The following is a 48878-nucleotide window of genomic DNA, read 5'->3' as shown; positions in this document are numbered from 1 at the left end:
CTGAGCTGGCTCACCTGGGCCAACCAGCGCTGAAAGGCTTGAGTATCCATGGTGGGCTGACCTCACAAGCGGATGTCTGCCTTAAAGCTTAGTCCTTGCAACACGGTCTTGGGACATAGCCTAAAAAATGCCCGCAGATCGCGGGCATTTTTGTTTAGCCATCTACTTAGTAGTAGGCGTTTTCTTTGTTGGAGTGGTCGGTCACATCACGCACGCCTTTAAGCTCGGGAATGCGCTCAAGCAGGGTTTTCTCAATGCCTTCCTTGAGCGTCAGGTCAACCTGACCGCAGCCCTGACAGCCGCCGCCGAACTTCAATACGGCGATACCGTCGTCGACCACGTCGATCAGGCTGACTTCACCGCCATGGCTGGCCAGACCGGGGTTGATCTCGGTCTGCAGGTAGTAGCTGATGCGCTCGTTGATCGGGCTGTCTTCGTTGACCATCGGCACTTTGGCGTTCGGCGCCTTGATGGTCAGCTGGCCACCCATGCGGTCGGTGGCGTAGTCGACAACGGCGTCGTCAAGAAAAGGCTCGCTGACGGCATCAATCCAGGCAGTGAAGCTGGCCAGGCCCAGCGCGGTGTCTTCGGCCTTCTGCTCGCCCGGCTTGCAGTAGGCAATGCAGGTTTCGGCGTACTGGGTGCCCGGCTGGGTGATAAACACGCGAATGCCGATGCCCGGGGTGTTCTGCTTGCTCAGCAGGTCAGCCAGATAATCGTGGGCAGCGTCGGTAATGGTAATGGTGCTCATGGCAACTCCTCGCAAACATGGGCGCAGTGTACGCCACTCGCCAGCGCCGGCAAAGTCCTAGTGTTTTAGTAGGAATAACACTTATTCACTAAACGCCCGCCTTCGTCGACTTATGCGCAGAGGAACTGCGCAATCGCATCGGCTGCCGCCTGCATGTGCTGCTGATGACTGAAGCCCGAGCTTTTCAGCGGTTTGAGGTCGTGATCCCCAGCGGTCAGCCAGTGCAGCGTGATCGCCTCAGAAAGCGCGTAGCGCGCCACCGCCTGACGATCCCCCAGGGCATCGCGCTCACCCTGAATGATCAACGTCGGCGTGCGCAGTTCGGCCAGGTGTGCGACGCGCGGCTTTTCCGGTTTGCCGACGGCATAAAAGGGATAACCCAGGCACACCAGCGCATCGACGCCCAACTCATCGGCCAGCATGCTGGCCATGCGTCCGCCCATGGACTTGCCGCCGATGGCCAGCGGCCCTGCGACCTGTTGGCGCACCTGCCGTACCTGGGCGTAGACCTCGCGCCACTGTTCGAGCAGCTGCGCCTGGGGGTTGGGTGGGCGCTTTTTGCCGTCAATACGCCGCGCGGCCATATAGGCGAACTCGAAGCGCAGCACGGCAACCCCGCGTGCAGCAAGGTTTTGCGCCATCTGCTGCATAAAGTCGCTGTCCATCGGCGCACCGGCGCCGTGGGCCAGAATCAGGGTGGCGCGCACCTCGCCAAGCGGGCGATCCCACAGCCAACTGCTATCACCCTGCCACTGCGCGCATTGATCCTCGTCAATACCCGCAACCTGCCCTTTGCTCATGCTTGCCTCGCTTAAAGAATCCGTTGGACTGCGGCGCAGATCGTACAGGCCCGCAGCCATGGATTTTCGATGATCTGCCTATAACCGTGGATGGAAGCCCCCTGAAATGAACATAAACGGGAACACAACCAGCAGTTCCGCCTACAACTACAAGGTGGTTCGCCAATTCGCCATCATGACGGTGGTGTGGGGCATTGTCGGGATGGGGCTCGGCGTGTTTATCGCCGCGCAACTGGCCTGGCCCGAGCTCAACTTCAACCTGCCGTGGACCAGCTTCGGCCGTCTGCGCCCGCTGCACACTAACGCGGTGATTTTCGCCTTCGGTGGTTGCGCGCTGTTCGCTACCAGCTACTACGCGGTGCAACGCACCTCGCAGGCCACCCTGTTCGCACCCAAGCTTGCCGCCTTTACCTTCTGGGGCTGGCAACTGGTGATCGTTCTGGCGGCCATCAGTTTGCCTATGGGCTGGACCAGCTCCAAGGAATACGCCGAACTGGAATGGCCGATCGACATTCTGATCACCATTGTCTGGGTCAGCTACGCCGTGGTGTTCTTCGGCACGGTGGTCAAGCGTAACGTTAGCCATATCTATGTGGGCAACTGGTTCTTCGGTGGTTTTATCCTCACCGTGGCGCTGCTGCATCTGGTCAACAACCTGGAAGTTCCGGTCACCCTGACCAAATCCTACTCGGCCTACGCCGGGGCCACCGATGCGATGATCCAGTGGTGGTACGGCCACAACGCCGTAGGTTTTTTCCTCACTGCGGGCTTTCTGGGGATGATGTATTACTTCGTGCCCAAGCAGGCCGGGCGTCCGGTGTACTCCTACCGACTGTCCATCGTGCACTTCTGGGCGCTGATTGCCGTGTACATCTGGGCTGGTCCGCACCACCTGCACTACACCGCGCTGCCAGATTGGGCGCAGAGCCTGGGCATGGTGATGTCGCTGATCCTCCTGGCACCGAGCTGGGGCGGCATGATCAACGGCATGATGACCCTCTCCGGGGCCTGGCATAAGCTGCGCACCGACCCGATCCTGCGCTTTCTGGTCGTCTCCCTGGCGTTCTACGGCATGTCGACCTTCGAAGGTCCGATGATGGCGATCAAGACCGTCAACGCCCTGTCCCACTACACCGACTGGACCATCGGCCACGTACACGCCGGCGCACTCGGCTGGGTCGCCATGGTGTCGATCGGCTCGCTGTATCACATGCTGCCGAAAGTCTTCGGCCGCGAGGACATGCACAGCATCGCCCTGATCAACGTGCACTTCTGGCTCGCCACCATCGGCACCGTGCTCTATATCGCCTCGATGTGGGTCAACGGCATCGCCCAGGGCCTGATGTGGCGAGCAGTAAACGAAGACGGCACCCTCACCTACTCCTTCGTCGAAGCGCTGGAGGCCAGTCACCCCGGCTTTGTAGTGCGGGTGATCGGCGGCGCGATCTTCTTCGTCGGCATGCTGGTGATGGCTTGGAACGTCTGGCAGACCGTGCGTCATACCAAGGCAGCAGAGATGGACGCCGCCGCGCAGTTTTCGCTTGAGGGAGCCCACTGATGAGACACGAAATACTCGAAAAAAACATTGGCCTGATGGCGCTGATGATGGTGCTGGCGGTGAGCATCGGTGGCCTGACGCAGATTGTTCCGCTGTTCTTCCAGGACGTTACCAATGAACCGGTGGCCGGCCTCAAGCCGTATACCGCGCTGCAACTGGAAGGCCGCGATATCTATATCCGTGAAGGCTGCGTCGGCTGTCATTCGCAGATGATCCGCCCGTTCCGCGCCGAAACCGAGCGCTACGGCCACTACTCGGTAGCCGGCGAAAGTGTCTACGACCACCCCTTCCTCTGGGGCTCCAAACGTACCGGGCCGGACCTGGCTCGGGTTGGCGGGCGCTACTCGGATGAATGGCACCGAGCGCACCTGTACAACCCGCGCAACGTGGTACCGGAGTCAAAAATGCCAGCTTACCCATGGCTAGTGGAAAGCACCCTGGATGGCCAGGACACCGCCAAGAAGATGCAGGCCCTGCGCTTTCTCGGCGTGCCGTACAGCGAGGAAGACATTGCCGGCGCCAGCGCTGCCGTAAAAGGCAAGAGTGAGATGGACGCAATGGTCGCCTACCTGCAAGTGCTCGGCATTGCCGTGAAGAACAAGAGGTAGCGCCATGTCATTCGAATTTATTGATACAGGAACCCTGCGTGGCATCGGCACAGCACTGGTTCTGCTGTCGTTTGTCTGCGTCACGCTATGGGCTTACGGCGGCAAGCGCCGCCCGGCGTTTGATGAAGCCGCCCTTCTGCCCTTTGCCGATGAACCCAAGCTGGCTGCCCCAAGGAGCAAGACCCCATGAGCACGTTTTGGAGCTGGTACATCACACTGCTGACCGTCGGCACCTTGCTCGCCCTGTTCTGGCTGATTTTCGCCACCCGCAAAAGCGAAGTTCACAAGAACCCTACCGAGCAGACCATGGGACATGCCTTCGACGGCATCGAGGAATATGACAACCCGCTGCCCAAATGGTGGTTCATCCTGTTTATCGGCACCATCGTCTTCTCGATTGGCTACCTGGTGCTGTACCCCGGCCTGGGCAATTGGAAAGGCGTACTGCCGGGCTATGAAAACGGCTGGACCCAGGTCAAGCAGTGGCAGCGCGAAGTCGACAAGGCTGACGAGCTGTATGGACCGATCTTCGCCAAATACGCGGCCATGCCCCTGGAAGAAGTCGCCAAAGACGAACAGGCGCTGAAAATGGGCGGCCGCATGTTTGCCACCTACTGCTCGGTCTGCCACGGTTCCGACGCCAAGGGTGCGGTGGGCTTCCCCAACCTGACCGACAGTCACTGGCGCTGGGGCGGCGAGCCTAATGTGATCAAGACCAGCATCCTCAATGGTCGCATGGGCGCGATGCCGGCCTGGGTTGCTGTCATTGGTGAAGACGGCGTGCAACAGGTTGCAGCTTATGTACGCAAGGACCTAGCCGGCCTGCCACTGCCCGCCGACAAGAGCGTCGACCTGCAACAAGGCGCCGCCATATTTGCCGCCAACTGCCAAGCTTGCCACGGCGCGGAAGGCAAAGGCCTGGCCATGCTCGGCGCGCCCGACCTGACCAGCCCAGCTGGCTGGATCTACGGCAGCAGCCTGGTGCAGTTGCAGCAAACCATCCGCCATGGCCGTAACGGCCAGATGCCCGCGCAAGAGCAGTATCTGGGCAACGACAAGGTGCATCTGCTGGCCGCTTATGTACTGAGCCTGAGCCAGCAACAACAGAAAGCCGCCGCACAGTAACCGCTAAAACCGTAGCACCCGGCTGGCGACCGCAGGTCGCCAGCCACTCAACCAAGCCTCTCCCGCGGCCGGACAGCCGTCCGAGCCGTGCGACCCAAGGTCGCACCCTTCCGACCAAGTGCATGCGCGACCTTCGACTTGAGCTAATCTTGTCGACAGTCGCCACCTGTCATAACTCCAAGGCGATTCCCATCTTTGCGCTACGCCTATTTAAGGCGTTTTATGCTTGCGGCAATGCCCTGCATAAGCGGCCGTGCATGCTTGCCAACAGCCCTGAAAGCCTCATCGCGCCGGCTTGTGTCGTTGCAATGAGAATCTGCTTTCTCCATACTTGCCGCCGATTTTTGCCCCTAAAAAATCCATTAACCGTGGAACCCATAATGAGCACTGCAATCAGTCCGACTGCTTATAACTACAAGGTGGTTCGCCAGTTCGCCGTAATGACGGTGATTTGGGGAGTCATTGGCATGAGCCTGGGTGTTTTCATTGCCGCACAGCTGGTGTGGCCTGAACTCAACCTGGGTATGGAATGGACGAGCTTCGGCCGTCTGCGTCCGCTGCACACCAACGCGGTGATCTTCGCCTTCGGCGGCTGCGCGCTGATGGCAACCTCGTTCTACGTGGTGCAACGCACCAGCCAGGTACGCCTGATCTCCGATGGCCTTGCCGCATTCGTATTCTGGGGCTGGCAAGCCGTGATCGTCGCTGCGGTGATCACCCTGCCAATGGGTTTCACTGGTTCCAAGGAATACGCTGAGCTTGAGTGGCCAATCGATATCCTCCTGGGCATCGTTTGGGTTGCTTATGCGGTGGTGTTCTTCGGTACTATCGTCAAGCGCCAGACCAAGCACATCTATGTCGGTAACTGGTTCTACGGTGCTTTCATTCTGGTTACTGCGATGCTGCACATCGTTAACAGCGCGGCCGTTCCGGTCAGCCTGTTCAAGTCCTACTCGGCCTACGCCGGTGCGACTGATGCGATGATCCAGTGGTGGTACGGCCACAACGCCGTAGGCTTCTTCCTGACCACCGGCTTCCTGGGGATGATGTACTACTTCGTACCCAAGCAGGCCGAGCGTCCGATCTATTCCTATCGCCTGTCCATCGTGCATTTCTGGGCGCTGATCACCCTGTACATCTGGGCCGGTCCGCACCACCTGCACTACACCGCATTGCCAGACTGGGCTCAGTCCCTGGGTATGGCGATGTCGATCATTCTCCTGGCTCCAAGCTGGGGCGGCATGATCAACGGCATGATGAGCCTGTCCGGCGCCTGGCATAAGCTGCGCACCGACCCAATCCTGCGCTTTTTGGTGGTATCGCTGGCGTTCTACGGCATGTCGACCTTCGAAGGTCCGATGATGGCGATCAAGACCGTCAACGCCTTGTCCCACTACACCGACTGGACTATCGGCCACGTACATGCCGGCGCTCTCGGCTGGGTAGCGATGATCTCCATCGGCGCGCTGTATCACCTGCTGCCTAAGGTATTTGGTCGCCCGCAGATGCACAGCATCGGCCTGATCAACGCGCACTTCTGGCTCGCCACCATCGGCACCGTGCTGTACATCGCCTCGATGTGGGTTAACGGCATCACCCAGGGCCTGATGTGGCGTGCAGTCAACGAAGACGGCACCCTCACCTATTCCTTCGTTGAAGCGCTGGAAGCCAGCCACCCAGGTTACGTGGTGCGTATGATTGGTGGCGCCTTCTTCGTCGCCGGCATGCTGCTGATGGCTTACAACACCTACCGCACCGTGCGTGCCGCCAAGGCTTCGGAATACGAAGCGGCTGCACAGATTCCTGCCGGAGTAGCGCACTGATGAAACACGAAATCATTGAGAAGAATATTGGCCTGATGGCGCTGCTGATGGTTCTGGCCGTCAGCGTCGGCGGCCTGACTCAAATCGTTCCGCTGTTTTTCCAGGACGTGACCAACGAACCGGTTGAAGGCCTCAAGCCCTACACCGCGCTGCAACTGGAAGGCCGCGATGTATACATCGCCAACGGCTGTGTCGGCTGCCACTCGCAAATGATCCGTCCGTTCCGTGCTGAAACCGAGCGTTACGGTCACTATTCGGTTGCCGGCGAAAGCGTCTGGGATCACCCGTTCCTGTGGGGTTCCAAGCGTACCGGTCCGGACCTTGCTCGGGTTGGCGGTCGTTACTCGGATGAATGGCAGCGTGCGCACCTGTACAACCCGCGCAACGTCGTGCCTGAGTCGAAGATGCCAGCCTACCCGTGGTTGGTTGAGCACAAGCTCGACGGCAAGGACACCGCCAAGAAGATGGAAGTCATGCGTGGCTTTGGCATCCCCTACACCGATGAAGACATCGCTGGGGCCAAGGACGCTGTAAAAGGCAAGACCGAAATGGACGCACTGGTTGCGTACCTGCAGGTTCTCGGCACATCCATCAAGAACAAACGGTAACGCACTATGGATATCGGGATGATTCGCGGCATAGGCACAGCAGTGGTGTTCATCGCTTTTATTAGCGTGGTGCTCTGGGCCTACAGCAGCAAGCGTAAATCCAGCTTCGACGAGGCCGCCAACCTGCCCTTCGCCGATGATCCCAAACCCAATGAGCGTGACGAGCAATCTTCCAGGAGCAATAACCAATGACCACGTTCTGGAGTTGGTACGTAACCATTCTGTCTCTGGGCACCATCTTTGCCCTGACTTGGCTGATCTTCGGCACCCGTAAGGGCCAGCGCGAAGAAACCACCGAAGAAACCGTCGGGCATGAATTTGACGGTATCGAAGAGTTTGACAACCCGCTGCCCAAGTGGTGGTTCATGCTGTTTGTCGGCACCATTATCTTTGCCCTCGGCTACTTGGTGCTCTATCCGGGCCTGGGTAACTGGAAAGGTCTGCTGCCAGGCTACGACTACCTCGACACTGAGGCCAAAACGCCCTTCGCCACCAATATCCAAATTGCCGGTGGTGTAGAGCGCAATGCGGGCTGGACCGGCGTCCACCAGTGGGAAAAGGAAATGGCTAAGGCGGAAGGCCAATACGGGCCGATCTTCGCCAAATATGCAGCCATGCCGATCGAACAAGTAGCCCAGGACGAGCAGGCGCTGAAAATGGGCGGTCGCCTGTTTGCCTCCAACTGCTCGGTCTGCCATGGCTCCGATGCCAAGGGTGCCTACGGCTTCCCGAACTTGACCGACAACGACTGGCTGTACGGCGGCGAGCCGGAAACCATCAAGACCACCATCATGGGCGGCCGTCAGGCAGCCATGCCTGCGTGGAAAGACAACATCGGCGAAGAAGGCATCCGCAACGTTGCCGGCTACATCCGTACGCTGTCTGGCTTGAAGAATCCGGAAGGTATCGAGGTTGACCTTGCCGCAGGTCAAGACATCTTCGCGGCTAATTGTGCAGTCTGTCATGGCGCTGAAGGTAAGGGCCAAGAGGCCATGGGCGCCCCTAACCTGACCGACAAAATCTGGCTCTACGGTTCCAGTTTCGCTCAGGTGCAACAAACTCTGCGCTATGGCCGTAACGGCAAGATGCCAGCCCAGGAAGACTTCCTCGGCAACGATAAAGTGCATCTGCTGGCGGCTTACGTGTACAGCCTGTCGCAAGCAAAAACCGAGAAGTAATTCTCCAGCCTGACAGGCGCGACTGCTGGTCGCACCTGTCAGGCAATCGTCAGGCGTACCATAGCGCAAGAGCCCGTATGACCCCGGCCGGCACGTATCGACCAGGGCAGCCAATCAACCGCCGTGGTACGAACTGATGAGTGCACAGATCCCCGTTAAAGATGTCACCCCTGCCCCGGCCAAGGTCGAAGTTGTTGACCTGTACGCCAACCGCGAAAAAATCTACACCCGCTCCTTCACCGGCATTTTCCGCAACCTACGCATGCTCGGTGGCGCAGCCCTCTTTCTGCTGTACTTCGGCACCGTATGGTTAACTTGGAATGGCCGTCAGGCCGTCTGGTGGAACCTGCCGGAGCGCAAATTCTATATTTTCGGCGCCACCTACTGGCCGCAGGATTTCGTCCTGCTCTCGGCGCTGTTGATCATCGCCGCCTTCGGCCTGTTCTTTATTACCGTATTCGCTGGCCGCGTGTGGTGCGGCTACACCTGCCCGCAGAGCGTATTCACGTGGGTGTTTATGTGGGCGGAAAAGGTCACCGAAGGTGATCGCAACCAGCGCATGAAGCTCGACAAGGCGCCGATGACCACGCAGAAGTTTCTGCGCAAATTGGCCAAGCACAGTATCTGGGTCGGTGTGTCGCTGGTCACCGCGATTACCTTTGTCGGCTACTTCACACCGATTCGCGAACTGATCCCGGAGCTGTTTACCCTACAAGCAGGCGGCTGGGCGCTGTTCTGGGTTGGTTTCTTTACCCTCGCCACCTACGGCAACGCCGGTTATTTGCGCGAGCAGGTGTGCATCTACATGTGCCCCTATGCGCGCTTCCAAAGCGTGATGTTCGACCAGGACACCCTGATCGTCTCCTACGACCCGCGCCGCGGCGAACAACGTGGCCCGCGCAAGCGCGATGCCGACTACAAGGCAGAGGGCCTGGGTGACTGCATCGACTGCAAGATGTGCGTGCACGTCTGCCCTACCGGCATCGATATCCGCGACGGCCTGCAAATTGAGTGCATCGGCTGCGCAGCCTGTATTGATGCCTGCGACAGCATCATGGACAAAATGAACTACCCCAAAGGGCTGATCAGCTACACCACCGAGCACAACCTGTCTGGGCAGAAAACCCATCTGCTTCGCCCGCGCCTGATTGGTTACGCTGTGGCGCTGGTGGCCATGTTCTGCGTATTCGCCTGGGCCATCGCCGACCGCTCGCTGGTGGAACTGGATGTACTGAAAGACCGCGTGCTCTACCGTGAGAACGAAGAAGGACGGATCGAGAACGTCTACACCCTGAAGATCATGAACAAGGCCCAGCATGAGGTCACGTACCTGATCGAAGCCGATGGCCTCGACGGCCTGGTGTACGAAGGCAAGCGCGAGATCAAGGCAATCGCTGGTGAGGTGCTGTCACTGCCGGTCGAACTGTCCATCGACCCGGAAAAACTACCTTCAAGCGCCAATGAAATCACCTTCCGCCTGCACTCGGCGGATGACCCAAGCATCAAAACCGACGCCGCCAGCCGCTTTATCGGCCCCAGCGTGCGCTGAACAGAGAAGACCATGTCTGAGCCCATGCCTGAAAAGAACGCCGAGATCATCAAACCCTGGTACAAGCAATTCTGGCCCTGGTTCCTGATTGGCTTGCTGGCCTATTCAGTAGTCCAGGGGCTGACCCTGCTGACCATCGCCACGAAGAACCCGCCGGGGCTGATTTCCGATGACTATTACGACGTCGGCAAAGGCATCAACCAGTCCCTGGAGCGGGAAAACCACGCCATTCGTCTCAAGCTGCACGCCAGCCTGTTGCTCAACGATGACAACGGCACCGCCACCCTGCAGCTGAGCGGCAACAGCCGGCCGCAGCAACTGGTGCTTAATCTGATCTCGCCGACCCAGCCCGAGCGCGATCGCCGGGTGATTCTGCAACCGCAGGCTGATGGCAGTTACAGCGGGCAGATGATCGATGCCGTGGAAGGCCGGCGCTTTGTCGAGCTGATCGGCCAAGAAGGCGGCAAGGACTGGCGCCTGTTCGAAGAAGAAAATGTGCAGAGCGGACAGAACATCCTCCTCGGGGATGCTCAGTAAGCGCACCGATGACCAGCCCGACTCTTTGCTATCACTGTGGTCTGCCGGTTCCTGCCGGCAGCCGTTTCCAGGCTCAGGTACTGGGCACCACCCACAAAATGTGCTGCCCGGGCTGCCAGGCAGTGGCCGAGGCTATCGTCAGTGGCGGCCTGGAACACTATTACAAACACCGCAGCGAAAGCGCCGCCAACCCGCAAAGCCTACCCCAGTCGCTGCCCGATGAACTGGCGCTGTATGACCGCAGCGACGTGCAGCAACCCTTTGTCGAACACGACGGCGAACTCAGCGAAACCTGTTTGCTGATCGAAGGCATCAGCTGCGCGGCTTGTGGATGGTTGATCGAGAAACACCTGCGCGACCTGCCGGGCGTCAGCGAGGCGCACCTCAACTTATCCAACCACCGGCTGCAGGTGCGCTGGGCCGACAGCCAACTGCCGCTCAGCAGCCTGCTCAAGGCGCTACGCAAGATCGGCTACGCTGCCCACCCCTGGCAGGCCGATGCTGCCGCCGAACAGCTACAGCGCGAGAACCGCCGCGCCATGCGCGAACTCGGCGTGGCCGGCATGCTGTGGATGCAGGTGATGATGGCGACCATGGCCACCTGGCCAGAATTCAACATCGACCTCAGCCCCGAGCTGGACAAGATCCTGCGCTGGGTCAGCCTGTTTCTTACCACGCCGATTGTCTTCTATTGCTGCGGTCAGTTCTTCCGTGGCGCGCTGCGCGATCTGCGCACCCGCCACCTGACCATGGATGTGTCGGTGTCGCTGGCGATTGGCGGCGCCTATATTGCCGGCATATGGTCGACAGTGACCGGCCAGGGTGAGCTGTATTTCGATGCGGTGGGCATGTTCGCGCTGTTTTTGCTGGCTGGCCGCTATCTTGAACGCCGCGCCCGCGAGCGTACGGCCGCCGCCACTGCACAGTTGGTCAACCTGCTGCCGGCCTCTTGTCTACGCCTGGGTGCGGACGGCCAGAGTCAACGCATCTTGCTCAGCGAACTGTACGTCGGCGATCAGGTACTGGTGCCGCCAGGGGCCCTGCTACCTGCGGACGGGCGCATTGTTCAGGGCCAATCGAGCGTCGATGAATCACTGATCACCGGCGAATACCTGCCACAACCGCGTAAGGTCGGCGATGCCGTCACCGCCGGCACCCTCAATGTCGAAGGACCGTTGAGCGTCGAAGTGCAGGCCCTCGGCGATGCCACGCGGCTGTCAGCCATCGTCCGCCTGCTGGAACGCGCACAGAGCGATAAACCGCGCCTAGCGGTATTGGCCGATCAGGTCGCGCAGTGGTTCCTACTGATCGTACTGGTGGTGGCCGCCATCGTCGGCCTGGTCTGGTGGCAGCTCGATCCCTCGCGCGCGTTCTGGATCGTTCTGGCCCTGCTAGTTGCCACCTGCCCCTGCGCCCTGGCCCTGGCCACACCCACGGCACTGACCGCTGCGACCGGCTCACTGCACAAGCTGGGTATGCTGCTAACCCGTGGCCACGTGCTGGAAGGGCTGAACCAGATCGACACCCTGGTGCTGGACAAAACCGGCACCCTCACCGAAGGCCGTCTGACCCTCAGCGCCATTCATCCCCTGCGCGAGCTGGATGCCGACACCTGCCTGGCCCTGGCCGCGGCGCTGGAAAACCGCTCCGAACACCCGATTGCCCGCGCCTTCGGCCAGGCCCCTAAGGCCGCCAAAGCGGTCGACAGCCATCCAGGTTTGGGCCTACAAGGGCGCGTTAGCGGCCGAATGCTGCGCATCGGCGAGGCCAATTTTGTCTGCGCGCTGAGTGCGCAGACCGCGCCAGCGATCAGCGGCGAGCACGGCCAATGGCTGCTGCTGGGCGATGAGCAAGGGCCTCTGGCCTGGTTCGTCCTAGATGACCGCCTGCGCGACGACGCGCCGCAACTGATCCACATGGCCAAAACCAAGGGCTGGCAGATCATGCTGCTGTCCGGCGACAGCTCACCGATGGTCGGCGAAGTGGCGCGTCAACTGGGCATCATCGACGCCCGTGGTGGCCTCACCCCGGATGCCAAGCTGGACGTGCTCAAGCAGCTGCACAGCCAGGGCCGTCGGGTGCTGATGCTGGGTGACGGGGTTAACGATGTGCCGGTATTGGCCGCCGCCGATATCAGCGTGGCCATGGGCAGCGCCACCGACCTGGCGAAAACCAGTGCCGATGCCGTGCTGCTGTCCAACCGCCTGAGCAGCCTGGTGCAGGCGCTACACATGGCGCAACGAACCCGTCGCATCATCATCGAGAACCTTACCTGGGCCAGCCTGTACAATGGCTTAGTGCTGCCCTTCGCCGCCATCGGCTGGATTACCCCTATCTGGGCCGCGCTGGGCATGTCGGTCAGCTCATTGCTGGTGGTGATCAACGCTCTGCGACTGACTCGAACGTAGGTGGATCACGCTTCACCGATCCACCACAGCGTTACTCCGGTGGATGTAAAAGGCGACAGCTACGCGCCCCGCCCCACCCTGCGCCCAAGCCGTACTCGGAGACTTTATGCCCGCGCTTTATATTTTGATTCCGGTGGCCATTGTTCTGGTCGGCTTCTGCATCTGGTTGTTCTTCTGGGCGGTGGACAGCGGTCAGTACGACGACCTCGACGGTCCGGCCCATAGCATTCTGTTCGACGACGAAGATCCCAAGCACCAGGCGGCGGTCAGTCAGGTGCAACAAGAGGAACAGGCCAAGGAATCAGGGGCCAAACCCGGTGCTTGAGCTACTGCCGCTGCTGATCTCGGCACTGATCCTCGGCCTGCTCGGCGGCGGACACTGCCTGGGTATGTGCGGCGGCCTGATGGGCGCGCTGACCCTGGCCATCCCACCCGAGCAGCGCGCACAACGCTTTCAGCTGCTGCTGGCCTACAACCTGGGACGCATTCTCAGTTACAGCCTGGCAGGCCTGCTGCTGGGCCTGGCGGGCTGGGCAGTAGCCAATAGCCCGTTGGTCATGGGTCTGCGCGTGGTTGCAGCGCTGTTGCTGATTGCCATGGGTCTGTACCTGGCCGGCTGGTGGAGCGGCCTGACCCGCATCGAAGCCCTGGGTCGCGGCCTGTGGCGGTATATCCAGCCGCTGACTCGACGCTTTATGCCCGTCACCAGCCTGCCGCGCGCCTTAGTGCTCGGCAGCCTGTGGGGCTGGCTGCCCTGCGGCCTGGTCTACAGCACGCTGCTGTGGGCGGCGAGCCAGGGCGATGCGCTCAGCAGCGCAGCACTGATGCTTGCCTTCGGCCTCGGCACCCTGCCAGTGCTGCTGGCCACCGGTATGGCCGCCGAACGCTTGACCGCTTTGCTGCGCAAACAGGGTGTGCGCACGGCCGGCGGTATTCTGGTAATCCTCTTCGGCCTGTGGACCCTGCCCGGCCCGCACCAGCACTGGCTGATGGGTCACTAACAGGCTGTTGAAAAACTACCTGCGTTGGCAAGGCTGCGTTAAAAGCGGCCTCAAAATGTTCATTTACAACTCGTAAACTCCGCTTTTTCGGCCACTTTTTCCTTGTCTTGCCTGCCTCGCCTATGTTTTTCAACGGACTGCTAAGCGATACGAGGCCGCTTGATACAAGTCAAAACACCCCAGGCGCAGCGCTCTTAGACTTCCTGGTATTGAAAGCCAAACCGGGAATACCCGCATGCTCAACGCCATCCAGTGGGACAGCTCTCTCATCCGCCGCTACGACCAGGCCGGCCCGCGCTACACCTCCTATCCGACCGCCGTGCAGTTCCATGAGCGCATCAGCCAGTTCGATCTGCTGCACGCCCTGCGCGAAAGCCGCAAGGCGCTGCGGCCGCTGTCGCTGTATGTGCATATCCCGTTCTGCGCGCATATCTGCTACTACTGCGCCTGCAACAAGGTGATCACCAAGGATCGCGGCCGCGCCCAGCCCTACCTGGAAAAGCTCGAACGCGAAATCGAGATCATCAGCCGTCACCTCGACCCGCAGCAGAAAGTCGAGCAACTGCACTTCGGCGGCGGCACCCCGACCTTTCTCAGCCACGATGAACTGCGCCACCTGATGGGCCACCTGCGCCAGCACTTCAATCTGCTGGATGACGACAGCGGCGACTACAGCATCGAGATCGACCCACGCGAAGCCGATTGGTCGACCATGGGCTTGCTCCGCGAGCTGGGTTTCAACCGCGTCAGCCTGGGTGTGCAAGACCTCGACCCGGCCGTGCAACGGGCGGTCAATCGCCTGCAAACCCTGGAAGAAACCCGCGCCATCGTCGAAGCGGCGCGCACCCTGCAGTTCCGCTCGGTAAACATCGACCTGATCTACGGCCTGCCGCTGCAAACCCCGGAGCGTTTTGCCCGTACCGTGGCCGAAGTGATTGCCCTACAGCCGGATCGCCTGTCGCTGTTCAATTACGCCCACCTGCCGGAGCGCTTTATGCCACAGCGGCGGATCAACACCAGCGACTTGCCCAGCCCAGGCGACAAGCTGGCCATGCTGCAGGCCAGCATCGAGCAGCTGAGCGCCGCCGGTTACCGCTATATCGGCATGGATCACTTCGCCCTGCCCGACGATGAACTGGCCAGCGCCCAGGAGGATGGCAGCCTGCAACGCAACTTCCAGGGCTACACCACCCACGGCCATTGCGACCTGATCGGTCTGGGGGTGTCATCGATCAGCCAGATCGGCGATCTGTACTGCCAGAACAACAGCGACCTGAGCAAATACCAGGACAGCCTCGATCACAGTGAACTGGCTACCCGACGCGGCCTGCACTGCGACCCCGACGACCGCTTACGGCGCGCAGTGATTCAACAGCTGATCTGCCATTTCCAGCTGCGCTTTGCCGATATCGAACAGGCTTATGCCATCGATTTTCGCAGTTACTTTGCCGATATCTGGCCGCAACTGCAGCAGATGGCCAGTGATGGATTGATCGAGCTGAATGCCCAGGGCATCGAAGTACGGCCAGCGGGACGCCTGCTGGTGCGCTCGCTGTGCATGCTGTTTGATCGCTACCTGAATGAACTGAGTCGGCAGCGTTTTTCTCGGGTGATCTAGCAGACGGCTGACTGTATGGGCCGGGGTTATTTCATAACCAGACTGGCTACTTCCTGCATCTGCTGATCGCTCAGGTCCTGCTCACGCATGGTCTTGATCAGCGTCGCGTTGGCGCTGCTCAGGGCGCCCTGCAGCGAGGCCAGCTCGCCCTGCAGCATTTCGATCTTTATGCGCTTGGCCTCGGGATCGAGGCTCTGGTCCTGCATGACCTCTTTCAGCTCGTCTTTCTTCGCCTCGATCTGCGCCTTGAGCTCACGGATTCTCTTGAGCAGATCCTTGAGCACATCCGGCAGGCTGCTCTCATCAATGTCCTTATTCTTCTGAGCGGCGGCAGAGCGCGCCTTGCCCAGTTCCGACAGGCTCACTCGCAGGCTGTCGCGCAGCGCCTGCTCATCCCCTTCGCTGCTCGCCACAACGCCCTCGGCCGCAACACTCTTGCGCTCCAGCGCGAGGTTCATGCGGGTGCTCAACTGAGTCGATTCCAGACGCATAGCGATGCTCCTTGCAGATATTGAAAGCCGCCTGGGTTATCGGCCAGCCAGGATAAAACTTGAACATTCGATCAGACTTGCGTCTTAGTGGCTCTGCTCTGCGCCCTGCTGTAACCTTACGGCTATTGTGTGTTTAGCCAGGATCGCCAGCGATGTCCGAAAGCATCAAGTTGCATACCCCACATCAAGCCCATTGCAAGGATTGCAGCCTGGCGAGCTTGTGCCTACCGCTGTCCCTGAACCTGGAGGACATGGACGCGCTCGACGAAATCGTCAAACGCGGGCGCCCGCTGAAAAAGGGCGAATTCCTGTTTCGCCAGGGCGATGCCTTTAATTCGGTATTTGCCGTACGCTCCGGCGCGCTGAAAACCTTCAGCCTGAGCGATAGCGGTGATGAGCAGATCACCGGCTTCCACCTGCCCAGCGAGCTGGTCGGCCTGTCCGGCATGGACAGTGACGCGTACCCGGTGTCAGCCATGGCATTGGAAACCACCTCGGTGTGTGAAATTCCCTTCGAGCGCCTTGATGAGCTGTCGGTGCAGCTGCCGCAACTGCGCCGCCAGCTGATGCGCATCATGAGCCGGGAGATCCGCGACGATCAGCAGATGATGCTGCTGCTCTCGAAGAAAACCGCCGACGAACGCATTGCCACCTTTCTGGTAAACCTCTCGGCACGCTTCCGCGCACGCGGCTTCTCAGCCAATCAGTTCCGCCTGGCCATGTCGCGCAACGAAATTGGTAACTATTTGGGCCTTGCGGTGGAGACCGTATCGCGGGTATTTACCCGCTTCCAACAGAACAAGCTGCTCGAAGCCGAAGGCAAGGAAGTGCATATCCTCGACCCCATCGAGCTGTGCGCCCTGGCCGGCGGTAACCTCGAGGGCTGATCGACCCGCCCTGAGGAGCTAGCCGATGATCTTCGACGAATTCGCTATCAAAACCCTGATCCGCCCGGTGGTTGACTTCCCCAAGCCGGGGGTGATCTTTCGCGATATCACCCCACTGTTCCAGTCGCCACGTGCCCTGCGCATGGTCGCCGACAGCTTTATCCAGCGTTACGTCGAAGCCGATTTCAGCCATATCGGCGCCATGGATGCACGCGGGTTTCTGATCGGCTCGATCATCGCCTATGAACTGAACAAGCCGCTGATTCTGTTCCGCAAGCAGGGCAAACTGCCTGCCGATGTGCTCAGCGAGAGCTACCAGACCGAGTACGGCGAAGCCAAACTGGAAGTGCACGCCGACAGCCTCTGCGAAGGCGACAAGGTGCTGATTTTCGATGACCTGATCGCCACTGGCGGCACCCTGCTGGCCGCCGCACAATTGGTACGGCGTATGGGCGCGAGCATCATCGAAGCCGCCGCAATCATCGACCTGCCCGAACTGGGCGGCTCGCAGAAGCTACAGGACAGCGGCATTCCCACCTTCGCCCTGACCCGCTTCGCCCTCACCGACCAATAACTCTGCTTCACGGCCCTGACGGCAACGCTGCATGTCCGGGCCTGGCTGCCCCTCGCCAACTCACTCGCCCACTGCTTACTCAAGTACCCACAGACCATGAATGAAATACCCATGAATCCGACAGCCAGCCACTGGCGTCTGCGCCTCGGCGCGTTGATGGAAAGCAAAGCCATCACGCGCCTGGTCACCACCCTGATCGTGCTCAACGCGGCCATTCTCGGTATCCAGACCTACCCTGGGCTGATGGCCGACTGGGGCGAGCTGCTGCTGACGCTGGATCAGCTGATTCTCGCGGTATTTATCCTGGAGCTGGCGCTGCGCTTTGTTGCCCGCGGCCTGGGCCTGCTGCGTGACCCCTGGGCGGTATTCGACTGCCTGGTGGTGGGCGTGGCGCTGGTGCCATCCAGCGGTCCATTCGCCGTGCTGCGTGCGCTGCGCGTGTTGCGCGTACTGCGGCTGATTTCGATCAACCCGAACATGCGCCGAGTGGTCGAAGCACTGCTGTCCTCGCTGCCGGGCATGGGCAGCATCGCCATGTTGCTGGGTTTGGTGTTCTACGTGGCGGCGGTGATGGCCACGCAACTGTTCGGCGAAGCCTTCCCTGAATGGTTCGGCAGCCTCGGTGCCAGCCTCTATACCCTGTTCCAGGTGATGACGCTGGAAAGCTGGTCGATGGGCATCGTGCGCCCGGTGATGGAAACCTTCCCGCTGGCGTGGATGTATTTCCTGCCGTTTATCCTGATTGCCACCTTTATGATGCTCAACCTGTTTATCGCCGTGGTGGTCAATGCCATGCAGACCACCCATGAACAGGAAGCCAAACTCGCTCCGCCCTCGCCCACCGAGCAATTGCTGCTCGATGAACTGCGCGCCCTTCGTGCGGAAGTCGCCGAGCTGCGCCAACAGCGCTGAGGCCAACAGCTGCCAAGCCGTAAGTATCAGTACTGCATCGCTCCGCCCTGGCGCGATGCAGTACTGGCATTCCCGCCACGCCCACTCGCTGCTAGCTCGCGTCCTTAAAGCGCCAAGTCTGAAGAACTGTCCGACAACTATCCATAAGTTGGCGCAATTCCGGCTGCTCTGGCCAGGAATGACCTCGCGCCTAAAACGCCCTCGGCTAAAGATAAATCACGGCCCAAGACAGCCCAGCCTGTCGCCCCAAGCCCCATAACAAGAGCGGTCGCGAACGCGATCAAGATGCCGAGGAGTCGCCCTTATGACAGCCAAAACCAGCACCCCAACCGCCAGCTTTCCCGTGCGTCGCATGGACTTCAGCTTCGATGAAAGCCAGAAGTTCTGGTTTGCCGGCGACCCCTTTATGAGCCACTTTATGAACAACCTGTCGTCGTTGTTCCCCTATGGCGAGAAGTTCTTCGTCGACAGCGTGCGCGCCGTGCGCGAACAGGTGAGCGAGCCGCAGCTGAAGAAGGACATCAGCGCCTTTATCGGCCAGGAAGCCATGCATTCCAAAGAGCATGCGGCCTACAACGACTACGCCGCCGAGCACAATATCGACCTGGAGTTGCTGGAGCTGCGCATCAAGGTGCTGCTGGAGTGGGTTACCAAGATCACCACCAAGAAGCAGCGCCTGGCTGCCACCTGCGCCCTGGAGCATTTCACCGCAACCATGGCCGAGCAACTGCTGCAGCGCGAAGACCTGACCACCCAGATGAACGACCCCAAGCTGTATCAACTGTGGATGTGGCACGCGATTGAAGAGAACGAGCATAAGGCAGTCTGCTACGACGTGTACCAGAAGGTCTACGGCGGCTACTTCACCCGCGTTGGCATGATGGCGATTTCCACCGTGATCTTCTTCGGCGTGATCGGCTGGTTCCAGCTACACCTGCTGCGCAAGGACGGCCAACTGTTCAACTGGCGCAGCTGGGGCAAAGGCCTGAAGACCCTGTTCGGCCCACGCAACGGCTTCCTGACCAAGCTGATCCTGCCGTATCTGGACTATTACCGCCCTGGTTTCCATCCGCTGGACCACGACAGCAAGGCGCTGGAAAAACGCTGGCGCCAGCGTCTGGGCTTCGGCTAAGCACAGCCTGCCTAGGCTGAGCGCTAATTCGCGCAGCCTAGGCACGGCTTTTCAGCGTGCGCAACACATGCTCGGCCAGGCCGGCACCCGCCTCACTCATCGTCAGATAAGTACGGTCGGCCCCGGCCTGCTGGATACGCATGGCGATATCCTCGTACAGCGCATGGGACACCACCAAACCGTTAAAACCGCGCTCGCGCAGCTTCTGGGTAGCAATCACCTTGGCCTCTTCATCGTTGAGCGCAAGGATCACCGCGTCGATATTGGGCATTTGCAGGTGCTGCCAGAACATCGGATCCTCACCGTCGGCAAACAGCACGCTACGTCCCACCTTGTTGCTCTGCTCGATTACCACCGGGTCGGAATCCAAGCCCACCACCTGATAGCCCTTCTCCCGCAAGTAGTCATAAGCTGCACGCCCGGTACGCCCCATGCCCATTACCAGCACCTGGGAAAAGCCGAGAGAAACCGGCTGCTCATCCGGATGACGAATATTGCGTTCAAGGGTCGTCAGAGGTTTAGCCAGACGCTCGTATAGCGGGTGAACAACCCGGTTGAGCGGCGCGGAAATCACAAAAGACAGGGCCACGGTAATGGCCAGGGGAATCATCCACTCCGGCAGCACCACGCTGGCCATGATCAGGCCGAACTCGCTGTAGTTGGTCAGGGTTACGCTGCTGAGAAAGGCACTGCGCGCGCGCAAGCGGAACAGTAGAAAGAGGAAGAAGAACAGCACGCCCTTGAGCGGCAGCAGCACCGCCATGACTAGGGCGAACCTCAAGGCAGCGGCATCCGGTAGCCCACCAATGCCGATCTGCAGAAAGAAGCCGACCAGAAAGATTTCCTTGATACCCCACAGCGAGTTGGCCAGCTCGGTGGCGCGCTTGTGCTTGGCCAGCATGGCACCGAAGGCCAACGCGCCCAGCTCGGAACTCAGGCCCAATTGCTCGAAGCCGTAACCGCCCAGCACCAGCGCCAACAGCAAGCCAAGCAGCACCATCAGCTCCTCGTGACCGCTGACATCGAGCAGCTTAAACAGCAACGGGCGCAGCAGTGGCAAACCGAACAGCAACAATGCCCAGGCCGAAGGCACCTTGCCACTGGCCAGGCTCATCACCACCAGGGCAATTAGGTCCTGGATGATCAACACGCCAATCGCCACGCGCCCGTGGAAGGCGCGCAGCTCGCGCTTACCCTCCAGTACCTTGGCCGCCAGCACCGTGCTGGAAAACGACAGGGCAATGGCCAACAGCAGCCCCTGCTGCCAGGGTAGTTCCAACAGCAACAGAATCGCCGGGAGGAAGATCAGACTGGAAATAGCGAAATGCAGTAGGCCGCCGCCGATCACTTCACGCCGCACCAGGTTGCCGATTTTCAGCTTGAGGCCCACGGTAAACAGCAACAGCAGCACACCCAGATGGGCGACGTGATCCAACACCACACTGTCACGCGGGCCAACCCCGATATGCTCGCCAAAACCGGCCAGAGCAAAGCCAGCCGCCAGGTAGCCCACCAGCGGCGGCAGACCAATACCCCGCGCCACCAGCCCCATGACAAAGGCAAAAGCAATCCAGGTGGCTTCAATCATAGGGGATCCTTAATGGGCAAACGTCGGAACAGCACGGTAGCACTATGCCGATCTAGCATAACGCCCGCAGATGGCACCGACATTGATTCGCCTCAGTTGTAGCCGCGTTTATTCGGCGGGCAACTTCAACTGCCCCAGACTTTGCAACACGCTGGCCCCGGTAAAAAGCATAACGATCTGCTCTTCGGCCAGTGCACAGATCGCCGCCTGCCGTTCAGGCTGCTCGATATAGTCCAGCGACAGCTGGAACAGGTTGCGGCTGATCAGGTTCGACACCTGCCGTACCACCGCCGGGTTGACCATCTCCGGCAGCAGCTTGAAGGCAATGATGTCCTCAGCCATGTCCGCGCCAAATTCATCCATAACCTCCTGCAACGCCGCCCTTAGCACGGCAGACGCGCCATGCAGCTCACGCACGCCGATGATAAAAGCCGCCGGATGCTGCGCGACGAAATCAAAGAACAGCTGCACGGTTTCATGGCACACCCGCCGTCCGCGATCCAGGTCGATGCCAAACAGCAAGGCCACGCTTTTACTGGGCGACTGCACGGCCCGCTCGGCCGCCTCACGGCGCAGGTCGCGCAGCGGCTGACGCAGCTGGGTGGAGATTTGCCGGATCACCGTCAGCCCCAGGTCATCGACATCCTTGAAGTGCCTATAGAAGGTATTGGGATTTAGCCCCGCCTCACGCGCCAACTCGCGTAGGCCCAGGTTGCTCAGGCTGCGGCTGGTTGAGGTGAGACGTAACGCGGCCTCCAGTAACAGGGTCTTGCCCGGGGCCTCGGTGGCTTTTTCCGCAGCGGGTGGCTGCTCGCTGGCGTCTGCCTGCATGACGAACCCTACCTAAAAGTTGGCTTGTGAGAATGGCACTTGCTGGTGAGTATACATTTGTCTACCTTGGTATACAGCTGTATACGCCAGCAATAAACATAACAGGAGCTTGGCCATGAATGCACCCGTCTCACCCCCTTCTGCCACCCGCCACTGCAAGGTCGCCATTATCGGCACGGGCTTCTCCGGCCTGGGTATGGCCATCCGCCTGAAGCAGGCCGGCGAACATGACTTCCTACTGTTCGAAAAAGAAGCCGGCGTCGGCGGCACCTGGCGGGTGAACAATTACCCGGGCTGCGGCTGCGATGTGCAATCACACCTGTATTCCTTTTCGTTTGAGCAGAACCCCAACTGGACGCGGATGTTCGCCAAGCAGCCGGAAATCCAGGGTTATCTGGAAGGCTGTTGGAGCAAGTACCGCCTGCAAAACCACACCCAGCTAAACACCGAGATCACCCGCCTGGCCTGGGATGAACAGCAAGAGCGGTGGCAGATCAGTGACAGCGCCGGCAACAGCTACACCGCACAGTTTGTGGTGTCCGGGATGGGGGCGCTGTCCACCCCATCGATTCCGGCGCTCAAGGGTCTGGGCGACTTCACCGGCAAGATCTTTCACTCGCAGCAGTGGGATCACAGCTATGACCTCACCGGCAAACGCATCGCGGTGATCGGCACCGGCGCCTCCTCGATCCAGTTTGTGCCGCAGATTCAGAAGCAGGTCAGCCAGCTCGATCTGTACCAGCGCACCGCGCCATGGATCATGCCCAAGCCGGACCGCGCCATCAGCGAGCGTGAGCGCAACCGCTTCAAGCGCTTCCCGCTGCTGCAAAAACTCTGGCGCGGCGCCATCTACGCCCTGCTGGAAAGCCGAGTAATTGGCTTTGCCATGCTGCCCAAAGTGATGACCCTCGCCCAAAAAGTCGGCAAGTGGTACATCAACAAGCAGATCAAGGACCCGGTCCTGCGCGCCAAGGTCACCCCGGATTACCTGATGGGCTGCAAGCGCGTGCTGATCTCCAACGATTACTTCCCGGCGCTGACCCAGCCCAACGTCGACCTGATCACCGACGGCATTGAGGAAATTCGCAGCGGCAGCATCCGCACCGTGGACGGTAAAGAGCGCGAGATCGACGCGATCATCTTCGGTACCGGCTTCACTCCAAGCGACCCACTGCCGCGCGGCGTGGTATTCGGCCGTGGCGGCGTCGACCTGCTCGACACCTGGCCGGAAGGCCCGCAGGCCTACAAAGGCACGCTGACTGCCGGCTTCCCCAACCTGTTCTTCCTGATGGGGCCGAACACCGGTCTGGGCCACAACTCGATGGTCTATATGATCGAGTCGCAGATCCATTACGTGCTTGGCGCGCTCAAGCTGGTTGGTGAGCAAGAGCTGCAGAGCCTGGAAGTCAAGCAGGCCGTGCAGGACAAATTCAACGGCAAGCTGCAAGGCAGCCTGGGCAACACAGTATGGAATGCCGGCGGCTGCACCAGCTGGTACCTCCACCCGGTCAGCGGTCGCAACTGTACCGTGTGGCCCGGTTTTACCTGGCGCTTCCGCTTGCTGACGCGCAACTTTGACCCAGCGGCCTATCATTTCAGCCGTAAACACGCGGCACACCCGGCGCAGAACAGCGCTATCCAGTTGACTGCTCAGGAGGCCAGCGCATGAAGTCGTTTGAATACAAGGTAGCCGCCATCACCGGCGCGGGTTCCGGCATTGGCCGTGCACTGGCTTTCGGCCTGGCTCGTCAGGGTTGCCAGCTGGCGCTCTCCGATGTGAATGCCGAAGGGCTGGCGGAAACTGCCGCCCAGGCGCGCAAGCTCGGTGTGCAGGTCAGCGAAACCCTGGTCAACGTCGCCGACCGTGAGGCCGTGCATGCCTGGGCCGATCAGGTGGTGGCCGAGTTCGGCCGGGTCAACGCGATCTTCAACAACGCAGGCGTAGCCCAGGGTGGCACCGTGGAAGGCAATGACTACGCCGACTACGAGTGGATCATGAACATCAACTTCTGGGGCGTGGTTAACGGCACCAAGGCCTTCTTGCCGCATATCAAGGCCAGCGGCCAGGGCCATATCGTCAACGTCTCCAGCGTCTTCGGGCTGTTTTCCCAGCCGGGTATGAGCGCCTATAACGCCAGCAAGTTCGCCGTGCGCGGCTTTACCGAGTCGTTACGCCAGGAGCTGGACATGGCCGATTGCGGCGTATCGGCCAGCTGCGTGCACCCCGGCGGGATCAAGACCAATATCGCCAAGACCGCGCGGATGAACGCCAGCCTAAGCAGCGTCACCGGCCAGGATGCCGACAAGGCGCGTCAGCAGTTCAACGACCAGTTGCTGCGCACCACGCCGGAGAAAGCCGCCCAGGTGATCATCAACGGTGCGCTGGCGAACAAGCGGCGTATCCTGATCGGCCCGGACGCCTACGCCCTGGATGGCATGCAGCGCCTGTGGCCGGCGTTCTACCAGCGCCTGGTGACCGCCTCCATGCGCCTGGCCGCGCGTTTTGCACCGAAAGGCTCAAGCAAGAAAGCCCAGGCTGCCGTGGAGTAATCGGCTAGCGCCCAAGCCCCAGCACCGTAGGTGTCTGGGGCTTTTTTAGGTCTAACGTTTGTCTGCACGAGATGAACGCTGCGAGCATTCAATTGGCATAACAGTAGTTAGCGCGATAAATTGTCGGCAACTGTCCTACGCCGCTGGAGAACGCTATGACCACGCAAGACCCTTGCGCCGAACTGCTGCTCGATAACCAGCTGTGCTTTGCCCTGTATTCGACCTCGCTGCTGCTGACCAAGGTCTACAAGCCGCTGTTACAGGAGCTGGGCCTGACCTACCCGCAGTACCTGGCGATGATGGTGCTCTGGGAAGGCGATGGCATCACCGTGGGCGATATCAGTAGCCGCCTGCTCACCGACCCAGGCTCCGTTACCCCGCTGCTCAAACGCCTGGAAGCCGAAGGCCTGCTCAAGCGTACCCGCAGCAATGTCGACGAGCGTGTGGTCGAGCTGTTCCTCACCGACAAAGGCCGCGACCTGCGTGAACAGGCCAAAAGCGTTCCCAGCTGCATCCTTACCGCCACCCAGCAGTCCACCGCGGAGCTCGGCGCCCTGAGGGCTGAGCTGGTCGCCCTGCGCAGCAGCCTGCAACAGGCCGTTTAGGGACCTAGGCGACAGACCTGTCGCCCGCCCCAGCGGGAAATCGCGTCACGCTCCTCGTAGTTCCGTACAACAATTTCACCCGGCACCACTCTCGTACATCACGCAACAGCCCGCCAACCCTCGCTTATGCCCGAACAAAGCAGTGCTTATCGCCAAATGCTTAAAAATATATATTGCGCGCAAAATTAACGCGCACTAGAGTTCGCCTCATGAAACTGATTAGCGCACAAAACATTAGCGCGAAAATACCACGAAGACCTGCAGCTGTCTTCATCCAACCCAACAACCCTGACATTCATGGAGCACCGTTATGAAAACCCTGATCGCTTTCTCCGCCCTGCTCGCTCTTTCCGCCCCGGTTCTGGCTGACGACAGCCGGGCAGATGGCAAAGGCCTTTACCCAAGCTGGCTGATCAACCACGAAGGTTGATCGCCACCTGACACCGCAACGCTTTAAACAAACCAACCCAAACAGCTCCAGAGGATTACCACCATGTCGATTCAAACCATTGCTTACCGTGCCTATGCAGAAGCCACCGGCGGCCGTGACGGCCGTGCCATCTCCTCCGACGGCGTACTCGACGTCGCCCTGACCACCCCGAAAGAACTCGGCGGTGCTGGCGGTGCGGGCACTAACCCCGAGCAGCTGTTCGCTGCGGGCTACTCGGCCTGCTTTATCGGCGCGATGAAGTTCGTCGCTGGCCGCGACAAGCTGGCAATGCCCGCAGACGCATCGATTGAAGGTGTAGTGGGCATCGGCGCGATCCCCAACGGTTTCGGCATCGAAGTCGAATTGCGCATTAGCCTGCCAGGTATGGACCGCGAGCAAGCGCAAAATCTGATCGACCGTGCGCACCTCGTTTGCCCTTACTCCAACGCCACCCGCGGCAATATCGACGTCACCCTGACGCTGCTCGACTAACCCCACCACTCATCCGGCCGCTGCCAGTCAGCGGCCCACCCAGGAGGCTGCACATGAACATCAAACACAGTTTGTCGATCGCCGTACTCGCCCTTGCCGTCAACAGCGCGTTTGCCGCTGGTAGCCCCGGGGTGGAACGCAATACCCAAGACTTCCTCAATGCCCTAGCAGCTGGCGGTGGCAAGCCCCTCGAACAGCTGAGTCCGAAAGAGGCCCGCGCCGTATTGGTCGGCGCGCAGGCCGGGGTCAAGGTCGATGTGTCGGGCATCGAAGTGGTCGACAAGACCATCGAGGTCGATGGCCAGTCGATCCAGCTCAAAGTCGTGCGCCCGACCGATGCGAGCGGCACGCTGCCGGTGTTTATGTTCTTCCACGGTGGCGGCTGGGTACTGGGCGACTACCCGACCCACGAACGCCTGATTCATGACCTGGTGGTAGGCTCTGGCGCGGCAGCGGTGTATGTCGATTACACCCCGTCACCGGAAGCCAAATACCCGACCGCGATCAACCAGGCCTATGCCGCAACCCAGTGGGTGGCGCAGAACGGCGCGCAAATCGGTGTCGACGGCAAACGCCTGGCAGTGGCCGGCAACAGCGTGGGCGGCAATATGGCCGCCGTGGTCAGCCTGATGGCCAAGGACAAAGGCACCCCGGCGATCAAGTTCCAGCTGCTGATGTGGCCGGTAACCGACGCCAACTTCAACAACGCTTCCTATAACCAGTTCGCCGACGGTCACTTCCTCAGCAAAAGCCTGATGCAGTGGTTCTGGGATAACTACACCACCGACCCAAAACAGCGCGCCGAAATCTACGCCTCGCCACTGCAGGCATCGGTAGAACAGCTGCAAGGCTTACCGTCAACCCTGGTGCAAACCGCCGAGTTCGACGTGCTGCGTGACGAAGGCGAAGCCTATGCGCGCAAGCTGGACGCGGCGGGAGTCAACGTGACCGCCGTGCGCTACAACGGCATGATCCATGACTTCGGCCTGCTTAACGTGATCAGTCAGATCCCTGGTACGCAAAGCGCCATGCAGCAAGCTGCCGCCGCGCTGAAAGCCAACCTCAAGTAACCCCGCGTTACAACAAAACGCCCCGACACGCTCAGCGTGCCGGGGCGCACTGCGGTTCAAGCGGCCTGGCATTGCAGGCGTTGCAGCAAACCTTGCTGCAACGCTTGGTCGAGCACCTGCTGCAACAGCGGCGCGGCGAAAAATGCCTGCAACGCCGCCGTCGATTGCCAGCGACTTTGCAGCAGCCACTGCGCCGCATCATCCGGCAGCTGCTGCACCTCAACGCCTATACAACCGGGAAGAATTTGCATGGATTCGCGCAAACCATACAGACACGCCCCCAACTGCTCGGCGCTTCCCGCCCTAGCATGCAGCACTGCGCTATGACTTAGCATCGGCTTGCTCTCCAGAGATACAGGCTCAATAAGGGCTGGCAGTCGGCCGCACGATCAGCTCGCTGACGTCGACATCCGCCGGCTGCTCGACCGCATAGGCAATGGCACGGGCAATCGCATCCGGGGTGATGGCGACCTTGCGAAACGCCTTCATCACTTCACGGCTCGACTCATCGGAAATGCTCTCGGCCAGCTCCGACTCGACCACGCCTGGCGATACCAGGGTCACGCGAATATCGCCGCCCACTTCCTGGCGCAAACCTTCGGAGATGGCGCGCACCGCATACTTTGTTGCGCAATACACCGCACCGGTCGGCACCACGCTGTAGGCGCCAATGGAGGCGATATTGACGAACTGACCGCTGCGCTGACGCTGCATGACCGGTAGCGCGGCAGCAATGCCGTGTAGCACGCCACGGATATTCACGTCGATCATGCGGTTCCACTCATCAACCTTCAGCACATCCAGGCGCGACAGTGGCATAACCCCGGCGTTATTGATCAGCACATCAATGCGGCCGTACTGCGCCAGGGCGGCATCGGCAAACGCCTGAGTGTCGGCCTGACTGGTCACATCCAGGCGGTGGTAATCGGCGTTGCCACCTGCCTCGCGGATCTCGCCAACCAACTGTTCCAGACGCTCGGTACGCCGTGCACCGAGCAAGACATGCGCGCCCTTCTCGGCCAGCAAACGCGCACAGGCCTCACCGATACCGCTACTTGCGCCGGTGATCAGAATGACTTTGTCTTGGATATTCAACATGGCCAAATCCTCTGCTTATAAGCGGCAAGGGCTGCCGCGACAGCAACAGATTCAGCGAGATGACGCACTTAGGGTTAGACGATTTCTGGCGAATTATTGCCTAAACCTGCAACTATCAAATTCGGAACAGCTCACTAGACGCAATCCATAAACAGCCCAGCATTACGCTGAAAGCCCAAAAATATTAGCCGTTTGCCTATTACTGGCGAATCATTGCCTGATCCTGCAACGCATTCTGAGCAGCGCTGACTTGCCTGAAAAACCGGGATAATCTGCAAGCCAGCAGCAGGAGCCTCCATGACATCATCTATCAGCCCCTTAGTCCTCGACGACAACCTGGCGCTGCGCCAAGCCGAACTGGCCGCGCTGATCCAACGTCAGTGCCCGGCTGATGGCCTGCATAACAGCGCCATTGCCGGCCTCGATCTGGCCTGCGCAACACAGCCCAGCCTACCCGTACCGACGCTGTACCGACCATGCCTGTGTATCATTGCCCAAGGCCGCAAGGATGTGCGCCTAGGTGATGAGCAGTACACCTATGACCCGCTCAACTATTTAGTGGCATCCGTCACTCTGCCGGTGACAGGCCAAGTGATCGGCGCAACCCCCGAGCAGCCCTACCTGAGCCTGCGCTTGGAGATTGATCCGGCGCTAATCACTAGCCTGATCGCCGATATCGGCCCGATTGGTGTACCCAATCCCGGGCCACGTCGGGCGCTTTACCTCGATCGCCTCGATACTCAGTTGCTCGACGCTGTGCTGCGCCTGCTACGCCTGTTGGAAACCCCGCGCGATATCGCCATGCTTGCGCCGCTGGCCCAGCGCGAGATTTTCTACCGGCTGCTACACAGTCCGCAGGGCCATCGCCTGCACGAAATCGCCATCGCTGACAGCCAAGGCCAGCGCATCAACCGCGCAATCGAATGGCTGAATCTGCATTTCGACCAACCCCTGCGCATTGAGGACCTGGCCCGCGAGGTCAATCTAAGCACCTCAACCCTGCACCACCGTTTCAAAGCCGTCACCGCTCTCAGTCCGCTGCAGTACCAGAAGCAGCTACGTCTGCAGGAGGCGCGGCGCCTGATGCTCTGCGAAGGGCTGGAAGCGGCTTCAGCCAGTTACCGAGTCGGCTACGAAAGCCCGTCACAGTTCAGCCGCGAATACAGCCGCCTGTTCGGTGCGCCGCCGTTGCGCGATCTGGCCCGCCTTCGCAGTTCGGCATAACACGGTTAAAGCAGACTGAAAAACGCCCCGACACTTTTCGAGAGCAACAGGGAGTTCTACTTGGGTCAAATTACCGCTCAGCAGGAAAAACTGGCCAGAACCCGTGACCGGCAACAGCAATTAACAGATGTTTAATCGCCCTGCAGCCCATATAAATAGGGCCTTGGCGGATTATCAGCAGAGAAAATTATGAATAATTAACGTTAAACCCAACACTTCCCGTAAAAACGGCCTATTATGGCTGAGCTGACTTGTAGTTATCAGCAAAACCGCATAGGTGCTATGAGCACTCTGGCACCGCACTTCGTATCGATTTAAGAGACACACCATGGCAAATCGCGAAACTGGCACCGTCAAATGGTTCAACGATGAGAAAGGCTTCGGCTTCATTACCCCGACTAACGGCGGCGATGACCTCTTCGTTCACTTTAAAGCCATCCAAAGCGACGGTTTCAAAAGCCTGAAAGAAGGCCAGACTGTTACCTACGTGGCCGCTCGCGGTCAGAAAGGTATGCAAGCTGAAGAGGTACAGGTGGCTTAATTAAGCCCCTGTCCTGCTTTAAAACAAACCCCGCGCTCGCGGGGTTTGTTTTATCTGGCGTTTGTAAAACCTGCCTTTTCTATAAGCCCATCTGCTTGCTGATGATCTCGTTCATGATTTCACGCGAGCCACCACCAATCGACAGAATGCGGTTATCACGGTACAGCCGCTCCACCAGGCTCTCACGCATATAACCCATGCCGCCCATGATCTGCACGGCGTCGTAGGTCAGTCGATCGGCAATATCAGTGGCAAAGTTCTTGGCCATGGATATTTCCTTGATCACGCTTTTACCCGCAGCCATCTTCGCCGCCTGCCGATAGGTGAAGTCGCGCGACACTTCAAGCTGGGTTGCCATCTCCGCAAGACGATGCTTGAGCACCTGGAACTTGCCGATCGGCTTGCCAAACGCTTCGCGCTCTTTGGCCCATTTCAGCGCCTCCTCAAGCGCTAACTGCGCCGTCATATTGGCCATGATCGCCAGCGACAAACGCTCACTCTGGAAATTCGCCATGATGCAGGCAAAGCCCATGTTCTCGGCGCCGATCAAGTTGCCTACCGGCACCCTGCAATCATCAAAGAACAGTTCTGCCGTATCCGACGCCCACCAGCCCATCTTTTTCAATTTACGCCCCACGCTGAAACCCGGAGTACCCTTCTCCACCAGCAACAGGCTGACACCGCCAAAACCATCGCCACCGGTACGCACGGCAACGGTGTAATAATCGGCGCGCACGCCACTGGTGATAAAGGTTTTGCTGCCGCTGACGCGATAGAAGTCGCCGTCTCGTATTGCGCGGGCTCTCAGATTGGCCACATCCGAACCACCGGACGGCTCGGTCACCGCCAGCGCCATTATTTTCTCACCCGCCAGCACCTGCGGCACGATGCGCTCGCGCAGCTCCGGCTTGCCCCACTTCACCACGGGCGGCAAACCGATATCCAGCGAGCCGAGCCCGGCCACCAGGCCACCAGAACCTGAGCGCATCAACTCCTCAGTGGCCGCGACCTTGGCAAACACATCACCTTCATGACTGCCGCCAAAAACTTCCGGGTAACCAATCCCGAGAATCCCCGCAGCACCAGCCTTGAGATAGAGTTCGCGAGGAAACTCTTCAGCCTCCTCCCAATCATTGATGTGCGGCAGAATTTCGCGCTCGACAAAACGCCTGACCGAATCGCGCACCAACTGATGGGATTCATCGAAATATTCTTGGAAGACAGGCATAGGGTATTTCCACTGAGGTTTCAGGGAAATTACCAAGCGCTTGCTTGGTTTACAAGAAGAGGATTACGCCATGCATCAGGGCGATCAAGCCGCCGACCACTCGCGAGTCTAGAGCTGGATAGGCCGGCGCCCAGCAATCGAATGCGCCAGAGTGCCACCGTCCACCAACTCCAGCTCGCCACCCAGCGGCATGCCATGGGCAATGCGCGAGGCAATCAGGCCTTTGCCCGCCAGCAGCTGAGCGATGTAATGCGCGGTGGCCTCGCCCTCCACCGTCGGGTTCGTGGCCAGAATCACCTCAGTAAAACTGCCTGCAGCGATGCGCGCTAACAGCTCGGGAATCCCAATCGCTTCCGGGCCGAGGCCGTCGAGCGGCGACAAATGCCCCTTGAGCACAAAGTAGCGGCCGCGAAACCCGGTGTGCTCGACTGCATACACATCCATAGGCCCCTCAACAACGCACAACAGGTTGTCATCACGCCGCGGATCCAGGCACAACTGACACACCTCGTCCTCGCTCAGACTGCGGCATTGTTTGCAGTGGCCAACCCCCTCCATAGCCTGAGTCAGCGCTTGGGCCAGGCGCAAGGCACCGGAGCGATCCCGCTCAAGCATTTGCAAAGCCATACGCTGAGCAGTCTTCTGCCCAACACCGGGAAGAATGCGCAGTGAATCGATCAGGTGGCGGATCAGCGGACTGAAACTCATGGGGGAGGTACTCGACGGCTACAACTCTTACCAATAAAACCCTATCGGGCTATTGAATCCCGACAAAGCAAGGCACAGCCGGTATGGGCTGAGGATACCCACACTGGCTCCCAGCGCTGCAATGCAGCGCCGGAGGATGACCGCTTAGAACGGCATTTTGAAGCCTGGAGGCAGCTGCATGCCGGCAGTCATACCGGACATCTTGTCCTGGCTATTCTGCTCAACCTTGCGCACGGCATCGTTTACCGCAGCGGCGATCAGGTCTTCGAGGATCTCCTTGTCTTCCTGCATCAGACTGTCATCCAGGCTGACACGCTTGACGTCGTGACGCCCAGTCATGACCACGCTGACCAGCCCAGCACCGGATTGGCCGGTTACTTCGGCGTTCGCCAGCTCTTCCTGCATCTTCTGCATTTTTTCCTGCATCTGCTGGGCCTGCTTCATCAGGCCGGCCATGCCACCTTTCATCATGGTGTAAGTCCTCAGTAATTAGGGGTAAACGGGAGTATCCAGGGGTTCAATGCTGTCCGCGCGGATAACCGCGGCGAACTGCTGAATCATTTGTTGAATAACCGGGTCTTGATGGATCGAGGCCTCGGCCTCGCGCTGGCGATTGGCTCGCTTACTCGCCGCCGCCTGCGCCGGCGTCTCTTGCTCAGGCTTGCACAACTCGATCAATACTTTGAGCTCGCGCCCATGAAATTGATTGAGCGCATCATTCAGACGTCGCTGCTGGGTGGGGTTGAACAGCGCTGAATGCGCCGGATCCAAGTGCAGCAGCCAATTATCGCCCTCAGCGCTGATCAACGTGCAGTTAGCCCCGATACTGCCGGTCATACCGGACAAGCCAAGCTTCGGGAACAACTCCAGCCAATCAGCCGCCAGCCCGGTCGCCGGCTGCGCCGCCGGCAAGACTTCCGGCTCTGCAGATGCGGTGCGCTCGACTGCATCAAAATCATAATCAAAGGATTCGGCGTCCATTTCGACATAGTCGTAGTCGCCCAGCGGCGGTTCATCGTCATCCGTATCGGCAGACGGAGCCGGCTGCTCAATCAGTTGCGGCTCAGGCACTGCAGCTTTCGGCGTCTCGGTAGCTAGCTTGACGGGCTCTGCCAGAGCAACGACAGGCTCTGCGACTTCTGTAACAGACTCAGCCGTTTGAGCAACAACCTGCTCTTCCCAGGGCAGATCCACCACAGGTGCGGATACTACAGGGGCAGCAGTCGCTTCAACCGGCGAAGGCTGCGCAGCGGGCTCGTTGACCACTTCCGGTGCGGGCGGCAGGACTGCCACAACCGCTTCAGGCGCTGCTACCGGCACTACAGGTGCAACTTCAGCTACAGGAGTCGGCGGCGCAGGCGGAACCGCAACAGGAATGCTCACCGGTGACGGGATAGCCGCACCGGCCACTGGGTTAGTCGCGGGATCAGCAGTGGCCTGGCTAATCCCCAGCGGCTTTAGCGCCACCCTCGGCGCATCGTGGGTATCCGCCGGGCGGAAGGCCAACATACGCAACAGCACCATCTCGAAGCCGCTGCGCGGGTCTGGCGACAACGGCAGATCGCGGCGGCCGATCAAACCCATCTGATAATAGAACTGCACGTCCTCGCTGGGCAGAACCCGAGCCAGCTCGAGCACCCGCTCACGATCACCCTGGCCGTTATCCACCGCCTCGGGCAGCGCCTGAGCAACCGCAACACGGTGCAGCACATTGAGCATCTCGGACAACACGCCACTCCAGTCCGGCCCCTGCTCTGCCAGATGTCGCACCGCCTCAATCAAAGCGCGCGCATCGCCCTCCAGCAGGGCGTGCAGCACACCGTAGACCTGACCATGGTCTAGCGTACCGAGCATGGCGCGCACATCGGCGGCCAGCACCTTACCCTCACCAAAGGCAATCGCCTGATCGGTCAAACTCATGGCATCGCGCATCGAGCCGTCCGCTGCACGGCCGAGCAACCAGAGCGCATCATTTTCGAACGGAATATTTTCCGCCGCCAGCACATGTGTGAGGTGATCAACCACCCGCTCCGGCGGCATGTTCTTCAGTGAGAACTGCAGGCAGCGTGACAACACGGTGACCGGAAGCTTTTGTGGGTCGGTGGTCGCCAGGAGGAATTTGACGTGGGGCGGCGGCTCCTCCAGAGTCTTCAGCAACGCGTTGAAGGAGCTGGTGGAAAGCATGTGCACTTCGTCGATCAGGTAGACCTTGAAACGTCCACGGCTCGGCGAGTACTGCACGTTATCGAGCAATTCGCGAGTGTCTTCAACCTTGGTTCGGCTGGCAGCATCCACCTCGATTAGATCAATAAAGCGACCTTCATCAATCTCTTTGCAAATCGAACAAACGCCGCAAGGCGTCGAGCTGATGCCCGTCTCGCAATTCAGGCACTTGGCAATAATCCGTGCAATCGTGGTTTTGCCCACACCACGGGTACCCGTGAACAAATAGGCATGGTGCAGGCGCTGGCTATCGAGCGCATTGATCAGCGCCTTGAGCACATGCGTCTGGCCAACCATTTCGTTGAACGAGCGCGGACGCCACTTGCGTGCAAGAACCTGATAGCTCATCGAAACCCGTCACGAGAGGAAAGCAAAAGTGGGGCTAATCCTAACGGAGCATGGGGCAAATTGCATCCGATGCGCAGCCCACTAATGGCCAGCCTGCAGCATTGCTTGCAAATTAACTGGCGAAAAATTAACCAGACGGGTATCATCCACCCCGTTCGTACCACGCTGTAAGTCAATCAGGCCTTTTTGGCCCCCTCGATGGTTTCCAGGTAAGAGCGCATCCCTTAAGGGTAATGCCGCACAGCTCTAACCCATATCCCAACCTGCTGACTGATCTGGCCGTCCCGCGCAAGCGCCGACTCAAGCCCGCCTCCGAAGTACCGACCCGTACAGCGTAACCATTATGGGAACTTGTGCGCGCAGTCCAGCTCCTATCTGTACACGCAATCGACCAATGACGTCGACAGCTGGAGCTCTATTTAGCGCAATGACGCGCCTGCTGCTTTAGGAAATACCAAAAAAATGAATACTCAACACCAAATTCAGGATGCTATTCGCACCCTCTCTAGTGCATTTGCACCGTTTGATTGCCGCATCCTAGCCGCCCGCAAAGGCAGCTTCAGCTTCACTATCGTCAACGATGCCGGCATCGCCAAGCACAGCCAGCGCCTGTATCCCGGCCAGTACAGCGGAGCCCATCTGGAACAGGTCATCGAGCGCGCCCGACTATCACTGACTGCCTGATTCACGAGGTTCGAGAACCATCGAGCATCTTTGAGGTCTGAAATTATCACCCTCAGGATGGAGCATGGTCATGGATAGCATCAACCGCGAACTCGTTGAACAACTGTTTTCCCCATTGCGCGCCACATTCAGCTCACCCCGCCCCGATGGCGGGGTTGTTCTCTCTCTGCTGGATGCCAGCGACGCCACCGCTTACAGTCGCGTACTCAGCACAGCGGAGCGCATCGACCCACAAGCCTTCGCCCAAAGCCTGGAAGACATCCGCCTAGAACTTGCCATGCGCGCTGGCAGTATCCCTGCGGACATGCGCAAAGCACTGAAAGAACAGGACAGCGTGCTTAACTACCATACAAGCTAAGACCACTCAGCGCCCTGCCCGTCAGCAGGGCCAGCCACTCAATTTATCGCCCAGATCAGCGGCATTCGAACAACCGCCAAACCGATCTATCGACAGCGGCCAATCAACTCAGGAAAGCAATAGACCGCACTAACGCCAAGCACGATATGCGCGCAACAAATTGATTTTTAACGAGGACGTGAGCCGGCCAGGAAGGATAAGCCGATGCACAAAGATATTGGAGGCAGCCCCACCAGCCACACCTCGGCACACAATGTCACCGCTGCGGCTGCTCCCTTCCAGGCCTGACCGGGTTCACGGCTGATCGTTGCGAGGGGACCGGCAGGGCCACCATAACGAAGCTCACCTCCTCTATATAGAGGGTTTCAGGCTGAAGCTACGTCCTGATTCGGTTCTTCACCAACCACACAAAATTGAATTCGACGCCATTGTAGGCCAACTACCAGGTAGGCCAGCAAGCCCTGTTTGTACCACCAACATGCCTCACTTTTGTACCACTTGGCGGACGGCGCAACACCAGCGGGATATGATCCGGTAGAGCAGCATCAACCCCGCCACCTGGTTTGGCATTACATGTGCCACCAGATCCTGTGCATGCCAAGGATACCCAAGCAAATATGGCCAAGAATGCCCCCCGAAAATGGTACGTCGTTTGGGCAGGACGCAGCCCTGGCATCTATCAGGATTGGTCGAGCTGCAAGTTACAGACTGATGGTTTCCCCGGAGCACGCTTCAAAAGCTTCCTTTCGCAAGCAGAGGCTGAGACAGCTTTCGGGTCGAAGGCAGCTGCCAGCACGTCTACCCGCCCTGCTGCTCCCCCTGCAACTCTAGCCCAGGCCAAGTCCGGCCTGACCACGCTATCGAAGCTCCAAATTGGAAAAGTAGCGGCCAACGTCAAAATTTTCGTCGACGGCGGGTGCAACCCGAACCCTGGTGAAGCCGGCTCCGGTGTGGCCGTTTACAAGCATGATGTGCTGTCGAGTCTTTGGTACGGCAGGTACCAGCCGAGCGGGACAAACAATACCGCTGAACTGGCGGCTCTTCACTACGGACTGATTCTGGCCGGTGAGGCAATCAAGGAAGGACTCAGCTCAGCTGTGTTCGCCGACTCAGGCTACGCCATCCAGTGCATTACCCAGTGGGCTGTAGGCTGGGAGAAAAAGGGCTGGAAGCGCAAGGATGGGGAAATCCGGAATCTAGAGCAGATCCAAGAAATCTACGCCGTCTACCTGCAGATGAAAGACAAGGTCGAAGTCCATCACGTTAACGGACACATCGGTATCGAAGGCAATGAGCTCGCCGACCGCATGTCTTTGTTAGCCATTGACGAGTTTGAGGTCGGCTGGCGCCGCTACCCTGAGCCAATCATCATTGATGATGTCTTAGCATTGCGAGCGGATGCAGCTAAAAGCGGGAGTTACAAAGCAGGGCCTACTTCAAATGCAAGCAGCCTCAGCTAGGTGGCCTTGCTCTTTCGTAAGGGCTCATCTTGAGCGCCAGGCTGGGTCGACTAGTCAGGCAAGGACAGGCATAGCGAATAGCTGATTCTGCCCGGCCGTACGCTTTAAACCAAAGAGGGCTGACGGCGGGCATTACGGTGCGGCATCAGGATCGGGTAAACTCTCGCCTAATGCGAGATAGTTAAAACCTAATTTTGCCTTAACTAGCACTGTTATTGAAGTTTACAAAGGGATTGCAATGAGTGATTTGCTGTTATCTGAAAAGGACGTGGAAGTTAAGGTGGTAACTCCACTTTTTCGTGAAATCCTGGGTTACGTTGATGCAGAAATGTTTTGGGCCGTGCCGGTAAAGATGAATCTTGGGCGGGAGGTCAAAACTAAGCAAGCTGACCTCGTCGTTAGACGGCAAAACGAAACGCTCATTGTTATTGAAGCAAAAAAAACGACGGAACCGATTTCCGGCGCCACCGGCCAAACCGACTCTTATGCCTTCGCATTGCAGGCACCATTCAGCTTCATCACAAACGGCAAAGAATATCGCCTTCGTGCTTATTATCACGGAAATAAACGGGTCGATTTGCTTACGGGTGTAATTGGAAAAATGGAGAAGAAGAACTTCTCCAAGCTAATGCGCCTAATCGGGTCTAAAGAAATTCAAGGTGCTGTCTCAGAGTCAGCAGTGACAGCAAAAGAACCCGACTACGAGAAAATTAGAGACTACCGTAGGTTCTTTAAAGGGCTTCACAATACTATCAGAGATGGAGACAAGCTCGATCCGGCGGCTGCATTTGACGAACTTAGTAAAACGTTGCTGATGAGTGCGGCGGACGAAGCTCTAGCTGCCGTGAATCCTAAGCATAAACGCTTAACTGCAAGCGACGTAAACGCTTATGCGGAAACTTCAAATAAAAAGGCTGTACAATCTGTAAACCTCCACTTCCAAGAAGTTGTTCGGGCTGCGTTTCCACTATTGTCCGACGAGGCTTCTGAAATAAACTTAACCCCCGAAACCATTTCTGAGATTCTTCGAAAACTTCAACCCTTTAGCTTGAAGAGCGAAGACATTGATGTCAAAGGGCGTGCATTCGAAGAGTTTTTACCTTCGCAACTTCGAGGTAAAGGCCTCGGCCAATATTTCACACCACGACCTATCGTGAATTTTATGTGTGATCTAGCAGATATTTCGTTGAACGATGTGGTTGTGGACTTTGCATGCGGGTCGGGTGGGTTCCTCATTAAAGCCTATGAAAAGATGCGTGGCGAGGTAGAAGTCTTGCCGGCAGGCACCATAAAAAGATTGGGTACCACACGCGAACAGTTGGTCGAGGATATCAAAAGCTCTCAGATTTTTGGTATTGATGCTGAACCCAGAGCTGCACGTACCGCTCGGATGAATATGCTGTTATGGGGGGATGGGAAATGTGTCGTCCGAGGTAACGCCTTGGATGTAAACGACTTTTCGGGAAATCCGTACCAAGTCGAAGAGTATGATCCGAATATTGACGGCTCGGGTTGTTCGTTAATTCTCGCCAACCCTCCTTTTGGCGCTCGTGAGAAGGAGAGCGGCATTCTTGATAGATATGACTTCGGCTCAAGATTGAAAGCGCGTAAATCTCAGAAAACCGAGGTTCTTTTTGTAGAAAAGGCACTACGTCTTCTCAAGCCGGAGGGGCGTCTACTGATTGTTCTTCCTACGGGGCTGCTTAGCGCAGACTCTTATGAAGATCTTCGTATGCACATACTCAAAAACGCTTGGGTTCGCGGCATTGTAAATCTACCCACTCACACATTTGTGCAGTCTGGAGTTCCTACTGTAAATACAGTGGTTTTGTATCTCCAGAAATACACTGACGCCGTGAGAGAGTTCTTTGACGAAAACTTGCAAGGAGCTGACTTTGCTGCATATAAGTCATTTCTTTCCGAGAACCCACAGTACGACTATGAAATTTTCATGGCAGACTGCGAGGACGTTGGCTTCGAACCGAGCGGAAAATCCACTAAAAAAGACGATGAGCCTAGCGACCTAGATCTAATTTTAAGTGATTTTTCAGTTCCTACGGACGAGGACTTGGAGAATTTAGATATTTTCGATTTTGCCGAGCGTTTATACGGTCAAAAAAGTTTCCGCAGAAGAGATCAATCCATTCGCGGTGCTCGAAAAGCAGGCAAGGTTTCTTTTAGAATTCGCGCAAGCGAGTTGAGAGGAAGGATGGACCCTTCGTATTATCTGTTCACTGAAAAGACACGCTTTTTTGCGGCCGACATGGAGCCAATCGGACAAAGGATTTCGGTGGTATCTAGCCGCTTTCGCCCCAAAACCCCCGAGGAACTTGATGACGAATTCTCGCTTCTCTCAGTTTCGAGTGATGGCAAGGTTACCGTTCGGGAAGTGACAAAAGGTGAGGATATCTCAACTGCGCAGAAGCGCGTCGAAGTTGGGGACATCGTTTACAATCCGATGCGGGCAAATATCGGAAGCATAGGAATTGTAGAATCAGATTCTGCTGGCGGCTTAGTAAGTCCAGATTATCACGTTGTGCGGACTAACGGCTTAGATGCGGAGTATTTGATCGGACTGCTGAGAACTCCATTCTACAAGTTTTACATCGACATCATTACTACCGGTTCAATTCGAGATCGGCTTTACCCTCAAGACTTACAAAGAATGCTGATTCCCAAGACGGATAGTTCTAATCGCAAGCGAATCAAGGACCTCCAGTCGGCAATTGGAAAAGAAGTTGAAGCATCCAAGGCCAAACTCTCGCGACTGTCCATTGATCTTAACGAGACAATACGGCAGATGCTGCCTAGCGCGCCTGAGGCCTAAACCGTATTTGCTTTAGCTTAGCATTTTCTCAGCGCCTATCAGGACGGGCGGTTACGTTAGTTTTTGAATTGACATAATCGCCTTGTCCCATGGCTACCGCGAGTTAGCTAATCACAGAAGGTTAGCGGACTATTTTTCGGTTAAATATTTGAGTGTCCTTTGTAAGTAACGTAGTGGTTGAATCCCCCCCCCCTGCCCCCGCCCGCCCTGCCTCTGCGCCGCCGCGCCTTTATCCGTCCTTCTTTTTGCCCGCAGCTCTGCCAAGAAAGCATCGAACTACACTTCGTGACAGCGCCTGGCTCATAAAGTACACCCTGTGACCCAGGTCAGACGCCTATCACTACCTGCAAAGGAATGCGGCCTTCAGCATGGCTCACAACTGTTGACAACCAATGAGCCAACCACCATCATTCTGAGCCAACACAATGAGCCAGCCTGGAGTAGCCGCTATGTCCGTCAATCTTGCTTATACCCGCGTCAGCACCGACGGCCAGACCATCGAGGCACAGCGCCACGCCATCGCCCAGCGCCACAACATCAGTGAGGACGGATGGTTCACGGACGAAGCCATCAGCGGCACTACAAAAGCCCTAGAGCGGAAGGGCTTCACGGCCCTGTTCAACTACGCCAGAAAGGGAGACACCGTTATCGTCGCAGCCATCGACCGCTTGGGGCGTAACACCATCGACGTCCTGGAGACAGTCAAGGCGCTGGAGACCAAGGGCGTCACCGTCGTATCAATGCGTGAGGGCTTCGACCTCTCCGGCCCACACGGGAAGATGGTGCTGACCATGCTGGCCGCTGTTGCGGAACTGGAGCGGGAAAACATCAAGGCACGGCAGATGGCGGGCATCGAGAAGGCCAAGGCGGACGGTCGCAAACTGGGCGCACCGAAGCAGCATGACGACGCAGCCATCGCTGCCTGGAGGAAGGACACCGGCTCTAGCATCGCCACCACTGCCAACCACTGGGGCGTCTCCCTGGCCACCGTCAAGCGGGCCTGCAGAGCCATACAGGACAGCGCCTAACCACTTGCCAAGCCCTATCGCATAACGCCCAAGGACCATGGAACCCCAAGCCCCCAGCCAATAGGGCCCTACCTTGTATAACCGCTCAGCCCACCTCTGACGCCGGCCAACCGCAAGCACCACACCTAGGAGAATTTGCGGCCAGTCCTTGTATAAATGGGGATCAACTCTCCATTTGCCCCCAGTCTTCAGACAAACCACACCCACCACACCTGACGACACGACCACGACACCCTGCCCGAACACCTCCAGGCGGGGCGCTTGCGTTCGTCTATCACACCCCAAGGAATACTCATCCATGCGACACCCAATCCCATCCAACTTGGTGCGCTTCAACCTTCACATGCGCCGCGACCACGTCCAACGTCTAAGCCAACTAGCCCAGCTCTTGGCGAAGAAGAAAGGCCGCGACGTCCGCTTAGCCGAAGCCATCGAACTGGCCCTGGTCGCCGGTCTTCACTGGAAGGACTCCGACCTCCTGGACTTGTCCCTCCCCGACCGCACTGCTCCCTACTGGCTACAGGTCGGCCCTATTGACCGCACCAAGTGGAAGGCGCTCACCCCATCTGCCCTGGGGGCTCAGCAATGAACGTCTCCGACAGCCAGAAGCACCAGGTACTCAATCTCCTGAAAGAAAATGCCTCCGAGCGCGCAATTGCCGACGCAACGGGGCTCTCCCGACGGCAGGTTCGGACCATCAAGCAACAAGCGCCTAGTGGGGAGGACCAAAACCCATTGGCCTCCGACCACCAACCGACCATGACTCGCCCCGCCGCTATCACCGAGCTAGTCAAACTCAGCACACGTCCGGGCGGCGTCCGTCATTCGGAAATGTGGCCGGTACTCAGGGCATTGTTCGGATTGCGCTTCAACGGCAAGACTGGGGCAATGGAGTTAGACATGACCGACAACCAACTCCGCTATTTGAAGGAGAAGACCATGGAAGCAGCGGCATCCAAAGGAAAAGAAGCGCTGTTCATCCCAGAGTGGCTCCCTCGGCGGGCACCTGCTGCTGCTAACGACATGCTAATCAACATGGCCGGATGGCTTCACGACCGAGCCCAGGAGTATGTCTCCGAATTCATGTCCGCCCACCCCGATGCATCGAGAGCGGCCGTCTTCCGGGAACTGACGTGCCTCAGCTTCCCCCTGGCCAGCCCGGAGCCAATTCAGACCAGATGCAAACGGAACACGGACAACGCCGACAAACTTCAACGGCGACTTGGAGACCTTGCTGGCAAGCCCGCTGCCAATGAACCATTCCCACCAGACGTCGAACTGAACAGGCTTTGCATCTAACCGAGATGGCCATTATTTAGGGGAAGGCGTGTGCCGGGCATTCGCGCAGCGGATGTCTGGATACGGAAGCCTGACACCCAAAAACTAAGGAGGGGGACGGAGGACGATTCCATCATTCTTCCTCCTCCTTGGTCTTCCATCCATGGTCGGCCTCACGGGAAAGCCGACAACCGCTGCGCGACTGCCGTCTTCCACGACCGCCCCTGTCCTAGGAACCCCCAAAGCTTTAATTGCTCGGCAACCATAGTGGACCACCTATATCTATGTCGGGAAATGGTCCGCTCTGGTCCAGCAGACCTATCACGCATCCCGCACCCGTCCCTATTGGCGGTCATGGGTCTGACCTCCTGCCATTTTGGTCTCCTGGTCGACCTCACCAAACGGGGCCTTGAAGCCCACCTCCAGCGCGTCGTCCTCGACGTCCTGGTCCACGAACAACTCCAAGCCTTCGAGCGCACCCTTCGCCAGCGCCTGGAGCAGCACGTCAAAGGCATCACCATCGGCCACGTCAGCCATGTGAAGGACGTCCTCAACATCCGCGATGAAATCCTGGTCAAGGTCGAGTGTGAGTTCCACGACGTACCCCAGGAGGCCGCTGTATGAGCCGCGTAGACGCCATTCTGGCGGTATTCACAAAGACCATCGCCCAACTGGAGAAGGTAGCCCGCAACAACCGCACCGAAGCCGGCTTCAAGATGGCCAGCGCCGATGCCCTGGAACTGCAGGCTGAAGGTTTGCTGGATGAAGCGCAGAAGGCCGACAAGGTAGCGGCACGCCTGAAGGACTTGCTGGAGGGCGACGAATGAGCCAAGTCCAGCAATTCCACTTCGGCCTAATGGACCTCCGCGTACTGGAGCGCGAAGGCCAGCCCTGGTTTGTCGCCGTCGATGTCTGCACAGCACTGGGCCTTCAAGGCTTCGCATCTAAGCACACGGCCCGCCTGCTGAGCGACAACGCCTAGTATTCAAGAAGGCCGCACTGAGGTCTATCATCGAAAATGGCAGACCCCTGGTAAGCGGCCCCACCCCCAGCATCACCTTTATCTCCGAATCCGGCCTCTACAAGCTGGTCATGCGCTCCGACAAACCCGACGCCCGCGCCTTCCAGGACTGGGTAACACGAGTGGTCCTGCCTGCCATCCGTAAGGACGGCTCCTACGTCCTGGGCGAGGAGAAGGTAGTCACCGGGGAAATGTCGGACGACGAACTGTTCGCCAAGGCTGTACTGGCGGCGCAGAAGAAGGTCGAGCGCCTGACCCTGGAACGCGACCGCATAGCCGAGCAGAACCGCATCCTGGAGTGCGAGAAGAACCACCTGGAGCAACAGAACCAGCGAATCCTTCCCGCCGCCCAGGTAGGGCACGCTTTGGCCAAACGTAAGGCCCTGGGCGTGGTGGACTTCTGCCGCAAGCTCCCAGGCGTAAGCGTGAATGCCGTCCAGACCCGCCTGTATGACATGCAGTATTTCCACAAGAAGCATGGCCACTGGTCCGTCTACGCCAAGTTCAAAGGCGTCCTGTTTGACGAGACGTTCAACGCCGAGGGCTATTCCAAGGTAATCGTCCTGGAAGCCGGCCAGCGCAAGCTGGTGGACATGTACCACAACGGCCTCCTGCCCATGCTCAAAGGGCGTACCCCTGAGCGACACCTGGAGCTGGACGTTTGAACCGCTTCGGCCTGGGCGAAAGGGGAGCCCCACAACCCCTGATTGAACACGACGAACGCCGCCCTGCAGTACTCACCCAAGCCTACCTCCACTACTGGGATAAGGGCATGCGTGTGCCTGCAGACATGGCAGCGCGACTCATCGAGGAGGGCTACGACGTTGAAGCCCTCTAGGACGCCGGAGTGTTTCGGCGAAGAAGTTTATCTACGATATTGGAGTACGAGCTTTCAACCTCATACATACCTTTAAATAAGTTCTCATACTGAAATGACGCCTCCGCCGCAATAGTCGGAAATGAAAAACTATCCCCTTCACCAACCAACATACCGCCAAAGGAATCCAGATCCACTTCATTAACAAAGTAACGAACAACCAGCCCATCAAAATAAACTCTAAAAACCTGGTAGTTCACAGGGGCTGCTTGATCCGGGTATTCGACTGGCATTTCGACTCGAATAGGTGCCATGTTATGAGGACTACCGCGAGTAGCCATTTGAGTGAGGGTGATGCCATAGAAGCCAGAGCAACCGCTATCCCCGGACAAAATCATGTCACGAAGTCGATATTCATGTTCAACAGGAATGGAAACTTCCTTTGCTGCTTTAAGACCTGAAACTGCCCAGCGCCAGAGTATAGAAAGTAGGAAAATTCGTAGCTTCTTGGAGTCCCCCGTCACGACCTGGCGAACCCCATGGGTATCACTTACCTTAATAAAATGTTCTTGAGGCAACGCCAGCTCATCCCCCCAGCCACTCCACACAAGCTTATGCTGTCTAAGAAACTTAACTCCCCAGTCGTCCATCCCAGCTAGAAACTTTTCCCCTTTAAGAGTCAATATTCCCTTGTCATACCAACTAGTGAACGTTCTCTTGGGAATGCTCCCTTCTCCAGCCTCAATAAAATATGCACCGGAAATATCAGGCGCAGTGAAAGCTTGAGGTGTTAGATGAGACTTAGCAAAAGTCCCCGTCGCCCCCGTTAACCGGCATTTACCGATAGCCACCGTGCCCTCCTAGACTCAAGCGTGTCTTTTCTGGCATCAAATCATGACTCACCCATAAAATCTAAGACTATCAGCTCAACCACAGGCGCAAGCACCTCCGGCCTGAAGTCCTTTCCATACCGGTTGAAGGTTATTCCCCCGGTCTGGTGCCCCAGGATGCCGCCAACCAAGGCCTCCGATACCCCCTTCTGCTTCAGGTGGTCGGCCAGGGTATGCCGGAAACTGTGAAAGTCCTTCTTCCCCTCGAAGCCCAGCTGCGCCCTCACCCGAGCGAACCACTTGGACGGTATTGAGCTGTAGCCATGTTTCTTATGAAGTGTCAGCTCGGAGAAAACACGTTGCTGCCCCAGCCCTCGCTGCACCTCAACAAACTCAAGGAAGCCCAGCTCAAGAAGTTTGGAGTGGATCGGAACCAAGCGCTCAGATGAGTCCGTTTTCAGCTTCTGGTCAGGCCTCGTTTCCCGGAAATGGATGCACGGGATGCCACTCATGGTGACGACGTCGTCCAGATAGAGCTGGCAAAGCTCGTTCAACCTGGCCCCGGTGTAAAGACCGAGCAGAGGCAGCCAGTACTGGTGTGGTTTGGACGTATTCGCGGGAGCGTAGACAGCTTTATTGAACAGCAGCTTGAGGTCGTCACCGGTGAAGACACTGCGCTCTTCGCTGACCTTTCTCCGCTGCCGAACCCGCAGACCATCGAATGGATTACGTGAGCAGTAGCCCTCCCGAACTGCGTAGTTAAAGAAGGTGGTCAGGTTCTTCACGTAGTTGTTGAACGTGGTCAGGCTGATGGTTGCCTTGGCCTCAGCGATGATTTTCTCCAGCGGCTGCACAGGTAACTGATGCATACGTGGCGGCAGCTTCAGAGCTGTCTCTTTGAACTGGTGGGCGTGTTTGCGGGTTATCTGGTCGACAGGCAAGTCGCCAATAATGCGAGCGCACAACGTCGCCACGGCGCGCTTGTCATCCAGGGTTTTGATAGGTAGCCCTTCACGCAGCTGGTTTTTCAGATGCTCTTCAGCCACCTGTAACAACGTTGGAGACGCGCTTGGGGCTTCCCGCTGCACTGCCATCGGCTTAACCGGAGCAATCACCTGCGGGGGCTCTATGGGCCTCTCCGGCAATGCCGGCAGCACGTTGGAGGACAGCGATTCAAGTTGCTGCTGCCTCAGCCATAGCGCCCAACTAGCGACCCTTTTGCCACCCGATTCCCATGCACCACGTAAACGGTCAACCGACGGCTTGATACCTTGAAAAGCCTCGGTGAATAGCCGCTGAACCTGCAGCAATAGCTCACGCCCACGTATCAGGGCTTCACGTCTGCAGCGGGTCTGAAGAGAGCGCCGTATCTCCCTGCGATGAAACAACGGGCGAATGACGTCAGGCACCACGATTCGGAAGTAATAGACCGAGTGGCGAGATAACAGGAGGTAGGTTGGGACGGTCGACACGGTTGTATCACTCCTTGTACCACCGCGTGGCTTGGAGTGAAAAAACCTTCATAAATCAACCAGATAAAAGACTGGAGGCAACCCCACCAGCCACACCTCGGCACACAATGTCACCGCTGCGGCTGCTCCCTTCCAGGCCTGACCGGGTTCACGGCTGATCGTTGCGAGGGGACCGGCAGGGCCACCATAACGAAGCTCGCAGGAAGCGAGCCGCGCTATTGTACCGGCTTGAGTCGAAGTTACAACCGTTTCAAACACTTAGCCCTTTCGAAACACACATCAGACACGAAACCGCCCCACCAGCGCACTCAAACCATGCGATAACTCGGATAGTTTCTGGCTGGCTTGGGCACTCTGTTCGGAGGTTTGCGCCGCCTCATTGGACAGGTCACGGATGTCGCTGATATTGCGCGCGATTTCTTCGGTTACGCTACTCTGCTCCTCACAGGCCGTTGCGATCTGCGCCGTCATATCGTTGATGCGCTGCACCGAGTCACTAGTGTCAGTGAGCGCCTGATCCACCCCGGCTGCCTGCTCAACACTTTGCCTTGCCTTGCTGCTCCCAGAATGGGTGGCTTTAACAGCATTCTGCACACCGATCTGCAGGCGTTCGATCATTACTTGGATGTCCTTAGTCGACTCCTGAGTACGCGCAGCTAGTGCACGCACCTCATCAGCCACAACCGCAAAGCCGCGCCCCTGCTCGCCGGCACGCGCCGCCTCAATAGCCGCATTGAGTGCGAGCAAATTGGTTTGCTCTGCAATGCCCCTGATAACAGCCAATACCGCGCCGATGTTAGCGGCCTCTTGCTCAAGGGTTTGAATGGTTGCCGATGCACTCTCAACTTCTTGCGCTAACTGGCGAATCGAGTTGATCGTAGCGCCCACGACTTGCGCGCCTTCTCGTGACTGGGCCTCAGCACTACGAGCAGCATCGGCTGCATTTTGCGCATTTCGCGCCACTTCATGCACAGCCGAACTCATCTCTGTTGCTGCGGTGCTGACCTGATCGACTGCCGCATGCTCACTGCTAATCAACCTATCATTGGCTGCAGCCATCCCAGCCAGACTTTGCGCAGAGCTTTCAACCTCTCCGGTAACCCGCCCGACCTCTTTGATTAACGGCTGCAATTTATCGAGAAACCGGTTGAACGCATGACTGAGCTTGCCCAATTCATCATTAGACAATACGTCCAGACGCACTCGCAGATCGCCATCACCATCAGCAATCTGCTCGATACGATTAAGCAAATTATGCAAAGGCCCAGTGACAAGAATTGGAAAGCCAACCACTAACACCAAACAAACGCCCAAGCCAATCGCAATAATCACGCCCTGCTGCCAACTCAAGGCTTCACCCAGCTTAATAGCTGCCAACCCTTCAGCATTAGCGGCTGCGTCGTCCATCTCACCCAACTTGTCGATGGCTGTGCGCATAAGCTCGAACTGCTCTTCACTACCACCAAAACTTAACAGACTGGCTGCCTGAGGATCACTAGAAGCCAACTGCAAAACCTTTTGCGAAGTGGCTTTCCACCGCTCAAACCCCGTATCGAACTGGGTGACCAACTGCATTGCTTCACTGCCAGGCTGCATGTCAGCAAATTTATGCACGCGATCATAAGCTTGTTGTAGGTTCTCTGTATGCGCGGCAGTTAGAGCCTCCGCATGCGCCCCCACACCCTCGTCAAGTAAGCTGCGCTCAGCAACAAAAGCTTGGTAAAGATCCCGATCAGCATTAAGCAGCAAACTGATACCAGGTAAGAAACGATTAGTCAGCTTGGTGCTTGAATCTGCAACCTGCGTAATACCCCGCATTCCCAAAAAACCCATAGAAACCATCAATACCGCCAGCAACAAAATCGGCAGAGCAATCTTCCAACGAAACCCTAGATCAGCGAAGGCGCGCAGCATGGCTGGATGCTCCAAGAGAATGGCCAAGTAGCATCAGCATAGACTACCGCTTGCCGCGCGAAACAAAGCTAAAACATCCCACCACGCCTCATCACTAGGGTTATGGCACACTCACCGCACGACCTCTCTCAGGTCAATACCCAAACCAGGAGCAACACCATGGCGATGACCAAAGACCAACTGATCAGCGATATTGCAGAGGCCATAGATACCCCAAAAAGCACCGTGCGCGCCGCACTCGAGCAGCTGAGTGAAATTGTCAGCGACGCGCTCGAAAACAGTGACGAAATCACTCTACCGGGGATTGGAAAGTTCAAAGTAAGCGAACGCCCTGCTCGCGCCGGTCGCAATCCTCAAACGGGTCAAGCCTTGCAAATTGCAGCAAAGAAAGTCATTAAATATGTGCCGGCAAAAGCGCTGAGCGATGCGATCAACTGATTATCTGGCGCGCTCGGAAGAGCGCGCCTTGACGCCGCCCTTTAGGATTAAGGCTGCACCCTCAGCGCGTTATTTTTTGCGACGCAAATTAAAACCCCCGACCGTTTTCACGATCGGGGGTTTTGGTATAGGTGCTTGACGATGACCTACTCTCACATGGGGAAACCCCACACTACCATCGGCGATGCATCGTTTCACTACTGAGTTCGGGATGGGATCAGGTGGTTCCAATGCTCTATGGTCGTCAAGCGATTC

Annotated in this window: 51 protein-coding genes, 1 rRNA gene, 2 other RNA genes and 1 pseudogene; 36 read left to right on the top strand and 19 right to left on the bottom strand. The window is 58.2% G+C overall.

Going from position 1 to position 48878, the window contains the following annotated elements; translation table 11 throughout:
- Positions 1 to 166: 166 nt before the first annotated feature.
- Positions 167 to 751, bottom strand: a complete 585-nt coding sequence (nfuA, locus tag AACX99_RS21140; RefSeq protein WP_339414388.1) for a Fe-S biogenesis protein NfuA — start codon at positions 749 to 751, stop codon at positions 167 to 169.
- 110 nt (positions 752 to 861) lie between these two features.
- The gene (locus AACX99_RS21135; protein WP_339414387.1) at positions 862 to 1551 is read right to left on the bottom strand and encodes an alpha/beta fold hydrolase; all 690 of its coding nucleotides are present in this window, start codon (positions 1549 to 1551) and stop codon (positions 862 to 864) included.
- A gap of 106 nt (positions 1552 to 1657) precedes the next feature.
- Here AACX99_RS21135 and ccoN (AACX99_RS21130) point away from each other — a divergent pair, with 106 nt between their 5' ends.
- From ccoN (AACX99_RS21130) to hemN, 14 genes are all read left to right on the top strand, one after another.
- Positions 1658 to 3109 (top strand): cytochrome-c oxidase, cbb3-type subunit I, encoded by a 1452-nt coding sequence (gene ccoN, locus AACX99_RS21130; protein WP_339414386.1) that lies wholly within the window; start codon positions 1658 to 1660, stop codon positions 3107 to 3109.
- Positions 3109 to 3717 carry a cytochrome-c oxidase, cbb3-type subunit II gene (gene ccoO / locus AACX99_RS21125; protein WP_339414385.1) on the top strand — a complete coding sequence of 203 codons (609 nt, stop codon included), beginning with the start codon at positions 3109 to 3111 and terminating at the stop codon, positions 3715 to 3717. Before ccoN (AACX99_RS21130) ends, ccoO (AACX99_RS21125) begins: the two co-directional genes overlap by 1 nt.
- A gap of 4 nt (positions 3718 to 3721) precedes the next feature.
- A complete protein-coding gene (locus tag AACX99_RS21120) occupies positions 3722 to 3907 on the top strand; it encodes a cbb3-type cytochrome oxidase subunit 3 (RefSeq protein ID WP_339414384.1) in 186 nt (61 codons plus the stop codon).
- Entirely contained in the window at positions 3904 to 4842 is a 939-nt protein-coding gene (gene ccoP, locus AACX99_RS21115) for a cytochrome-c oxidase, cbb3-type subunit III (protein ID WP_339414383.1), read from the top strand. The genes AACX99_RS21120 and ccoP (AACX99_RS21115) overlap by 4 nt, the downstream gene beginning before the upstream one ends.
- Before the next feature lie 380 nt (positions 4843 to 5222).
- On the top strand, positions 5223 to 6665 hold the full coding sequence (gene ccoN, locus AACX99_RS21110) for a cytochrome-c oxidase, cbb3-type subunit I (protein ID WP_339414382.1): 1443 nt from the start codon (positions 5223 to 5225) through the stop codon (positions 6663 to 6665).
- Positions 6665 to 7273, top strand: coding sequence for a cytochrome-c oxidase, cbb3-type subunit II (gene ccoO, locus AACX99_RS21105; protein ID WP_339414381.1), 609 nt, complete (start codon positions 6665 to 6667; stop codon positions 7271 to 7273). The genes ccoN (AACX99_RS21110) and ccoO (AACX99_RS21105) overlap by 1 nt, the downstream gene beginning before the upstream one ends.
- A gap of 6 nt (positions 7274 to 7279) precedes the next feature.
- Positions 7280 to 7465 (top strand): cbb3-type cytochrome oxidase subunit 3, encoded by a 186-nt coding sequence (locus AACX99_RS21100; protein ID WP_339414380.1) that lies wholly within the window; start codon positions 7280 to 7282, stop codon positions 7463 to 7465.
- The gene (gene ccoP, locus AACX99_RS21095; RefSeq protein WP_339414379.1) at positions 7462 to 8451 is read left to right on the top strand and encodes a cytochrome-c oxidase, cbb3-type subunit III; all 990 of its coding nucleotides are present in this window, start codon (positions 7462 to 7464) and stop codon (positions 8449 to 8451) included. Before AACX99_RS21100 ends, ccoP (AACX99_RS21095) begins: the two co-directional genes overlap by 4 nt.
- Before the next feature lie 136 nt (positions 8452 to 8587).
- Positions 8588 to 10000, top strand: a complete 1413-nt coding sequence (ccoG, locus tag AACX99_RS21090; protein WP_339414378.1) for a cytochrome c oxidase accessory protein CcoG — start codon at positions 8588 to 8590, stop codon at positions 9998 to 10000.
- Between the two features lie 12 nt (positions 10001 to 10012).
- The gene (locus AACX99_RS21085) at positions 10013 to 10537 is read left to right on the top strand and encodes a FixH family protein (RefSeq protein ID WP_339414377.1); all 525 of its coding nucleotides are present in this window, start codon (positions 10013 to 10015) and stop codon (positions 10535 to 10537) included.
- Between the two features lie 8 nt (positions 10538 to 10545).
- Positions 10546 to 12945, top strand: a complete 2400-nt coding sequence (locus AACX99_RS21080; RefSeq protein ID WP_339414376.1) for a heavy metal translocating P-type ATPase — start codon at positions 10546 to 10548, stop codon at positions 12943 to 12945.
- A 106-nt stretch (positions 12946 to 13051) separates the two neighbouring features.
- Entirely contained in the window at positions 13052 to 13270 is a 219-nt protein-coding gene (ccoS, locus tag AACX99_RS21075; protein WP_339414374.1) for a cbb3-type cytochrome oxidase assembly protein CcoS, read from the top strand.
- Complete coding sequence (locus tag AACX99_RS21070; protein ID WP_339414372.1) at positions 13263 to 13946, top strand: sulfite exporter TauE/SafE family protein; 684 nt, start codon at positions 13263 to 13265, stop codon at positions 13944 to 13946. Before ccoS ends, AACX99_RS21070 begins: the two co-directional genes overlap by 8 nt.
- Positions 13947 to 14181: 235 nt before the next feature.
- Positions 14182 to 15564: an oxygen-independent coproporphyrinogen III oxidase gene (hemN, locus tag AACX99_RS21065; RefSeq protein WP_339414371.1), complete on the top strand. Its 1383-nt coding sequence runs from the start codon at positions 14182 to 14184 to the stop codon at positions 15562 to 15564.
- 26 nt (positions 15565 to 15590) lie between these two features.
- Here hemN and AACX99_RS21060 read toward each other — a convergent pair whose 3' ends face one another.
- The gene (locus tag AACX99_RS21060) at positions 15591 to 16055 is read right to left on the bottom strand and encodes a hypothetical protein (RefSeq protein ID WP_339414370.1); all 465 of its coding nucleotides are present in this window, start codon (positions 16053 to 16055) and stop codon (positions 15591 to 15593) included.
- A gap of 152 nt (positions 16056 to 16207) precedes the next feature.
- Here AACX99_RS21060 and fnr point away from each other — a divergent pair, with 152 nt between their 5' ends.
- The 4 genes from fnr to AACX99_RS21040 all read left to right on the top strand — a co-directional run bounded on the left by fnr (position 16208) and on the right by AACX99_RS21040 (position 19560).
- A complete protein-coding gene (fnr, locus tag AACX99_RS21055; protein ID WP_090256133.1) occupies positions 16208 to 16942 on the top strand; it encodes a fumarate/nitrate reduction transcriptional regulator Fnr in 735 nt (244 codons plus the stop codon).
- Between the two features lie 25 nt (positions 16943 to 16967).
- Complete coding sequence (locus AACX99_RS21050; protein WP_339414369.1) at positions 16968 to 17516, top strand: adenine phosphoribosyltransferase; 549 nt, start codon at positions 16968 to 16970, stop codon at positions 17514 to 17516.
- Positions 17517 to 17612: 96 nt separating this feature from the next.
- Complete coding sequence (locus AACX99_RS21045) at positions 17613 to 18428, top strand: ion transporter (RefSeq protein ID WP_339414368.1); 816 nt, start codon at positions 17613 to 17615, stop codon at positions 18426 to 18428.
- 304 nt (positions 18429 to 18732) lie between these two features.
- Positions 18733 to 19560 (top strand): metal-dependent hydrolase, encoded by an 828-nt coding sequence (locus AACX99_RS21040; protein ID WP_339414367.1) that lies wholly within the window; start codon positions 18733 to 18735, stop codon positions 19558 to 19560.
- Positions 19561 to 19597: 37 nt separating this feature from the next.
- Here AACX99_RS21040 and AACX99_RS21035 read toward each other — a convergent pair whose 3' ends face one another.
- Positions 19598 to 21148: a cation:proton antiporter family protein gene (locus AACX99_RS21035; protein WP_339414366.1), complete on the bottom strand. Its 1551-nt coding sequence runs from the start codon at positions 21146 to 21148 to the stop codon at positions 19598 to 19600.
- A gap of 108 nt (positions 21149 to 21256) precedes the next feature.
- Positions 21257 to 21979, bottom strand: coding sequence for a TetR family transcriptional regulator (locus tag AACX99_RS21030; RefSeq protein WP_339414365.1), 723 nt, complete (start codon positions 21977 to 21979; stop codon positions 21257 to 21259).
- 115 nt (positions 21980 to 22094) lie between these two features.
- Between AACX99_RS21030 and AACX99_RS21025 the strand changes: the two genes are divergently transcribed.
- From AACX99_RS21025 to AACX99_RS21005, 5 genes are all read left to right on the top strand, one after another.
- Positions 22095 to 23648 carry a flavin-containing monooxygenase gene (locus AACX99_RS21025; protein WP_339414364.1) on the top strand — a complete coding sequence of 518 codons (1554 nt, stop codon included), beginning with the start codon at positions 22095 to 22097 and terminating at the stop codon, positions 23646 to 23648.
- The gene (locus AACX99_RS21020) at positions 23645 to 24529 is read left to right on the top strand and encodes an SDR family NAD(P)-dependent oxidoreductase (protein ID WP_339414363.1); all 885 of its coding nucleotides are present in this window, start codon (positions 23645 to 23647) and stop codon (positions 24527 to 24529) included. Before AACX99_RS21025 ends, AACX99_RS21020 begins: the two co-directional genes overlap by 4 nt.
- Positions 24530 to 24684: 155 nt before the next feature.
- Complete coding sequence (locus tag AACX99_RS21015) at positions 24685 to 25134, top strand: MarR family winged helix-turn-helix transcriptional regulator (protein ID WP_339414362.1); 450 nt, start codon at positions 24685 to 24687, stop codon at positions 25132 to 25134.
- Between the two features lie 493 nt (positions 25135 to 25627).
- A complete protein-coding gene (locus AACX99_RS21010; protein WP_339414361.1) occupies positions 25628 to 26056 on the top strand; it encodes an organic hydroperoxide resistance protein in 429 nt (142 codons plus the stop codon).
- Positions 26057 to 26109: 53 nt separating this feature from the next.
- On the top strand, positions 26110 to 27126 hold the full coding sequence (locus AACX99_RS21005) for an alpha/beta hydrolase (protein WP_339414360.1): 1017 nt from the start codon (positions 26110 to 26112) through the stop codon (positions 27124 to 27126).
- Between the two features lie 56 nt (positions 27127 to 27182).
- Here the strand turns inward: AACX99_RS21005 and AACX99_RS21000 are convergent, their stop codons facing one another.
- Both AACX99_RS21000 and AACX99_RS20995 read right to left on the bottom strand, forming a co-directional pair.
- Entirely contained in the window at positions 27183 to 27461 is a 279-nt protein-coding gene (locus tag AACX99_RS21000; protein ID WP_339414359.1) for a putative quinol monooxygenase, read from the bottom strand.
- 25 nt (positions 27462 to 27486) lie between these two features.
- The gene (locus tag AACX99_RS20995; RefSeq protein ID WP_339414358.1) at positions 27487 to 28224 is read right to left on the bottom strand and encodes an SDR family oxidoreductase; all 738 of its coding nucleotides are present in this window, start codon (positions 28222 to 28224) and stop codon (positions 27487 to 27489) included.
- A 297-nt stretch (positions 28225 to 28521) separates the two neighbouring features.
- Between AACX99_RS20995 and AACX99_RS20990 the strand changes: the two genes are divergently transcribed.
- Both AACX99_RS20990 and AACX99_RS20985 read left to right on the top strand, forming a co-directional pair.
- Entirely contained in the window at positions 28522 to 29448 is a 927-nt protein-coding gene (locus AACX99_RS20990; RefSeq protein ID WP_339414357.1) for an AraC family transcriptional regulator, read from the top strand.
- 328 nt (positions 29449 to 29776) lie between these two features.
- Entirely contained in the window at positions 29777 to 29989 is a 213-nt protein-coding gene (locus tag AACX99_RS20985) for a cold-shock protein (RefSeq protein ID WP_069516724.1), read from the top strand.
- Between the two features lie 79 nt (positions 29990 to 30068).
- Here AACX99_RS20985 and AACX99_RS20980 read toward each other — a convergent pair whose 3' ends face one another.
- The 4 genes from AACX99_RS20980 to dnaX all read right to left on the bottom strand — a co-directional run bounded on the left by AACX99_RS20980 (position 30069) and on the right by dnaX (position 34496).
- The gene (locus AACX99_RS20980) at positions 30069 to 31217 is read right to left on the bottom strand and encodes an acyl-CoA dehydrogenase family protein (RefSeq protein WP_339414356.1); all 1149 of its coding nucleotides are present in this window, start codon (positions 31215 to 31217) and stop codon (positions 30069 to 30071) included.
- Positions 31218 to 31325: 108 nt separating this feature from the next.
- A complete protein-coding gene (recR, locus tag AACX99_RS20975) occupies positions 31326 to 31925 on the bottom strand; it encodes a recombination mediator RecR (protein WP_339414355.1) in 600 nt (199 codons plus the stop codon).
- A gap of 144 nt (positions 31926 to 32069) precedes the next feature.
- Positions 32070 to 32396 carry a YbaB/EbfC family nucleoid-associated protein gene (locus tag AACX99_RS20970; protein WP_090385942.1) on the bottom strand — a complete coding sequence of 109 codons (327 nt, stop codon included), beginning with the start codon at positions 32394 to 32396 and terminating at the stop codon, positions 32070 to 32072.
- 18 nt (positions 32397 to 32414) lie between these two features.
- Complete coding sequence (gene dnaX, locus AACX99_RS20965) at positions 32415 to 34496, bottom strand: DNA polymerase III subunit gamma/tau (protein ID WP_339414354.1); 2082 nt, start codon at positions 34494 to 34496, stop codon at positions 32415 to 32417.
- Positions 34497 to 34958: 462 nt separating this feature from the next.
- Between dnaX and AACX99_RS20960 the strand changes: the two genes are divergently transcribed.
- A complete protein-coding gene (locus tag AACX99_RS20960; RefSeq protein ID WP_339414353.1) occupies positions 34959 to 35180 on the top strand; it encodes a hypothetical protein in 222 nt (73 codons plus the stop codon).
- Between the two features lie 70 nt (positions 35181 to 35250).
- Entirely contained in the window at positions 35251 to 35538 is a 288-nt protein-coding gene (locus AACX99_RS20955; protein ID WP_339414352.1) for a DUF3509 domain-containing protein, read from the top strand.
- A gap of 227 nt (positions 35539 to 35765) precedes the next feature.
- On the opposite strand, the gene ffs (AACX99_RS20950) is transcribed toward AACX99_RS20955, so the two are convergent.
- An RNA gene (ffs, locus tag AACX99_RS20950) (signal recognition particle sRNA small type) lies at positions 35766 to 35862 on the bottom strand.
- Between the two features lie 293 nt (positions 35863 to 36155).
- On the opposite strand from ffs (AACX99_RS20950), the gene AACX99_RS20945 reads away from it, so the two are divergent.
- From AACX99_RS20945 to AACX99_RS20925, 5 genes are all read left to right on the top strand, one after another.
- A complete protein-coding gene (locus AACX99_RS20945; RefSeq protein WP_339414351.1) occupies positions 36156 to 36998 on the top strand; it encodes a ribonuclease H family protein in 843 nt (280 codons plus the stop codon).
- A gap of 238 nt (positions 36999 to 37236) precedes the next feature.
- Positions 37237 to 39825: an N-6 DNA methylase gene (locus tag AACX99_RS20940; protein ID WP_339414350.1), complete on the top strand. Its 2589-nt coding sequence runs from the start codon at positions 37237 to 37239 to the stop codon at positions 39823 to 39825.
- Positions 39826 to 40274: 449 nt separating this feature from the next.
- Entirely contained in the window at positions 40275 to 40853 is a 579-nt protein-coding gene (locus tag AACX99_RS20935; RefSeq protein WP_339414349.1) for a recombinase family protein, read from the top strand.
- Positions 40854 to 41151: 298 nt separating this feature from the next.
- The gene (locus AACX99_RS20930) at positions 41152 to 41442 is read left to right on the top strand and encodes a hypothetical protein (protein ID WP_339414348.1); all 291 of its coding nucleotides are present in this window, start codon (positions 41152 to 41154) and stop codon (positions 41440 to 41442) included.
- Complete coding sequence (locus tag AACX99_RS20925) at positions 41439 to 42152, top strand: hypothetical protein (RefSeq protein WP_339414347.1); 714 nt, start codon at positions 41439 to 41441, stop codon at positions 42150 to 42152. Before AACX99_RS20930 ends, AACX99_RS20925 begins: the two co-directional genes overlap by 4 nt.
- Before the next feature lie 321 nt (positions 42153 to 42473).
- On the opposite strand, the gene AACX99_RS20920 is transcribed toward AACX99_RS20925, so the two are convergent.
- Entirely contained in the window at positions 42474 to 42728 is a 255-nt protein-coding gene (locus tag AACX99_RS20920) for a hypothetical protein (RefSeq protein ID WP_339414346.1), read from the bottom strand.
- A gap of 23 nt (positions 42729 to 42751) precedes the next feature.
- On the opposite strand from AACX99_RS20920, the gene AACX99_RS20915 reads away from it, so the two are divergent.
- The 3 genes from AACX99_RS20915 (at position 42752) to AACX99_RS20905 (ending at position 43817) form a co-directional block, all read left to right on the top strand.
- Positions 42752 to 42958 (top strand): hypothetical protein, encoded by a 207-nt coding sequence (locus tag AACX99_RS20915; protein WP_339414345.1) that lies wholly within the window; start codon positions 42752 to 42754, stop codon positions 42956 to 42958.
- Positions 42955 to 43113, top strand: a complete 159-nt coding sequence (locus tag AACX99_RS20910) for a hypothetical protein (RefSeq protein ID WP_339414344.1) — start codon at positions 42955 to 42957, stop codon at positions 43111 to 43113. Before AACX99_RS20915 ends, AACX99_RS20910 begins: the two co-directional genes overlap by 4 nt.
- Positions 43114 to 43223: 110 nt before the next feature.
- Complete coding sequence (locus AACX99_RS20905) at positions 43224 to 43817, top strand: hypothetical protein (protein WP_445261892.1); 594 nt, start codon at positions 43224 to 43226, stop codon at positions 43815 to 43817.
- A 169-nt stretch (positions 43818 to 43986) separates the two neighbouring features.
- On the opposite strand, the gene AACX99_RS20900 is transcribed toward AACX99_RS20905, so the two are convergent.
- The 5 genes and pseudogenes from AACX99_RS20900 to AACX99_RS22285 form a co-directional block, all read right to left on the bottom strand.
- A complete protein-coding gene (locus AACX99_RS20900; protein WP_339414343.1) occupies positions 43987 to 44820 on the bottom strand; it encodes a hypothetical protein in 834 nt (277 codons plus the stop codon).
- Between the two features lie 41 nt (positions 44821 to 44861).
- Positions 44862 to 46271: a DUF6538 domain-containing protein gene (locus AACX99_RS20895; protein ID WP_339414342.1), complete on the bottom strand. Its 1410-nt coding sequence runs from the start codon at positions 46269 to 46271 to the stop codon at positions 44862 to 44864.
- Between the two features lie 81 nt (positions 46272 to 46352).
- Positions 46353 to 46449, bottom strand: an RNA gene (ffs, locus tag AACX99_RS20890) — signal recognition particle sRNA small type.
- A gap of 101 nt (positions 46450 to 46550) precedes the next feature.
- Positions 46551 to 47330: a methyl-accepting chemotaxis protein gene (locus tag AACX99_RS22290; RefSeq protein WP_445261893.1), complete on the bottom strand. Its 780-nt coding sequence runs from the start codon at positions 47328 to 47330 to the stop codon at positions 46551 to 46553.
- 78 nt (positions 47331 to 47408) lie between these two features.
- A pseudogene (locus tag AACX99_RS22285) lies at positions 47409 to 48185 on the bottom strand (MCP four helix bundle domain-containing protein); the annotation flags it as partial.
- A 159-nt stretch (positions 48186 to 48344) separates the two neighbouring features.
- On the opposite strand from AACX99_RS22285, the gene AACX99_RS20880 reads away from it, so the two are divergent.
- Positions 48345 to 48623, top strand: a complete 279-nt coding sequence (locus tag AACX99_RS20880; RefSeq protein WP_339414340.1) for an HU family DNA-binding protein — start codon at positions 48345 to 48347, stop codon at positions 48621 to 48623.
- A 133-nt stretch (positions 48624 to 48756) separates the two neighbouring features.
- Here the strand turns inward: AACX99_RS20880 and rrf are convergent.
- Positions 48757 to 48872: ribosomal RNA gene (gene rrf, locus AACX99_RS20875) — 5S ribosomal RNA — on the bottom strand.
- Between the last annotated feature and the right edge of the window lie 6 nt (positions 48873 to 48878).

This window comes from Pseudomonas sp. EA_35y_Pfl2_R5 (assembly GCF_963970805.1).
Taxonomy (GTDB): Bacteria; Pseudomonadota; Gammaproteobacteria; order Pseudomonadales; family Pseudomonadaceae; genus Aquipseudomonas.
The sequence above is the reverse complement of the archived record's forward strand: the minus strand, read 5'-3'. Positions and strand labels throughout refer to the sequence as shown.

Coding starts and splice junctions, on each gene's coding strand:
- nfuA (WP_339414388.1), bottom strand. CDS start 751: ATGAGCACCATTACCATTACCGACGCTGCCCACGATTATCTGGCTGAC.
- AACX99_RS21135 (WP_339414387.1), bottom strand. CDS start 1,551: ATGAGCAAAGGGCAGGTTGCGGGTATTGACGAGGATCAATGCGCGCAG.
- ccoN (WP_339414386.1), top strand. CDS start 1,658: ATGAACATAAACGGGAACACAACCAGCAGTTCCGCCTACAACTACAAG.
- ccoO (WP_339414385.1), top strand. CDS start 3,109: ATGAGACACGAAATACTCGAAAAAAACATTGGCCTGATGGCGCTGATG.
- AACX99_RS21120 (WP_339414384.1), top strand. CDS start 3,722: ATGTCATTCGAATTTATTGATACAGGAACCCTGCGTGGCATCGGCACA.
- ccoP (WP_339414383.1), top strand. CDS start 3,904: ATGAGCACGTTTTGGAGCTGGTACATCACACTGCTGACCGTCGGCACC.
- ccoN (WP_339414382.1), top strand. CDS start 5,223: ATGAGCACTGCAATCAGTCCGACTGCTTATAACTACAAGGTGGTTCGC.
- ccoO (WP_339414381.1), top strand. CDS start 6,665: ATGAAACACGAAATCATTGAGAAGAATATTGGCCTGATGGCGCTGCTG.
- AACX99_RS21100 (WP_339414380.1), top strand. CDS start 7,280: ATGGATATCGGGATGATTCGCGGCATAGGCACAGCAGTGGTGTTCATC.
- ccoP (WP_339414379.1), top strand. CDS start 7,462: ATGACCACGTTCTGGAGTTGGTACGTAACCATTCTGTCTCTGGGCACC.
- ccoG (WP_339414378.1), top strand. CDS start 8,588: ATGAGTGCACAGATCCCCGTTAAAGATGTCACCCCTGCCCCGGCCAAG.
- AACX99_RS21085 (WP_339414377.1), top strand. CDS start 10,013: ATGTCTGAGCCCATGCCTGAAAAGAACGCCGAGATCATCAAACCCTGG.
- AACX99_RS21080 (WP_339414376.1), top strand. CDS start 10,546: ATGACCAGCCCGACTCTTTGCTATCACTGTGGTCTGCCGGTTCCTGCC.
- ccoS (WP_339414374.1), top strand. CDS start 13,052: ATGCCCGCGCTTTATATTTTGATTCCGGTGGCCATTGTTCTGGTCGGC.
- hemN (WP_339414371.1), top strand. CDS start 14,182: ATGCTCAACGCCATCCAGTGGGACAGCTCTCTCATCCGCCGCTACGAC.
- AACX99_RS21060 (WP_339414370.1), bottom strand. CDS start 16,055: ATGCGTCTGGAATCGACTCAGTTGAGCACCCGCATGAACCTCGCGCTG.
- fnr (WP_090256133.1), top strand. CDS start 16,208: ATGTCCGAAAGCATCAAGTTGCATACCCCACATCAAGCCCATTGCAAG.
- AACX99_RS21050 (WP_339414369.1), top strand. CDS start 16,968: ATGATCTTCGACGAATTCGCTATCAAAACCCTGATCCGCCCGGTGGTT.
- AACX99_RS21045 (WP_339414368.1), top strand. CDS start 17,613: ATGAATGAAATACCCATGAATCCGACAGCCAGCCACTGGCGTCTGCGC.
- AACX99_RS21040 (WP_339414367.1), top strand. CDS start 18,733: ATGACAGCCAAAACCAGCACCCCAACCGCCAGCTTTCCCGTGCGTCGC.
- AACX99_RS21035 (WP_339414366.1), bottom strand. CDS start 21,148: ATGATTGAAGCCACCTGGATTGCTTTTGCCTTTGTCATGGGGCTGGTG.
- AACX99_RS21030 (WP_339414365.1), bottom strand. CDS start 21,979: ATGCAGGCAGACGCCAGCGAGCAGCCACCCGCTGCGGAAAAAGCCACC.
- AACX99_RS21025 (WP_339414364.1), top strand. CDS start 22,095: ATGAATGCACCCGTCTCACCCCCTTCTGCCACCCGCCACTGCAAGGTC.
- AACX99_RS21020 (WP_339414363.1), top strand. CDS start 23,645: ATGAAGTCGTTTGAATACAAGGTAGCCGCCATCACCGGCGCGGGTTCC.
- AACX99_RS21015 (WP_339414362.1), top strand. CDS start 24,685: ATGACCACGCAAGACCCTTGCGCCGAACTGCTGCTCGATAACCAGCTG.
- AACX99_RS21010 (WP_339414361.1), top strand. CDS start 25,628: ATGTCGATTCAAACCATTGCTTACCGTGCCTATGCAGAAGCCACCGGC.
- AACX99_RS21005 (WP_339414360.1), top strand. CDS start 26,110: ATGAACATCAAACACAGTTTGTCGATCGCCGTACTCGCCCTTGCCGTC.
- AACX99_RS21000 (WP_339414359.1), bottom strand. CDS start 27,461: ATGCTAAGTCATAGCGCAGTGCTGCATGCTAGGGCGGGAAGCGCCGAG.
- AACX99_RS20995 (WP_339414358.1), bottom strand. CDS start 28,224: ATGTTGAATATCCAAGACAAAGTCATTCTGATCACCGGCGCAAGTAGC.
- AACX99_RS20990 (WP_339414357.1), top strand. CDS start 28,522: ATGACATCATCTATCAGCCCCTTAGTCCTCGACGACAACCTGGCGCTG.
- AACX99_RS20985 (WP_069516724.1), top strand. CDS start 29,777: ATGGCAAATCGCGAAACTGGCACCGTCAAATGGTTCAACGATGAGAAA.
- AACX99_RS20980 (WP_339414356.1), bottom strand. CDS start 31,217: ATGCCTGTCTTCCAAGAATATTTCGATGAATCCCATCAGTTGGTGCGC.
- recR (WP_339414355.1), bottom strand. CDS start 31,925: ATGAGTTTCAGTCCGCTGATCCGCCACCTGATCGATTCACTGCGCATT.
- AACX99_RS20970 (WP_090385942.1), bottom strand. CDS start 32,396: ATGATGAAAGGTGGCATGGCCGGCCTGATGAAGCAGGCCCAGCAGATG.
- dnaX (WP_339414354.1), bottom strand. CDS start 34,496: ATGAGCTATCAGGTTCTTGCACGCAAGTGGCGTCCGCGCTCGTTCAAC.
- AACX99_RS20960 (WP_339414353.1), top strand. CDS start 34,959: ATGAATACTCAACACCAAATTCAGGATGCTATTCGCACCCTCTCTAGT.
- AACX99_RS20955 (WP_339414352.1), top strand. CDS start 35,251: ATGGATAGCATCAACCGCGAACTCGTTGAACAACTGTTTTCCCCATTG.
- AACX99_RS20945 (WP_339414351.1), top strand. CDS start 36,156: ATGGCCAAGAATGCCCCCCGAAAATGGTACGTCGTTTGGGCAGGACGC.
- AACX99_RS20940 (WP_339414350.1), top strand. CDS start 37,237: ATGAGTGATTTGCTGTTATCTGAAAAGGACGTGGAAGTTAAGGTGGTA.
- AACX99_RS20935 (WP_339414349.1), top strand. CDS start 40,275: ATGTCCGTCAATCTTGCTTATACCCGCGTCAGCACCGACGGCCAGACC.
- AACX99_RS20930 (WP_339414348.1), top strand. CDS start 41,152: ATGCGACACCCAATCCCATCCAACTTGGTGCGCTTCAACCTTCACATG.
- AACX99_RS20925 (WP_339414347.1), top strand. CDS start 41,439: ATGAACGTCTCCGACAGCCAGAAGCACCAGGTACTCAATCTCCTGAAA.
- AACX99_RS20915 (WP_339414345.1), top strand. CDS start 42,752: ATGAGCCGCGTAGACGCCATTCTGGCGGTATTCACAAAGACCATCGCC.
- AACX99_RS20910 (WP_339414344.1), top strand. CDS start 42,955: ATGAGCCAAGTCCAGCAATTCCACTTCGGCCTAATGGACCTCCGCGTA.
- AACX99_RS20905 (WP_445261892.1), top strand. CDS start 43,224: ATGCGCTCCGACAAACCCGACGCCCGCGCCTTCCAGGACTGGGTAACA.
- AACX99_RS22290 (WP_445261893.1), bottom strand. CDS start 47,330: ATGGCTGCAGCCAATGATAGGTTGATTAGCAGTGAGCATGCGGCAGTC.
- AACX99_RS20880 (WP_339414340.1), top strand. CDS start 48,345: ATGGCGATGACCAAAGACCAACTGATCAGCGATATTGCAGAGGCCATA.